Origin of the sequence: Mycobacterium lacus (genome assembly GCF_010731535.1) — a bacterium.
In the GTDB taxonomy this organism is placed as follows: Bacteria; Actinomycetota; Actinomycetes; order Mycobacteriales; family Mycobacteriaceae; genus Mycobacterium; species Mycobacterium lacus.
Genome location: NZ_AP022581.1, coordinates 5,008,774 through 5,065,612, shown reverse-complemented (window position 1 = coordinate 5,065,612; position 56,839 = coordinate 5,008,774). Strand labels below are relative to the sequence as shown.

The following is a 56,839-nucleotide window of genomic DNA, read 5'->3' as shown; positions in this document are numbered from 1 at the left end:
GGATTCTTCGCCCTCTCCTCGGCCATCTTCATCGCATAGCCGATCAGCTCGGCCGACGACACCTTCGGGTCGATATGGGCGTACTCCGGATCCTCGTTGCCGGTCATTTCGTTCGACCAGTGGAACAGCTTGCCGCGATCCTCCTGGGGCACGCCGAGCAAACCCGCGATCGCCTGCAGTGGAAGCTCGCAGGACACCTGCTCGACAAAATCGCCGGAACCGGCCGCCGCCGCCTCTCGGGCGATGTTCTGGGCGCGCTCGTTGAGTTCGTCGCGCAGCCGTCCGATGGCACGCGGCGTGAAACCGCGGGAGATGATCTTGCGCAGCCGGGTGTGGTGCGGGGCGTCCATGTTGAGCATGACGGCCCGCTGCACATCGATGTCCTCGCGGGCGATGTCATTGTGGAACCGCGGGATCGCGCCGTTTTGCCAGCTGGAAAAGACGTCGCTGCGCAGCGACACCTCCTTGACGTCCTTGAGCTTCGTCACCGCCCAGAACCCGCCGTCGTGGAAGCCGCCGCCCTTGCCGGGAGCCTGTTCGTTCCACCAGATCGGCGCGGCCGCCCGCAGCTCGGCGAACTCCTCGACCGGCAGCCGCTCGGCGTAGATGTCGGGGTCGGTGAAATCGAACCCGGGGGGAAGATTGGGGCTGGGCACGCTATGTCTCCTTACTGCAGTCCTCGATGACTTGTGGCAGGACACTAGTTGTCCTAGTGATGCTCATCTGCCAGTAAAACATGCCTTCACCGCAGAGAAAAGGAATCGAGGCATCGTCGCTTGTCAGAGTAATGAAACGTGTTCTAGCCTGGCTCCATGGGCAATCCGGTAATCGTTGAGGCCACCCGCAGCCCGATCGGCAAACGCAATGGGTGGCTGTCAGGCCTGCATTCCACCGAGCTGCTTGGTTCTGTGCAAAGGGCGCTGGTCGACAAGGCCGGTATCGACGCCGGAGACGTCGAGCAGGTCATCGGCGGATGCGTGACCCAGTTCAGCGAGCAGTCCAACAACATCAGCCGGACGGCCTGGCTGACCGCTGGTTTACCGGAGCACGTGGGTGCCACCACCGTCGATTGCCAGTGCGGCAGTGGCCAGCAGGCCAATCACCTGATCGCCGGGTTGATCGCCATCGGCGCGATCGACATCGGCATCGCCTGCGGCATCGAGGCGATGAGCCGGGTGGGCCTGGGTGCCAACGCGGGTCCGGACCGCTCGCTGATCCGCGCGCAGTCGTGGGACATCGACATGCCGAACCAGTTCGAGGCTGCCGAGCGGATCGCCAAACGACGCGGCATCACCCGCGAGGACATCGACGAGTTCGGCTACGCCTCCCAGGCCAAGGCAAAGCAGGCCTGGGACGAGGGCCGCTTCGACCGCGAGATCTCGCCGATCGAAGCGCCGGTGCTTGACGAGCAGAAGCAGCCCACCGCCGAGCGTCACATGGTCTCCCGTGATCAGGGCCTGCGCGACACCACCATGGAGGGATTGAGCCAACTCAAGCCGGTGCTCGAGGGCGGCATCCACACGGCGGGCACGTCGTCGCAGATTTCCGACGGTGCCGCGGCCGTGTTGTGGATGGACGAATCCGTGGCACGGGCACACGGCTTGACCCCGCGAGCCCGGATCGTTGCCCAAGCACTCGTCGGCGCCGAACCCTACTACCACCTGGACGGTCCGGTGCAGTCGACGGCGAGGGTGCTGGAGAAGGCCGGCATGAAGATCGGCGACATCGACATCGTCGAGATCAACGAGGCGTTCGCATCCGTGGTGCTGTCCTGGGCGCGGGTGCACGACCCCGACATGGCCAGGGTCAACGTCAACGGCGGCGCGATCGCGTTGGGTCACCCGGTGGGCTGCACGGGCAGCCGGCTGATCACCACCGCCTTGCACGAATTGGAGCGATCCGATCGCAGCACAGCGCTGATCACCATGTGCGCCGGCGGCGCCCTGGCCACCGGCACCATCATCGAGCGGATCTGATGGGCGTCTCGGAGGCCGACCGCATCGCGGCGGCGCAGGCATATATCGACGCACTGGTCAGCCATGACGCCGACGCCGTTCCGTTCGCGCCTGATTGCGTCCGGATCGAGATGGGCGTCAAAACCGGGTTCTCCGGAAACCACCTGCGGCGCAGCCTCAATCGCGGCCCGCAGTTCCGTGTCATCGCTGATACGACCCGGCCCGAGTACACCGTCACCGGCGACGAGGTGCGCGCGGTGTACGACGTGTTGACCAAGGTCTCGTTGGGCGGGCGGCGGGTCGCGTCACATGTTGACGAAACCTTCGTGATACCGGACGACGGGCTGATCCATCACATCAGGGCCAGTTTGCGTCCTTTCATTCAGCACTAGCCCGGCGACGATGCGGCCCGCGCAGCGGGGTGAGGAGAAGCCGGGCAATTCAGCACTAGCCCGGCGACGATGCGGCCCGCGCAGCGGGGTGAGGAGAAGGTACCGCCCGCTTGCGGGGGAGAGCCGGGCAATTCAGCACTAGCGGAGGGTAAATGAAAAGGCCACGCGCCCTGAACTCGCCCTGGACCAGCCAATTCATCAAGTGGATGGCACGCGCCAACACGTGGATCTATCGGCGCACCGACGGAAAGCTCGGCGGCACGTTCCAGAAGAGTCCCGTCGCGCTGCTGACCACCACCGGCCGCAAGACCGGGCAACCGAGGGTGAGCCCGGTGCTCTACCTGCGCGACGGAGACCGCGTGATCCTGGGCGCCTCCTCGGGTGGCCGCGACAAACACCCGATGTGGTACCTCAACCTCAAGGCCAACCCCAAAGTGCAGGTCCGGATCAAGAAAGAAGTGCTCGACCTTGCCGCGCGGGACGCCACCGACGAAGAGCGCGCCCGCTACTGGCCGCAGTTGGTGGCCATGTATCCGATGTTCGAGCACTACCAGTCCTGGACCGACCGGACGATTCCGATCGTCGTCTGCGCTCCTTGAGTCGCCGGACGTGCAACCACGGCGAAGAATCGGCGGCGGAGATTTCGCCGCACGTCCACGTTCGGTGTATCGACTAGGCCCCGTAAACCGGCACCGGCGTTCGCGACTTGGCCAGCAGGTCGGTGACGACGGGCCCCAACTCGGCGGGATCCCATTTCGCGTCCTTGTCGATCTGCGGGCCGTGCGCCCAGCCTTCGGCGACGCGGATCAGGCCGCCCTCGACCTCGAACACCTTGCCGGTGACGTCGCGGGATTCGGTGCTGCCCAGCCACACGACGAGTGGCGAGACGTTCTCCGGCGCCATCGCGTCGAATCCGCCGTCCTCGGGTGGGGCCATAGTTTCGGCGAACACGGCTTCGGTCATCCGGGTGCGGGCGGCCGGCGCGATCGCGTTGACGGTGATCCCGTAGCGGCCCAACTCGGCGGCGCCGACGAGGGTCAGCGCGGCGATGCCCGCCTTGGCCGCCGAGTAGTTGCCCTGTCCGACGCTGCCCTGCAATCCGGCGGCGGAGCTGGTATTGATGATCCGCGCGTTAAGATCATCCGGGCCGGCCGCACCGGATTTGATCTGCCGCCGCCAGTAACTCGCCGCGTGCCGCAGCGTCGCGAAATGCCCTTTGAGGTGCACACGAATAACGGCGTCCCACTCGCCTTCGCTGGTGTTGGCCAGCATTCGGTCGCGGATGAAACCGGCGTTGTTGACCAGCACGTCAAGCCGGCCAAAGGATTGGATTGCCGTCTCGATGAGGTTCTGCGCGCCCGTCCAGTCCGCGACGTCGTCGCCGTTGGCGATAGCCTCCCCGCCGGAGGCGGTGATCTCATCGACCACCTGCTGTGCCGGGCTTTCGCCGGCGGATCCGTCCAGCCCCACACCGACGTCGTTGACCACCACGCGCGCACCCTCCGCGGCGAAGGCCAACGCGTGCGCGCGGCCGATGCCGCGGCCCGCGCCGGTAATGATGACCACCCGGCCGTCCACCAAGCCCATACCCACTACTCCTCTACTCGTTACTTGTTGGCGCTCGAGGCGGCCAGATAGGGCGGCGGCTCACCGCCCCCGTGCACCTCCAGCGTCGCGCCGCTGATATACGAGGCGGCGTCGGAAGCCAGAAACGCTGCGGCCCAACCAATATCGGTGGGTCGTGCCAGCCTGCCCAAGGGCACGGTGGCAGCAACGCGGGCTATCGACTCCGCGTCACCGTAGAACAGTTCCGACTGTTCGGTTTCCACCATGCCGACCACGACCGCATTGACCCGTATCTTGGGCGCCCATTCCACCGCCAGCGTGGCGGTGAGGTTTTCCAGGCCGGCCTTGGCCGTGCCGTACGCGGCCGTGCCCGGGGTGGGACGGCGACCGCTGACGCTGCAAACGTTCACGATCGACCCGCCTCCCTGCTGTTGTTGCATCAGCCTGTTGGCCTGTTGCGAAACCAGCAGCGGCGCAAGCAGATTGAGTTCGACGATCTTGCGGTGAAAATTGGGCGTGGCCTCGGCGGCCAACGCATACGGGGATCCGCCGGCGTTGTTCACCAGCACGTCGAGGCGACCGTGCCGCTCACGGATCGTGTCGACGAGCCGAACCACGGACCCCTCGTCACGGACGTCGCAGGCGTGGAACTCATGCGGCAGACCCTCGACGGCGCGCCGCGCGCAGGTGACGACGGTCGCGCCCTGCTCGGCGAAGACCGAACTGATGCCCGCGCCGACGCCCCGGACGCCGCCGGTCACTAAGACCACCCGCCCGGCCAACCCCAACTTGATGGCATCGGCATCGGCCGATACGGCGCTAGTCACTGTGGTAGTGTACCAAGCAAGTGCTTGCTTCGGGTAGCCGATCCGTCTGTTAGGAAGTGCCCAGTGACGATCACAGCCACCACCCCGGAACCGGGCATCGTCGCCGTTACCGTCGACTACCCGCCGGTCAACGCCATTCCCTCCAAAGGCTGGTTCGAACTCGCCGATGCGGTGACGGCCGCCGGCGCGGATCCCGAGACCCGCGCGGTGATCCTGCGCGCCGAGGGCCGCGGCTTCAACGCGGGCGTGGACATCAAAGAGATGCAGCGCACCGAGGGATTCACCGCACTGATCGGCGCCAACCGCGGCTGCTTCGCCGCGTTCCGCGCGGTCTACGAGTGCGCGGTTCCGGTCATCGCCGCGGTGAACGGGTTCTGCGTCGGCGGCGGCATCGGCCTGGTCGGCAACTCCGACGTCATCGTGGCCTCCGACGACGCCACCTTCGGGCTGCCGGAGGTGGAACGCGGCGCGCTCGGCGCGGCGACCCATCTGTCGCGGCTGGTGCCGCAACACATGATGCGGCGGCTGTTCTTCACCGCGGCCACCGTCGATGCCGCGACCCTGCATCACTTCGGCTCGGTGCACGAGGTGGTGCCCCGCACCGAGCTCGACGAGGCGGCGTTGCGGGTCGCACGTGACATCGCCGCCAAGGACACCCGGGTGATCCGCGCGGCCAAGGAGGCTCTTAACCTTATCGACGTGCAACGGGTTAACTCGAGTTACCGCATGGAGCAAGGCTTTACGTTCGAGCTCAACCTCGCCGGGGTGTCCGACGAGCACCGCGACGCGTTCGTGAAGAAGTCCTGACCGTGGCCGACAAACGCACCACCCTCGACGACGCCGTCGCACAACTACGCAGCGGCATGACCATCGGCATCGCCGGCTGGGGATCGCGGCGCAAGCCCATGGCCTTCGTGCGGGCCATGCTGCGCACCGACGTCACCGGCCTGACGGTGGTCACCTACGGCGGGCCCGACCTGGGGCTGCTGTGCTCGGCGGGCAAGGTGAAGCGCGTCTACTACGGGTTCGTCTCGCTGGACTCGCCGCCCTTCTACGACCCCTGGTTTGCCAAGGCGCGCACCACCGGGGCAATCGAGGCCCGCGAGATGGACGAGGGCATGCTGCGCTGCGGGCTGCATGCGGCGGCGCAACGACTACCGTTCCTGCCCATTCGCGCCGGGCTGGGCAGTTCGGTGCTCGACTTCTGGGAAGGCGAACTGCAGACGGTAACCAGCCCTTATCCGACGGACGGCAGCCACGAGACGCTGCTCGCCATGCCGGCGCTGCGCCTCGACGCCGCCTTCGCCCACCTCAATCTTGGTGATGCACACGGCAATGCCGCCTATACCGGAATCGACCCCTACTTCGACGACCTGTTTCTGATGGCCGCCGACAAACGCTTCCTCTCGGTGGAGCGCATCGTTGCGACTGACGAATTGGTCAAAGCGGTTCCACCACAAGCGTTGTTGGTGAACCGGATGATGGTCGACGCGGTCGTGGAGGCACCCGGTGGCGCACACTTCACCACCGCCGCACCGGATTACGGCCGCGACGAGACGTTCCAACGCCACTACGCCGAGGCCGCCTCGACGGCGGATGGCTGGCGGCGGTTCGTCCAGACGTACCTCTCCGGCAGCGAGGACGACTACCAAGCCGCAGTGCGAGCGTTCGCTGGGGAGGCCTCCAAGTGACCACCCGGGCCGAGGTGTGCGCGGTCGCCTGCGCCGAATTGTTCCGCGACGCGGGCGAGATCATGATCAGCCCGATGACGACCATGGCGTCGATTGGAGCCCGGCTGGCGCGTCTCACGTTCTCCCCCGACATCCTGCTGACCGACGGCGAGGCCCAGCTGCTGGCGGATACCCCGGCGTTGGGCAAGACGGGAGCCATCGAGGGCTGGATGCCGTTCGGCCGGGTGTTCGAGACGCTGGCCTGGGGCCGACGACATGTGGTGATGGGCGCCAATCAGGTTGACCGCTTTGGGAATCAGAACCTGTCGGCGTTCGGGCCGCTGCAGCATCCGACCCGGCAGATGTTCGGTGTCCGGGGTGCGCCCGGCAACTCCATCAACCACGCGACCAGTTACTGGGTCGGCAACCATTCCAGGCGGGTATTCTGCGAGGCGGTCGACGTGGTCTGCGGCATCGGCTACGACAAGGTGGCCCCGGGCAACCCGGCGTTCCGGTTCGTCAACGTCTTCCGGGTGGTGTCCAACCTCGGGGTGTTCGACTTCGCCGGCCCGGACCACACGATGCGGGCACTGACCCTGCACCCCGGGGTCTCGCCCGACGACGTCCGCGAGGCCACCTCGTTCGAGGTGCACGGGCTCGACGAAGCCCCCGAGACGAGGCTGCCGACCGACGAGGAGCTGCGCCTGATCCGCGAGGTCATCGATCCGAAGGCGCTGCGCGACAGGGAGATCCGTTCGTGAGGCTCAAGACACCGCTGACCGAGCTGGTCGGCGTCGAGCACCCGGTGGTGCAGACCGGGATGGGCTGGGTGGCAGGCGCCCGGCTGGTGTCGGCGACCGCCAACGCGGGCGGGCTCGGCATCCTGGCGTCGGCCACCATGACGCTGGACGAGCTGGCAACGGCGATCGGCAAGGTGAAGGCCGCCACCGACAAGCCGTTCGGGGTGAACATCCGTGCCGATGCCGCCGACGCCGGCGAGCGTGTCGAGCTGATGATCCGCGAGGGCGTGAAGGTGGCCTCGTTCGCCCTGGCGCCCAAGCAGGAGCTGATAGCGCGGCTGAAAGAGGCTGGTGCCGTGGTTATCCCGTCGATTGGCGCGGCCAAGCATGCGCGCAAGGTCGCGGGCTGGGGTGCCGACGCGATGATCGTGCAGGGCGGCGAAGGCGGCGGGCACACCGGACCCGTCGCCACCACACTGCTGCTGCCGTCGGTGCTCGACGCCGTCAAGGGCACCGGCATCCCGGTGATCGCCGCGGGTGGCTTCTTCGACGGCCGCGGCCTTGCCGCGGCCCTGTCGTATGGGGCGGCCGGGGTGGCGATGGGCACTCGGTTTCTGCTCACCTCGGACTCCACCGTGCCCGACGCCGTCAAGCGGCGGTACCTAGAGGCGGCCCTGGACGGCACGGTGGTCACCACCCGCGTCGACGGCATGCCGCACCGGGTGCTGCGCACCGGGCTGGTCGAGAAGCTGGAAAGTGGTTCGCGGGCAAGGGGTTTCGCGGCCGCCGTGCGCAATGCCGCGAAGTTCAGGAAGATGTCGCAGATGACCTGGCGGTCGATGATCGCCGACGGCCTGGCGATGCGCCACGGCAAGGATTTGACCTGGTCGCAAGTGGTGATGGCGGCCAACACCCCGATGCTGCTGAAGGCCGGCCTGGTCGAGGGCAACACCGAGGCCGGCGTGCTGGCCTCCGGTCAGGTGGCCGGAATCCTCGACGACCTGCCGTCGTGCAAAGAGCTGATCGAGTCGATCGTGCGCGATGCGATCGAGCGTCTGCGGGCCGCCTCGGCGCTGGTGGCCGACTGATCCGCCGACTGTGAATCGCACTACGCGACACGCCGATCCGGCGTCGCGTGGTTCACTCTCGGCGGTCATGGACGCCACCCCGCCGCCCGCATTGCCGCAACGACTCGGGCTACGAACGTGCCCTGCCGGTATCGGAGCAGGTCACTGCTTACCCGGATGATCGTCCAGCCCTGATCGAGCAACGCGCTGGACCGGTCGATATCTCGAGCGCGCCGTTCCGGGTCCGTCCAGTGTTGCGGTCCGTCGTATTCGATGCCGACGCGCAATTCTTCGTAACCCATGTCGATGCGGGCAACAAAGTCCCCGTAATCGTCGAACACCCTGATCTGCGTCTGCGGTCTGGGCAGGCCCGCGTCGATCAACACCAACCGGGTCCGCGTCTCCTGCGGGGATTCCGCACCCCCGTCGACCAGCGGCAACACGGACCGGAGCCGGACCAGACCCCGCACACCGGAATGCTGCGCCATGACGCGCTCGACGTCGGTGAGCTTGACGTCGGTCGCGTTGGCCAACGCGTCAAGGCGCTGGACGGCCTGCAGCCGCGACGTTGTTCGGCGCCCGATATCGAAGGCCGTGCGCGCCGGGCCGGTTACCGGGACCCCGCCGACTTCGAGCACCTCACCGGGAAGCACGGCGTCGGTGTACACGGCGATGGCGCGCGGCGGGCGACGGTTTGCGCATATCAGCTCCGCATCAAGCGCCGGGCTCACCCACTTTGCGCCCAGTAGGGCCGCTGCCGAATTGCCCGTGACGACGGCGCGGCGTCGCGACCACAGCCATGCCGCAACCGCGCGCTGGCGCGCTGTCATCGCGATGCCAGATGGCATGTAGACGCCCGGATAGACGGGCTCATACAGCTGTCGCATCGCGCGCTCGGAAATGGCCTTTGCGGCCAGGGCTTCGGCCCCCAAGAAGGGCCAGGTGAGTTCGCTCATCGACGAATGCTGACATCACCCACCGACAGCCCCGCCGACAGTGAAATCCACGACACGACACGCCGGGTGACCCGTCGCGCATTTCACGCTCGGCGCAGGACGCTAGAGCCGCTCGATGATCGTGACGTTCGCCGTCCCGCCGCCCTCGCACATCGTCTGCAGGCCATAGCGACCGCCAATGCGTTCCAACGTATTCAGCATGGTCGTAAACAACTTGGCCCCGGTGGCGCCCAGCGGATGCCCGAGCGCGATCGCGCCGCCGTTAGGGTTGACCTTGTCCGGGTCGGCCTTGATTTCCTTGAGCCAGGCCATGACGACCGGCGCGAACGCCTCGTTGATCTCGACGGTGTCGACGTCTTCGATGGATAGCCCGGTCTTGTCGAGCGCGTGGCGGGTGGCGGGGATGGGACCGGTCAGCATGAACACCGGGTCGGCCGCGCGGGCGCTGACGTGGTGGATGCGGGCCCGGGGCGTCAGTCCATGGTCTTTGACGGCCTGTTCGGAAGCCAACAGCACCGCGCTGGCGCCGTCGGAAATCTGACTGGCCATCGCCGCGGTCAGCCGGCCGCCCTCGACCAGCGTCTTCAACCCGGCCATCTGCTGCAGCGAGGACTCGCGCGGGCCCTCGTCTACCCGGAACGGCCCGGATTCGGTTTCCACGGTGAGGATTTCGTTGTCGAAGTGGCCCGCCCGGATCGCCGCGAACGCGCGCTCGTGGCTGGTCAATGCGTACCGCTCCATCTCTTCGCGGGACAGGTTCCACTTCTCGGCGATCAGCTCCGAGCCACGGAACTGCGAGATCTCCTGATCGCCGTAACGATGCAGCCACTGCTTGGACTCGTTGGTTGGCGAGGTGAACCCGAATTGTTCGCCGACGGTCATCGCCGACGAGATCGGGATCTGGCTCATGTTCTGCACGCCGCCGGCCACGATGAGGTCGGCCGTGCCGGACATGATCGCCTGTGCCCCAAAGGAAATCGCCTGCTGGCTGGAGCCACACTGCCGATCCACGGTGACACCGGGAACCTCTTCCGGATAGCCGGCGGCCAACCACGACAGCCGCGCGATGTTGCCCGCCTGCCCGCCGATGGCGTCGACACAACCGGCGATCACATCGTCAACGGCGGCGGGGTCGACGTCGACCCGGTCGAGCAATCCGCGCCACGCGAGGGCACCCAGGTCGACGGGATGTACCCCGGCCAGCGCGCCGCCCCGCTTGCCAACCGCGGTGCGCACGGCGTCGATGACATACGCCTCTGTCACAAGTGCCGCTCCTCTCCCCCGCAAGCGGGTAGTGCCCCCACTGCATCGTCGCCGACACACGGCATCTTTCAGACTCCTTCGTTGGTGATCCCGCCAAGGACGATGGCGAGGTAGTTCTGGCCCACCTGCTCCGCCGTGAGTGGCCCGCCGGGTTGATACCAGCGGACCGACACCCAGGTGGTGTCGCGAATGAAGCGGTAGACCAGGTCGACGTCGAGGTCGGGCCGGAAGTAGCCCTCCTCGATGCCCTGATTGAGCACGTCGACCCACATCTTTCGCTGTTGCTTGTTCAGGTCCTCGATATAGGAGAACCGGGGTTGCGACGACAGCCGTTGGGCTTCGTTCTGGTAGATGACGACCTGCGCGTGCCGGTGCTCGATCGCCTCGAACGACGCCATGAACAACCCCTTGAGCCGCTCCAGCGGGTTGGGTTCGCGGTCCACGATCTCGCGATAGCGGGCAAAGAGCCAATCGAGAAACCCGCGCAGCAGGTCGTCGACCATCTCCTCCTTGGAGGCGAAGTGGTGGTACAGGCTGCCGGACAAGATGCCGGCACCGTCGGCGATATCGCGCACGGTGGTGGCGCGCAGGCCGCGCTCGGCGAACATGGCCGCGGCGAGCTCCAACAACTCGTCTCGCCGACTATTAGCCTGGCCGGTCGCTGGGTTCACCCGATCAGACTATCAACCAAGCGCTTGCTCGGCCAACGATGCGATCCGGCTCGCATCGATTCTGCGAAAGCGCAGTCCCACACCGGAGGAACGTCGTAGTGTGACGCTGCGCATCGTTCGCTCATCGACGTTGGGAGACAGCAATGAACTTCGCGGTATTGCCGCCCGAGGTCAATTCCTTGCGGATGTACGTCGGTGCGGGTTCTGCGCCAATGCTGGAAGCGGCAGTGGCCTGGCAGGGTCTGGCCGAGGAGTTGAGCTCGGCGGCCGACTCGTTTTCGTCGGTGACGTCGGAGCTGGCCAGCCAGGCCTGGCAAGGTCCGGCAGCGGCCGCGATGGCGGCCGCCGCGGCTCCGTACAGCGCGTTTTTGAGCGCGGCGTCGACCAAGGCTGCGAGCGCGGCTGGGCAGGCTAAAGCGGTGGCGAGTGCCTTCGAGGCCGCACGGGCGGCCACGATCCATCCGGCGGTGGTGGCGGCCAACCGAAATGCGTTCGTGCAGTTGGTGATGTCGAACATCTTCGGACAGAATGCGCCGGCGATCGCGGCCGCCGAGACCCTCTAAGAACAGATGTGGGCCGCCGACGTGGCGGCGATGTCCGGCTATCACGCCGGGGCGTCGGCGGCGGCCGCGCAGTTGAGCCCCTTCCAGCAGGCGCTGCAGAACCTGCCGGGTATAGGTCAGCTTTTCGGCGCCGGTCCGGCCACGGCGGCCCCCTCGGACGTCAACATCGGCATCGGCAACCTGGGCAACGGCAACTTGGGCAACGGCAATACCGGTAACTACAACCTCGGCAACGGCAACACGGGCGACGGAAACGTCGGCAGCGGCAATAACAGCACCGGCAGCAACCCCAATGGCCCCACCGGCAACCTCGGCTTCGGAAACATCGGCCACGTCAACGCTGGCGCCGGAAATCGAGGCTACGGAAACATCGGCTTCGGAAACACCGCTACCGGCAGCGACCCACACGCGGGCCAAAACATGGGCATGGGTAACACCGGCAACAACAACATCGGCCTCGGAAACCTCGGCGACGGAAACCTCGGCGGCGGCAACAACGGCAACAACAACTTTGGCGGCGGAAACACCGGCAACAACAACGTCGGCTTCGGGCTCACCGGCGACAATCTGATCGGTGTCGGGAACACCTATTACAACACCGCAACCGGCCAGTTCAGTTTCGGCGGGCTGAACTCGGGCACCAACAACATCGGCATCGGGAACTCGGGTAGCAACAACGTCGGCTTCTTCAACTCGGGCGACGGCAACATCGGGATGTTCAGCACGGGCACCAATACTCTGATGCCCGGCCACCTCAACAGCCTGGGCATCGGGAACTCGGGCCTCGGTAGCATCGGCTTCGGAAACTCCGGCACCGGCAACTTCGGCTTCGGGAACTCGGGCCAGCTAGACACGGGCTTTGGGAATTCGGGCGACTTCAACACCGGATTTGGGAACGCGGGCGAGCTAAACACGGGCTTTGTGAACTCGGGCGACGTGAACACGGGCGGTGGGAATTCGGGCAACACCAACACGGGCTTCTGGAATTCGGGGGACGTGAACACCGGATTCGGGTTCACCACCGACTCCGGCGCCACCAACTCGGGCTTCAACAACACCGGTACCGGAGTCTCGGGCTTCAACAACACGGCGAGCGGCGGCGCACTCGTAAACGGCGAAATGTCGGGCTTCTTCAACACGGCCAGCGGCGGCACCTTAATAGACGGCGTCATCTCGGGCATTGGAAACACCGGCGTTCCGGGCACCTTGTTCGGGCCCGACTTCAGCGGCGTCGACTCGGGCTTCTTCAACATGGGCACCGGTCTGGCGGGCTTCTTTAGCCTCACGCAGCGGTTGACGGGCTAGGCGCGCGTACCGGGTCGGCCTTTGGCGAGCATGCGGGGGCTCGTAAACGCGCCGCCCGCCGTATGGTATCAATCAGGTATCATGCGGGGTCATGGGCATGACCCTGCGCACCAGTGATCAGCAGACGGCGGCGCTGCGCCGGCAGGCCGCCGCCGAGGGGCGGTCGATGCAGGCTGTCGCGCTGTCGGCCATCGACGAGTACATCGCCCGGCGGGAGCACCAGGCCAAGGTTGCCGCGGCGCTGCAGCGCGTGGTGCGCGAGGAGGCTGGGGTTTTGGAGCGACTTAAGGACGCATGACCGAATACCTGGATCTCGAAGACCTGCTGGAAGTAGCGCGCGAGGCCGTCGGTGGGGACGTCGCGGTCCGGGACTACGGCTTGCTGGAATCGGCCCTAGCGCGGCCCCGCGCGTCGGTGTTCGGCCAGGATGCCTATCCAGATCTGCACCTCAAGGCCGCCGCGCTGCTGCACTCGCTGGCTCGTCATCACGCGCTAGTGGACGGAAACAAGCGACTCGCGTGGACAGCCTGTCGGACCTTTCTAGCCATCAACGGTCGATGGATTAGCGCGCCCGAGGACGAACGCTTCGACCTCGTGATCGCCGTCGCCACCGGTGTAGTGCCCGAACTGGACAAGAATGCCGAGCACCTACGCACCTGGAGCTACCAGGAGGGTTGAGCCGACGGATTCCGGTGTCGACCCGGCGCCTCCCGGAACAACTGCCGGCATCATTGATTTGCCCGATAACGAATCAGGCCCGCTTGGCTTTTCGGCGAAAACCCGGATGTCCGGACTGTCATCGCCGTAGCATCCCTGATGTCGTCGAGTACTCGAATTCAGGGAACGCGTAGGAGATCAACCGTGGTCAATTTCGCGGTATTGCCACCGGAAATCAATTCTTTGCGGATGTTCACCGGTGCGGGTTCGGCGCCGATGCTGGACGCTGCGGCCGCGTGGGACGGGTTAGCGTCGGAGCTGGGGTCGGCGGCGTCGTCGTTTTCGTCGGTGACCTCGGGGTTGGCCGGTCAGGCCTGGCAGGGCGCCGCCTCTGCGGCGATGGCGGCCGCGGCCGCCCCGTATGCGGGGTTCCTCGGCGCGGCGGCCACCCAAGCACAAGCGGCTGCCGCGCAGGCCAAAACGGTGGCCGCTGTGTTCGAGGCTGCGCGGGCCGCGACGATTCATCCGCTGGCGGTGGCGGCCAACCGCACCGCGTTCGTGCAGCTGGTGCGGTCAAACTTCTTGGGACTGAATGCGCCGGCGATCATGGCCGCCGAGTCCGCCTACGAGCAGATATGGGCCGCCGACGTGGCGGCGATGACGGGCTATCACGCCGGGGCGTCGGCGGCGGCCGCGCAGTTGGTCCCGTTGCCGGCCAGCCTGCAGCAGTTCCTGCAGGGCCTGCCCAACCTGGGCATCGGCAATAAAGGCAATGCCAACATCGGTAGCGGCAACACCGGCAGCGGCAACGTGGGGGACGGCAACAAGGGCGGCTCCAACCTGGGCGGCGGAAACATCGGCGACCGCAATATCGGCAGCGGCAACACCGGCAGCGACAACTTCGGCTCCGGCAACGCCCTCGACGGCAACGTCGGCTTCGGCAACCGCGGTTCCGGCGTCGGTGGCGGCCACAACGTGGGCCTGGGCAACACCGGCAATTTCAACATGGGCTTCGGCAACAGAGGCGACGCCAACAGCGGCGGCGGCAACACCGGCGACAACAACATCGGTGCCGGCAACACCGGCAATTTCAACTTCGGCTTCGGCAACACCGGCGACAACAACATCGGGATCGGGCTCACCGGCAACAATCAGCGGGGCATCAACCTGGCCGGGCTGCTGAACTCCGGCGCCGGCAACATCGGCCTGGGCAACTCGGGCACCAACAACATCGGTTTCTTCAACTCCGGTGACGGCAACATTGGCATCTTCAACACAGGCACCAATTTCCTGGTGCCAGGCGAGCCCAATAGCAACGTCGGCTTCGGCAACTCGGGCATCGCCAACATCGGCTTCGGGAACGCGGGTACGTTGAACACCGGTTTCGGGAACGCGGGTACGTTGAACACCGGTTTCGGGAACGCGGGTTCGGGAAACACCGGTGTCGGGAACGCCGGAACTCTCAACACGGGCGTATACAACTCGGGCAGCTACAACACCGGCAATGGGAATTCCGGCGACATCAACACGGGTTTGTGGAATTCCGGCGATGTGAACACGGCCTTCGGGGCCACTACCGACAGCGGCCTGACCAACTCGGGCTTTGGAAACACTGGCACCGAAATGTCGGGCTTCTTCAACACGGCCAGCGGCCCCATGCCTCGCCGAATCTCGGGCTTTTTCAATACGGCCAGCGGTGGCGCTTTCTTCAACGGCCAGCTCTCCGGCATTGGAAACATCGGCGTACCGGGTGTCCCCTTTGCCCCCGGCCAAAGCGGCGTGGGCTCGGGGTTTTTCAACATGGGCACCGCGTTGTCGGGCTTCCTCAGCCTAGGCCGGCTGGTGCAATAGTGGATCTGGGCGGCTGGCGAGCAGCCAGGTCGGCTCACGGATGCTGGCTCGATACCGAGATCACCTCGCCGGTGAGGTAACTGGAGTAGTCGCTGGCCAGAAACGCGATGGTGGCCGCCACCTCCCACGGCTCCGCCGCGCGCCCGAACGCCTCGTTCGCGGACAGCCGATCCAGCAGCTCAGGCGAACTCGTCTTGTCCAGGAACTTGTGCCGGGCAATGCTGGGCGAGACGGCGTTGATCCGGACCCCGTACTCGACGGCTTCTATTGCGCTGCAACGGGTTAACGCCATCACCCCGGCCTTGGCAGCCGCATAGTGGGCCTGCGAGTGCTGGGCCCGCCAGCCCAGGACGCTGGCGTTGTTGACGATCACACCACCGTGCGGCGCGTCCCGGAAGTACCGCAGCGCCGCCCGGGTGGCCCGGAATACCGACGTCAGTGTCACGTCCAGGACGCGGTCCCACTCGTCGTCGGTCATGTCGGCCACCGGCGTCTGCCCGCCCAGGCCGGCGTTGTTGACCAGCACGTCGATCCGGCCCATCCGCGCGGTGGTGGAGTCGATCAGGGCGTCAACCTGGACACTGGATGTCACGTCGCACAGCACGCCTTCGACCCGACCGAGTCCCAGCGCGGACAATTCGTCGGCGGTCTCGCCCAGCCGTCGTTCATGATGGTCGGAGATCATGACGTCGGCGCCCTCGAGCAGAGCCCGCCGTGCGGTGGCCGAACCGATGCCGGTGCCCGCGGCGGCGGTCACCACCACCACCTTGCCGTCCAGAAGCCCGTGTCCAGCAACCTCTTTCGGTGCCTCGGACAAACTCATCCCTTGACCTCCCGGGGCAGGCCGAGCACCCGCTCGGCGATGATGTTGCGCTGGATCTCGTTGGATCCGCCGTAGATGGTGTCGGCGCGAGTGAACAGGTACAGCCGCTGCCATTCGTCGAATTCGCCGTCGGTCATGGTCATCCCGGGCTTGCCGATCACGTCCATCGCCAGCTCGCCCAGATCGCGATGCCAGTTGGCCCACAACAACTTCGACACGTTGTCCTGGCCGTCGACGGCTGGCCCTTCCAAGGTGGCCAGAGCATACGAACGCATCGCCCGCAGCCCGGCCCACGCCCGGGTCAGCCGCTCCCGGATGGACGGGTCATCGACGGCACCGTTGCGCCGTGCCAGCTCGGCCAAATTGGAAAGCTCACGGGCGTAAACGATTTGCTGACCGAGCGTCGAGACGCCGCGCTCGAAGGTGAGCGTGCCCATCGCAACCCGCCAACCGTCACCCGGCTGGCCCACCACCAGGTCGGCGTCGGTGCGGGCATCGTCGAAGAACACCTCGTTGAACTCGGCGCTGCCGGTGATCTGGACGATCGGCCGGATGTGCACGCCCGGCTGATCCAACGGCACCAGCAGATACGACAGGCCAGCGTGGCGTTTGGAGCCCTTCTCGGTGCGGGCGATCACGAAGCACCACTGCGACAGGTGCGCCAATGACGTCCACACCTTCTGGCCGTTGATCACCCACTGGTCGCCGTCGAGCTCGGCGGTGGTCGAGACGTTGGCCAGGTCGCTGCCGGCGCCGGGCTCCGAGTATCCCTGGCACCACAGCTCGGTGACGTCGAGGATGCGCGGCAGGAAGCGCCGCTGCTGCTCGGGCGTTCCGAACGCGATCAGCGTCGGCCCGAGCAGCTCTTCCCCGAAGTGGTTGACCTTGTCGGGAGCGTCGGCGCGCGCGTACTCCTCGTAGAACGCCACCCGGTGCGCGGTCGAAAGCCCACGGCCACCGTGCTCCACCGGCCAGCCCAGGCACGTCAGGCCCGCGGCGGCGAGGTGCCGGTTCCAGGCGCGGCGCTCTTCGAAAGCCTCGTGCTCGCGTCCCGGCCCGCCCAGACCCTTGAGCGCCGCGAATTCGCCGACCAGATTGTCGGCGAGCCAGCCGCGGACCTCCGCCCGGAACTCCTCGACGTCCTGCATAGCCTGTAGGCTAACCTACCAAGCACTTGCTTTGTTAGCCCAGGAGTGTCGTCGATGTCGAGCGATCCCCGCACCGTGCCCGCGGCGCTGGATCGTCTCGCGCGCCTACTCCCCGACCACGACGCGCTGATCACCGAGGAGCGAAGCTTCACAGCGGCCGCGCTGCGCGACGAGGTGCACCGGGCCGCGGCCGCGCTGATCTCGTTGGGCGTCGAGCCCGGCGACCGGGTGGCAATCTGGTCGCCGAACACCTGGCACTGGGTGGTCGCCTGCCTGGCCATCCACTGCGCCGGCGCCGCGATGGTGCCGCTGAACACTCGTTATACCGCCGAAGAGGCCGCCGATATCCTGGCCCGCACCCGTGCGCCGGTGCTGTTCGCTATGGGCACGTTCCTGGGCGCCAACCGGGTGGCCGGCTTGGACCGCGACGCCTTGCCCGCGCTGCGGCACATCGTGCGCGTGCCGATCGAGGCCGATGACGGGACATGGGACCGGTTCATCGCGCGCGGTCACGACCTCGATGCCGTCCAAGCCCGCGCCGCCGCCGTCAGCGCCGACGACGTCAGCGACATCCTGTTCACCTCCGGCACCACCGGCCGCAGCAAAGGCGTGCTCTGCGCCCACCGGCAGTCGCTGTCGGCCTCGGCATCGTGGGCCGCCAACGGCAAGATCACCAGCGACGACCGCTACCTGTGCATTAACCCGTTCTTCCACAATTTCGGCTACAAGGCCGGCATCCTGGCCTGCCTGCAGACCGGCGCGACGTTGATCCCTCACCTCACCTTCGATCCGCTGCGCGCTCTGCAGGCCATCGAGCAACACCGCATCACCGTGTTGCCCGGGCCGCCCACCATCTACCAGACCCTGCTGGACCACCCGGCCCGCGGTGACTACGACCTGAGCTCACTGCGGTTCGCGGTGACCGGGGCGGCCACGGTGCCGGTTGTGTTGGTGGAACGTATGCAGTCCGAACTGGACATCGACATCGTGCTCACCGCCTACGGTTTGACCGAGGCCAACGGGATGGGCACGATGTGCCGCCCCGACGACGACGCGGTGACGGTCGCCACCACCTGCGGACGCCCATTCGCAGATTTCGAACTGCGCATAGGTGACACCGGAGAAGTCCTGCTGCGTGGGCCCAACGTCATGCTGGGCTATCTGGACGACCCCGAAGCGACCGCCGCCGCAATAGATTCCGACGGCTGGCTACACACCGGCGATATCGGCGCCGTCGACGAGGCGGGCAACCTGCGGATCACCGACCGGCTCAAGGACATGTACATCTGCGGGGGATTCAACGTCTACCCCGCCGAGGTCGAGCAGGTGTTGGCCCGGATGGACGGCGTGGCCGATGCCGCGGTGATCGGGGTTCCCGACGAGCGGCTGGGCGAGGTCGGCAGGGCGTTCGTGGTCTGCCGGCCCGGCTCGAGGCTCGACGAGAAATCGGTGATCGCCTATGCCCGTGAGCATTTGGCGAACTTCAAGGCGCCGCGGTCGGTGCGGTTCGTCGACGCGTTGCCGCGCAATGCGGGCGGCAAGGTGGTCAAGTCACTACTGCGAGAGCTGGCCTGAATTGGATCTGAATTTCGACGAAGAGACGTTGGCCTTCCAGGCCGAGGTGCGCGACTTCCTTGCCGCCAATAGAGAGGCCATTCCGACGAAGTCCTACGACAACGCGGAAGGCTTTGCCCAGCACCGACATTGGGACCGGGTGCTGTTCGACGCCGGTCTGTCGGTGATCACCTGGCCGCGGAAGTACGGCGGCCGCGACGCGCCGCTGCTGCACTGGGTGGTGTACGAGGAGGAGTACTTCCGCGCCGGAGCGCCGGGCCGGGCCAGCGCCAACGGCACGTCGATGCTGGCTCCGACGCTTTTCGCGCACGGGACCGAGGAACAGCTCGACCGTGTCCTGCCGAAAATGGCTAGCGGCGAACAGATCTGGGCGCAGGCCTGGTCGGAGCCCGAATCCGGCAGCGACCTTGCGTCGCTGCGTTCCACCGCGACCAAGACCGACGGCGGCTGGCTGCTCAACGGACAGAAGATCTGGAGCTCGCGGGCGCCGTTCGCCGACATGGCATTCGGGCTGTTCCGGTCCGACCCCGCGGCGGAGCGGCATCGCGGGCTGACGTACCTCATGTTCGACCTGAAGGCCAAGGGAATTACCGTGCGTCCGATCGCCCAGCTGGGCGGCGACACCGGGTTCGGCGAGATCTTCCTCGACGACGTGTTCGTGCCCGACGAGGACGTCATCGGCACCCCGAACGACGGTTGGCGCGCCGCGATGAGCACGTCGAGCAACGAGCGCGGCATGTCGCTGCGCAGCCCGGGCCGCTTCCTGGCCGCCGCGGAACGGCTGGTGCGGCTCTGGAAGCACAGCGGCGCGCCACCGGAATTCGCCGACCGGGTAGCCGACGGATGGATCAAGGCGCAGGCCTACCGGCTGCAAACCTTCGGCACCGTCACCCGACTGGCCGCTGGCGGTGAGCTGGGCGCGGAATCGTCGGTGACCAAAGTCTTTTGGTCCGACCTGGACGTGGAATTGCATCAGACCGCGCTCGACATCCGGGGCGCCGACGGCGAATTGGCCGGACCATGGACCGACGGCCTGCTGTTCGCCCTGGGCGGCCCGATCTACGCCGGTACCAACGAAATCCAGCGCAACATCATCGCTGAACGGTTGCTGGGCCTGCCAAGGGAGAAGCGATAGTGGACTTCGCCCTGGACGAACAGCAGCGCGACTTCGCGGCCAGCATCGACGCGGCGCTGGGCGCCGCGGACCTGCCCGGCGCCGTCCGCGCCTGGTCCGCGGGCGATGTCGCACCCGGTCGCAAGGTGTGGGAACAGTTGGCCGATCTCGGTGTCACCGCGCTGGCCGTGCCCGAGCAGTTTGATGGCCTGGGCGCTAGCCCGGTGGATCTGGTGGTCGCGCTCGAACGTCTTGGACGCTGGTGCGTGCCCGGCCCGGTTGCCGAATCCATCGCCGTGGCACCGGTTCTGCTTGCGGACGACGAGCGCAGCGCGGGCCTGGCTGCGGGCGACCTGGTCGCGACCGTCGCGCTGCCACCGCACGTGCCCTACGCGGTCGACGCCGACACCGCCGGGCTGGTCCTGCTCGCCGGCCGCTCGGGTGTCACCGAAGCCCAGTGCGGTGAAAAGCACGACTCCGTCGATCCCAGCCGCCGCCTCTACGACCTAACGGCCACCGGCGCACCGTGGCGGGCAGACCTCAACCGCGCCTTCGAGTTCGGGGCGTTGGCCACCGCGGCGCAGCTGATCGGCGCGGCCGGAGCGCTGTTGGGCGCGGCCGTCGACTACGCCAAGCAGCGGGCGCAGTTCGGCAGGGTGATCGGCTCGTATCAGGCGATCAAACACAAGCTCGCCGACGTGCACATCGCGATCGAGTTGGCCCGGCCACTGGTCTACGGTGCGGCACTGTCGTTGGAACCCCGCGACGTCAGCGCCGCCAAAGTGGCCGCGAGCGAGGCGGGCCTACTCGCGGCGCGCTCGGCGTTGCAGACCCACGGCGCGATCGGGTTCACCCAGGAACACGACCTGTCGCTGTGGCTGCTGCGGGTGCAGGCCTTGCGGTCGGCGTGGGGTACGCCGGAGGCGCATCGGCGCCGAGTGCTGGAGGCGCTATGACCCGCGGCGGCGACGATGCAGAGCGAAGCGATAGGAGGAGCGGCGCTATGACCCAAGAACGGGAGCTACTGCGGGAAACCGTCGCCGCCCTGGTCACCAAGCACGCAAGCCCGGCGGCGGTGCGTGCGGCGATGGAATCCGACCGTGGCTACGACGAGTCGCTGTGGCGACTGCTGTGCGATCAGGTCGGCGCCGCCGCCCTGGTAATGCCCGAGGAGCTAGGCGGAGCCGGTGGCGAATTGGCAGATGCCGCAACGGTTTTGCAGGAGCTGGGCCGGGCCCTGGTCCCGTCTCCCCTGCTGGGCACCACGCTGTCGGAGCTGGCGCTGCTGGCCGCGCCCGAACCCGACACGGAAGCGCTCACGGGACTTGCCCATGGCACTTCGATCGGGGCACTGGTGCTCGACCCCGACTACGTCGTCAACGGGGACATCGCCGACGTCGTCGTCGCCGCCAAAGACGGCCAACTCAGCCGATGGACCCGGTTCAGCGCGCGGCCCGTCGCCACCATGGACCCCACCCGCCGGCTCGCCCGGGTGCGACCCGAAGAAGCCGTCACACTGGGCGTCGACCCGGGCATCGCCGACAGCGCGGCTATCCTGCTGGCGGCCGAACAGATCGGCGCCGCCGAGCGTTGCCTGGAGCTGACCGTCGAATACACCAAGAGCAGAGTGCAATTCGGCCGCCCCATCGGCAGCTTTCAGGCACTCAAGCATCGGATGGCCGATCTGTACGTCGCCGTCGCGGCCGCCCGCGCCGTCGTCGCCGAGGCGTGCAACGAGCCCACGCCCACCAACGCCGCCACCGCGCGGCTTGCCGCCAGCGAAGCGCTGAGCACGGTGGCGGCCGAGGGCATCCAGCTGCACGGCGGCATCGCGATCACCTGGGAACACGACATGCACCTGTATTTCAAACGCGCACATGGCAGCGCGCAGCTGCTCGGCTCCCCGCGAGAGGTGTTGCGCCGACTGGAAGCGGAGGTACTCGGATCGCCGTGAACCGTCATGTCGCGCTACGCGCCGGCATCCCGCCCTTTTACGTGATGGATGTCTGGCTGGCGGCCGCGGAACGCCAGCGCACCCACGGGGATCTGGTGAACCTGTCGGCGGGCCAACCCAGCGCGGGCGCCCCCGAGCCGGTACGCGCGGCCGCGGCCGCCGCGCTGCATCTGAACCAGCTGGGCTACACCGTGGCGCTGGGTATTCCCGAGTTGCGTGCCGCGATCGCGGCGGATTACCGGCGCCAGCACGGCATCGACGTCGAACTCGACGCGGTGGTGGTCACCACGGGCTCCTCGGGTGGTTTTCTGCTGGCTTTCCTCGCGTGCTTCGACGTGGGCGACCGGGTGGCGCTCGCCAGCCCCGGCTACCCGTGCTACCGAAACATCCTGTCGGCGCTGGGATGTGAGGTCGTGGAGATCCAATGCGGGCCGGAGACCCGGTTTCAACCCACCGCACGAATGCTCGCCGAACTCGACCCCCCGGTGCGGGGCGTCATCGTCGCCAGCCCGGCCAATCCCACCGGGACGGTCATACCACCCACGGAGCTGGCGGCGATCGCGTCGTGGTGTGACGCGTCCCGGGTGCGGCTGATCAGCGACGAGGTCTACCACGGCCTGGTCTACGACGGGGCGCCGCGAACCAGCTGCGCATGGCAGACGTCGCGAAACGCGGTGGTAGTCAACAGCTTTTCCAAGTACTACGCGATGACCGGCTGGCGGCTGGGCTGGCTGCTGGTGCCGGCCGAGCTGCGTCGCGCCGTGGATTGCCTGACCGGTAATTTCACCATCTGCCCGCCGGCGCTGTCGCAGATCGCCGCGGTGGCGGCGTTCACCCCCGAGGCCACCGCCGAAGCCGACGGCAACCTGGCGCACTACACCATCAACCGCTCGCTGCTGCTCGACGGGCTGCGCAAAATCGGGATCGAGCGGCTGGCGCCCACCGATGGCGCGTTTTACGTCTACGCGGACGTTTCGGACTTCACCAACGACTCGCTGGCGTTTTGCTCAAAGTTGTTGGCCGACACGGGTGTTGCCATCGCGCCGGGAATCGACTTCGACACCACTCACGGCGGCTCGTTCGTGCGGCTGTCCTTCGCCGGACCGACCGGCGACATCGAAGAAGCGTTACGGCGAATCGGCACCTGGCTGCGCAGCCAATAGCTTGTCGATGCGCGCCTCGAGCGCGCCGCGAGCGCCGACGTCCGCCATGTCGATCCCGAACCGCTCGCTCAGCGTGTCGACCACGGCGGCGGCGCTTTCGAGGACAATTTTCTCGGTCCCGTCGGCGCGGTGGATGGCCAGGTTCCCGCCGGACAGGTTGCACCGCGCGTCCTCGGTGACCGCGGCTGCCATCAGGCCGGTCACGAAGTGGGATGACGGGTGGGTTGACACATACCAACTGCCCACCGTCAGATCGATCTGCGGCCGGGTCTGCGTGGTGAACTCGTAGAGCGTCTGCCATTGGTCGCGGACCAGCGCCTGCAGCACCAACCCGTCGCCGCGGTCCTCCAGTCGGTACGGCTCGTGCGGTGTCTGCTGAACGCTGCCGGTCTCGACGCGCAGCGGCGAGGTCGGTGTCTGGCCGCCGAATCCGACGTCGACGAGGTAGGAGCCCTGCGCGCCGGGGAACGTCACCGCCAGCACGGTGTGCGTCTGCGCCGGGAGCGGCGCGCCCGGTGGGAGCATCCACACCACCCGGCCGGCAAACCGGCGCACCCTGAAGCCCAGCTCGGCCAGCACGTAGCCCATCAGCCCGTTGTGCTCGTAGCAGAAGCCGCCCCGGCGCCGGCGCACCAGCTTGTCGGTGAGCGCCTCCGGACTCAGGTCGTCGACCGGCACACCCAGGAACGGATCGAGGTTCTCGAACGGAATCGTTCGGGTGTGGGCGGTCACCAGATTCTGCAGCACATCGAGCGTCGGCTCGGTGGCGCCACCGTAGTTGACTCTGTCGAAGTACGCCGTCAGATCCAGTGCCATAGAGCCATTGTGGCCCGAGCCGACTGACCCCGGCCGGCCACCGGTTGGGTCGGTGGCTAGGACAGGACGACCCCGAACCGACCCCGGTCACCCCATGGGTGGCCGGGGCGGTAAGGGTTTGCGTGGCGGCGTCGTTCGCCGCACCGCCCAGGCCCGCCGCTTTGGTTGCCGTGTTGAACAGGGTGCCGGGCCGATTTGGGCCCACGGCACCGGCGGCCACGGCGGGGCCCGCCTCGCGCAACCCATCAACCGCCCCAACGCCGTTCAGACTTGCCGCCGGCCGCGCATGCTATCGCCCGGGCGGGGGCCCCGCGCCGGACTCCGGCCCCGGCTGATCCGGACCCACCGGGTGACCGCCGGTCTTTGGCCCAATGTCGGAGACCTGCCAACTGCCGCCGATTTTGTTGACCGTAACCTGCAGCAGGATGAGCGACACCCGCGGCTTCGGGTTCTGCAGGTTGCGGGTGGTCTGGGCGGCCGCCACCACCACCTGGTACACCTGGCCGGGTTGTGCGACGGCGTCGGCGGCCAGCACCTCACCCGACGAGGTCACCTGCGCTTGCAGCATGATGCCTTTGAGCAGATCGGTGGCGTTGACGTACTTGTCTTTGAGTGTCTGCGCGACACCGTCCTGCACGGATCGGAAGAAGGCGTCCGGATCCTGGTAGCTGTAAGTCAGCGATTTCAGCGCGTATTCCTTGGCGAGCTTGGCCGCGGCCTCCCGATCGGATTCGGCCCGACGCAAAGCCGCCAGCTCATCGACCGCGCTGCTGTACTTCAGGAAACCGAACACCGCGCCGCCGATCAACGCCGCCGCCACCGCCGCCGAGACCCATCGCCACGCCCGCCCGGGAACCCGCCGCAACGTGCGCCAGCGGCTGGGCCGGGCCGCCTCGGCCACCTCGGCATCCGCGGCCGTCGCAACCTCGGCCTCATCGATCGTGTCGATGCTCATCGGGTGATCCTTCACTGTTGGTGCCATTCCGGCACATTCACCTGCACACGCAGTCCACCGGCGTCATTGAAGGTCGACTCCCAGAAATCCAGCCAGTGCCCGGCGTCGACCTTGACTCCGCGCAGCGGCGCTGTCGCCGGCTCCAGCGCGGCCGCGAACGTGCTCAGGGGCCCGGACAACATGTCGAGGTACTCGCCCAGGTTGGCGACCAGCGTCGGGATCGGCGCGCCCGGCGCGAAGGCACCGTCGCCGGCGGCGCGGGTGTACTCATCGGTGTCGCGGACCAGCCCGGTCAACGCCGACACCGTGCCTGGCAAAAGGTGTGCGGCCTCGCCGAGCACCGAGCCGGCGTGCAGCTCGTCGAGATCGGTGGTCAGCGCGGAGACGTTGCCAAACAGCGTCGCGAGCAGTTGTCTCTGCTCCCACTGCGTCTTGGCGACCAACCCGGCCGTGGTGGCCAGCGAGTCCAGGGTGTCGTCGTTGCCCGCCAACGCCTGGGAGACGTTGCTGACAACGGTGCGCACGTACCGTGGATCGATCGCCGACAGCAGCGTGTCGGCCCTGGCCAGCAGGTCGCTCACGGTGACGGCGGGCGCGACTCGCTCGGCCGGGATCACCGCGCCGTCGCTGAAGTACGGCGGCGCAATGCGTTTCGGCTTGAAGTCGATGTACTGCTCGCCGACCAGCGAGAGGTTTTGTATGCTGATCACGCTGTCAACGGGAACCGGATGGGCTCGGTCGAGGTTGATCGACACCTCGAGCCCGGTCGGGGTGGTCCGGATACCGGTCACTCGGCCCACCTTGATCCCGCGCATCGTCACCTGCGAGGTCGGCAAGAGTCCGCCCGAGTCGTCCAGCAGGAGGGTGAGCCGGGTGGCCTTGTCGGTCGGATCGATGTGCAGCACTGACAACGACAGATAGCCCACGCCGAGAATGGTCGTGATCACCAGGATCACCAAAGTCGTTGCGGCATTGAACTTCATGGCAGCATCCCCATCGTGCGCATCGCCGAGATCGCCTGGTCGGCCTTGTCCGCGGGATCGGCACCCAGATCGCCTTGCGGCGGATGAACCTCGGAGACAATGAATTTCGGTCCGCCATTGGCGAAGAAGCCGATGAGTTTGTCGCGCACCAGGCCGACCAGCTTGTCGGCGACAACCGGCACCGTGGTATCAGCCGTCGCCACCGATCCGACCAACGGCGTGAGGTAGGAGAGCATCTGGATGAAGTCGGGCGTATTCGGCACCAGCAACTGCCCTCCGCTGCGGCCAAGGTCCTGAACATCGATGAGAAGCTGGATGATGTCCGGTAGCACACCCCCCATCGCCTCGATCTTGCCCGGTCCGTCGGTGATCAGCCGGTCGAAGACACCGGCGTTGGACAGCAGACTCCGGCTGACATTCTGTGCACTGGAGAGGATTTCGTCGATGGTGTCTTGGTTGGCCGCCAGGTCGTGCAGGACACCGGCCAGCTTGTTGCGGATGCGGTCTTGCTCGGCCGGGTCCTTCGGGAACGCGTTGTTGAAGTTGATCACCGCTTGCTGCACGGTGGTGAGCGCGCCGCCGGACACCAGGTTCGACACCCCGCGCAAGATGTCCTCGACATTGTCGGCCGGCGCGGTATTGCGCAGCGGGATGGTGTCGCCGTCCTGCAGCGACATGGGTGCCGGGTCGTCCGCGGGCAGCAGCGCGATGTAGATGTCGCCCAGGACGGTCCCCTGCCGCAGCTCGGCACGCGTGTTCTGCGGCAGCTTGACGCTCCGGGAGACATCGATGTAGGCGACCGCGGTACTGCCGTCCAGCTGCACCCGGTCTAGCACGCCAACCCGGACGCCGCCGAAATCCACCTTCGCCCTAGCGGGCAGGTTCAGCACGCTGGAGAATTCCACCCTGATGCGGTACGTGTCGCCGGGGACATAGGAACCGGGCACCGGCAACCGGGTCGGGTCGAGCGAACACGCTGTCAGGCTGATCACCAGGGCGCCCCACAGCGCAGCGAGTAACGGTCGTCGGCTCATGGCAACGCGGCCCCCAGGATGAGATCGGTCAGACCCAGCGTGACCGGATCGGGGGCGGTTGTGGACGCACATGCCGCCTGGCTGCCGGGGGTGCCGCGCTGCCGCAGCACACCACAGATCGCCTCGGCCTGCGACGGCGAAATCGCCACCTGAGGCGGCAGATACGTGACGTTGTGGGTGCCCCATGCCGGCTCGTATACCGAGGCGAGCCAGTTGGTCACCGGCGGCAAGGCGTTGATCGCCCCCACGATGTTGGGGGTGTAGGCGTTGAGGACATCGCGCACCCAGGGGATCAGCTTGTCGGTGACGTTGTGATAGACCCGGGGGGCGAACCGATTCAATGCTTCGACCAGGATCGGCAGCGCGTGCGCGAGCCGGTGCAGCGACGACCCGAACCCGTCCGCCAGCCCCTCGATCATCCTGAGGCTCTCCGGCAGGGTCTGCACGATGGTGGCCACGGTGTCCCGGCTCTGCAGCAATGTCGAGGTGAGGATCTGGGCGTTCTCGATGAGTCGGCGGTATTCGGCGTCCGCCTGCTGGGGATCGCCGATGACGGCGGCCAGCTCCCGCAGTGCCTGGTTGAGCTCCGGGCCGGTGCCCTCCAGCGCGCGGCTGGCCGCTCGCAGGCTGTCGTTGATCGCCCGCGCACCCGGCGCATCCGACGGATCCTGTCCCGGGCCGGATCCCAACACCGCGTTGGCGAGTTTGTCGACGGCGGCGAAGGTTTCGCTGACACCGAGGGGGGTCTTGGTTCGTTCCAGCGTGATGCACCGGTCGCCGGTGAACTTGGCCCCGCCGGCGTAGGGCTTGGTGAGCTCGACATGCCGGTCGCTCACGATCGACTGCGAGTAAGTGACCGCCCCGACGTCGGCCGGCAGGTCGAGGTCCTCGGGCACGGTGAAGTCAACCTGGACGTGGTCGGGTTTGTTGGCGACCGCGGTCACCGAGCCCACTTCGATGCCCAACAGCTGCACCTTGTTGCCGGGGTAAATCCCTACCCCGTCGGTGAATTCGGCACACAGCGCCTTGGTGTCGTCGAGCTTCGGCGACACCACCTTGGCGCCGAGAACGGCGGCTGTGATGGCCGCGACCGCAGTCACGGCGGCCAGGGGGCTCTTCGTCATGTCAGCAGCGCCTCATAATGTGGGGAAGGCAGATGTCCTGCCCGGGCACCAGCCGTGGGCTCTCATCCACGATGACGCCGTTTCCACTGAGCATCGGCCCCACGATGCGCAGGATCTGGCCCAGTCCTTCGGCGGCCCGGCCGATGCGGTCGGGGTGGGTGGACAGGGTGTCGAAGATGTCGTCGATGCCGTTGACTGTCGGCGCGACCTGGCGGTGGTAGAACACCATGACGCGGTCGATGATTCGGGTCAGCTCGCCGAGCAGGGTGAAGAATTCGACGATGTCGACGGACTTCGTGGTATAGCGCTGCCCAACCAGGGCGAACTGTTCGAGCAACTCGACCAGTTGTTTGCGACCCGCGACCAGCGCGCCGGTGACATCGTCGACCAAGTCCAGGCCTCGATGGACGTCGCCGGTCATCTTGCTCACCAGCGCGGTCAACTCATTGGCGGACCGCACGATGTCACGCAGCGCGTCGGGATGCTTGTCGGCGGCGTCGGCGACCTCGGCGAAGGTGTCGTGGATGACCTGGCCGTTGACCTCCTTGAGGAACGGGGTCACCTCTTGGATCATGTCGCTGCCCTCGTAGGGCGATTTGACGCGCTGCGGTGGAATCACGTTGTGGCCCAACGGCATACTGCCCTGCGGATCGAGGGCCAGGTAGTGGCCACCCAGTGGGGTGAGCAGTTTGATCTCCAGGGTGGATAGCGCGCCCACGGCCACCGAGGACTTGACGTCGAATGTGATCTCGACGAGGGTCCGGTTCAGCCGGACCCCGGTGACCCGGCCGACCGGCACTCCGGCGACGCGCACCTGGTCGCCGGCGCGGACGCCGCCGGAACTGCCGGCGTTTGCGGTGTAGCTGGTCTGCCCCGTCGGATTGAGGTAGGCCACGCCGGTGGATACCAGGGCGACCACGATGGCGACGACGCCGATGACCCCGATCCGGCGGCTACGTGCCGCCGCGGCCCGCTCAGACAGGGCTTTACCCCGATTGCGTCTGCTGCCGAAAATCACCTGCACACCACCAAATCCTGTTGCGCGAACGACACCTCGCCGATGCCCGGCAACAGCACCTGACCGTGGGCGCAGCCGACGCTGGGACCATGCTGTTGCTCGAGCGAGTCCCGCAGCCCCTGGATCAGGGAGGGCACCAGGGACAGGCCGGCGATGATGGTCGGTGTTTGCGGAAACATCCGGCTCGTCAGGTCGTAGAGCGGCACCGTCGATCCGTCGAAGGTGCGTTCGGCGTACTGCAGCGTGTGCACCAGGCTGCGCAGCAGCGGCAGCTCGATGTCGATCGAGGCGCGAAACTCGTCGGCCTTGTCCGTGAACTTGGCCAGCAGCCCGTTCAGCGTGGCGATGAGCTGCAACAGCTGCCGGGATTTGCCGCCCAGTTCAGCCGAGATCTCGCCGAGATTGCGGATCAGCACGGTGACAGCCGCCTGGCGGTTGACCGCGAACTTGGCGATGGCGTCAAGATCACGTAGCACCGGGCCGAGCCCGGTGTCGTCGCCTTGGATCAGCCGCAGCAGGTTCTCGCCGAACTGGTTGAGCTGGGCCGGGTCCAGGGCGGTGAAGACTGGCCGAAATCCGTTGAACAGCCGGGTGATATCGAATGACGGGACCGTCTGTCCGATCGCAATGATGGCCCCCGAGGGCAGCCGTTCACCGGCGGCGGCCGGTTGCACCAGTTCCAGATACCGCTGGCCCAGCAGGTTCTGAAAGCGCACGGCGGCAACGGTGTTGCGATACACCGGGTGGTCGTCGAGCGCGGTGAAGTCGACCTTGGCGTTGCGACCTTCGAGCCGGATGGCCTCGACCTTGCCCACTTGCACTCCGGAGATGCGCACATCGTTGCCCACGTCGAGACCTGACACGTCGGTGAAGATCGCCGTGTAACGCGAGAGCGGCCCGTTGACCGGACTGCGCAGGGCGGTGAGCACGACGACCGCGCACACCGTGGCGACCGCGGTGAACACGGTCAGCCACAGCACCGAGCCGGACGCCTTCCTCACCGGCCACCCCCAGGTTCGGGCGAACCGGGCAGCGGGTCGAGGATGACCTCGGTGCGCATCCGGACCTGCCCGTCGACAACCGGAAAGGCGGTGCTGGTCCGGTCGATCAGGCCGGAAATCCGGTCATAGGCCGGCGCCAGGCTGCCCACGGCGAACATGGTCGGGATTTCGATGTTCATGATCGCACCGACCAGCTGGACGAGCCAGGGGTTGTGCCGCACCGAGATCTGGCCGGCGTCCCGCAGCAGCTGACCGGTCTGGCGCATGACCAGATTCGTGCGGTCGACGCCGCCCGGCGCCACCAGGGGATCCAGCGCGTCGAGCAGGTCAGGCGCCAGCCCAAGCGCCGGCAGCGCACGGTCGACGCCGTTGAGAAACGATGCCAGCACCGACAGCGATCGCGACACCGGCATGCTCTGGGAGTCGGCCAGGATCTTGGCCAGATCGAGGCCGGCCCTGGCGGCGGGCTCGACCAGGTCGGCGTGCCGGCGCAACACCTCGATGACATGGTCGAACTCGGGTGTGTCGAGGATCCGGCTGAGTCGCTGGCCCTGACGCAGCAGACCGGTAACCGAGGCAGCCTGCACGTCGGTGCGCAACACCAGGGTCTGATTCGGGGGGAGCGGCGGGCCCTTGCCGTCGCTGACCAGTTCGACGGCCGCGGTGCCGAAGACGTTAGACGAGGTGAACCTGGCGACGGTGTCGGCGGTCAGCGCTTTGGCCTGGCGCGGGTCGAGCAGCACCGTCAGGGTCTGCTTGTGGTATCCGGTCGACTCCAGGGTCTTGACCGAGCCGATGGCCAGGCCGTGGAACTTCACCTCCGCGCCGGGCGCCAAGCCCTCGCCCATGGTGTTGGCCACCACGGTCAGCCGGAAGGTGTCGTCATAGGTGCCTTCGGCGGCCTGCACCAGCATGGTGCCGACGAGGGCCAGCCCGGCGGCGACCACCAGGCCACGTATCCGTAAGGCGGGCGAACTCGGCGGCGGCATGACCTACCCCGACAGCCTCAGCCCCGGATTGCTGCCCCAAAACAGCAACGTGAGCACCATGTCGGCGAGGACGATGCCGATCAGGCTGGCGCGGATCGCGCGGCCCGAGGCCCGGCCGACCCCCTCGGGGCCACCTCCGGCGTAATAGCCCTCGTAGCAATGGATGGCAACGATGAGGGTGACGAAAACGATCGCCTTGATCACCGAAAAGCCGATGTCCGAAGGCTGGATGAACGCGTCGAAGTAGTGGTGGTAGGTGCCCGACGCTTGATGCAGCTTGACCACCAGCGCGCAGGACAGATAGCTCAACGCCAGGGCAAACAGGTACAGCGGGATGATGGTGATCATCCCGGCGATCATGCGGGGAGTCACCACGTAGGGGATGGCCGGGATGCCCTGGGCCTCCACCGCGTCGATTTCCTCCGCGATGCGCATGGCGCCGATCTCGGCGGTCATCCGGGTGCCGGCTTGGGCGCCGAAGCCGATGGCCGCGATCATCGGGGCCATCTCCCGGGTGTTCGCGTAGGCCGAGATGAACCCGGTGAGCGGGCCCATGCCGACCATGTCCAGGACGGCATACCCTTCGACGCCGACCGAAGCCCCGATGGCGGCGCCCATGAACGCCAGCACCCCGATCGTGCCGCCACCGACCACCAACGATCCGTTGCCCCAGATCATGTCGGCCAAGATCGCTCCGGTGTGCCGGCGGTAGCGCGCAACGGTTCGCGGAATCGCACCCAACGCCTGGGCGCCGAAGGTGGCCTGGTGCCCGAGTCGCTCGAACAGCGAGCCGGCTCGGTAGACCACCGCCACCGAGGAGCGCAGCGGCCTGCTCAGTCCGTGCGGCAGATAGCGCGAGGGTGTCGCCATCAACCCACCTTCGCCGGCATGAACAAGGTGACGAACTCGGTGATCACCAGGTTGAGGACGAACACCGTGACCACGCCGAGCACGACGGCCGCGTTGACCCCGTCGGCCACACCCCGCGGGCCGCCCCTGGTCTCCAGGCCCCGCTGGCAGGCGATCAGCGTCACGATCACGCCGAAGACCCAGGTTTTCAGCACCGCTACCACGACGTCGGCGATGGTGGCGAACGATCCGAACGAGGCGATATAGCTTCCCGGGGTGCCGGATTGGAACCCCACATTGATCACGTAGCCCGCGGACAGGCCCATGAAGACGATGAACACGCACAACGGCGGCGACACCACGATGATCGCCGCCAGCCGGGGCGTGACGAGTCGTTGCACCGGGTCGATGCCCATGACGCGCAGCGCGTCCACCTCGTCGCGGATGCTGCGCGCGCCCAGGTCGGTGGTGATCGCCGCGCCGGCCGCCCCGCCCAGCAGCAGGGCGGCCACGATCGGCGCGGCCTGGCGGATGACGCCCAGGCCGCCGGCCGCACCCGAGATCGACGTCGCACCCACCTGCTGGATGACGCTGCCCACCTGCACCGCGACGATGACCCCGAACGGGACCGAGATCAGCAGCGCCGGAATCGCGGTGACGCCGACGATGAACGAGGCCTGGTTGAGGGTTTCCCGCCAGGGGTGGCGCAACCGGACCAGATCGGAGATCAGGTAGCCGGCGGACTGCGCGGCTAGCTCGAAGAAGCGGCCGAGGGTCTGCAACGATCGGTCGGGACGCCGCAACACGCGGCGCCACGGCGCGCTGACCGCGGCGGCCACCGGGCGGCCGTAACCGGATCGGCCGGCGACCGGGGTTCGATCGTCAGCTGCCCGGGCCGGCGCCCCGTTATCGACGACCGCACTCAACGGATCCCACCCGCCGATCGCAAGGCGCCGCGGCCGCCTGAGGCTTTGTCCGCAAAAACGACATGGCGTTCCCTTGATGACGCTTCGAAAGTGATGAAGGGATGGTATTGAGTTTGCCCGGAAGGGCATCGCACGTTATATAACAGAAGCCTAAACGTTATATTTTCGTTATAATCTGCCGCGTACACGATTTTGACACGGAGCCTCCTTGTAGTCATTGTCAAATCCATTTACATTTGGTCCCTTACCACCGCTTAGTTAACCGCCCCAGCCGCTTAAGCGGATTTTTCTCACGCGATTCTTCCCACGCGGCGGCGCAGCGGTTTACGCTCCGGTACTTATCCCTGGCGTTTTATTGGCTCATCCCCCCAACCCGGAAACGGGCACGGGGTTACACGGAGGTTGCTGTCATGACAGAAACGGCCGCGGTGCTGGCGTCATCGACGGATGCGCTGCGCAGCGAATACGACGTCTTGATCCTCGGCTCCGGTTACGGCGGCGCTATCACTGCCGCGCGGCTCGGAGTCGCCAACGCGGCCGCCGGCGGCAAGCTCGATATCGCGGTGCTTGAACGCGGCGCCGAGCACCCGACCGGCACCTTCCCGGAGAGCGAGAAGGGCGCGTTGGCGCAACTGCGGTCGCCCTTGAACCCGCTAGGCCTCATCGAAATCGAACGGTTCAAGACCATCGACGTTATCCACGCCAACGGTCTCGGGGGCACCTCGCTGATCAACTTCAACGTGGCGATCGTGCCCGATCGGGAGGTGTTCCTGGCGTCGTGGCCGCGGGCGTTTCAGGAGCTCGTGGAGCGGGAGCGCGACGGCGTCGGCGGGCTGGCGAAATATTATGCGCGAGCGCGCCGCATGCTCGGCGCGGTGCCCTACGCCCAGCACGTGCCCTTGCGCCGGGTCGAAGCGTTTGCCCAGATCGCCAAGAACGCCGGCGCCCACATGCAGATTTTGGACATCACGGTCAGCACCGAGGACCGAATGACCAGGTACGGGGTACAGCGGCGACGCTGCCCGAACCACGGCGGTGACGGCACCGGCGACAACACCGGTTCGAAAAACACCCTGATGACCAACTACCTGCCGATGGCCGCGCACTACGGCGTCAAGATGTTCTGCGGCATCGAGGCCTGGCGGATCGAGCCGGCCGCCGACGGCCGGTGGCGGGTGATCGCCCGTGCCACCGGTGGGGCCGACCCCGACGACGAGGTGGTCGTCACCGCCCGCCGTGTCGTGGTATCCGCCGGCACGCTGGGCAGCAACGCGATACTGCTGCGTTCGGCGCGGTCGGGCCTGGCGCTGTCGGCGCGGCTGGGAAAGAACTTCAGCGGCAACGGCGACAACTTCGGCATCGCCTACAACACCGACATGCGAACCGACACCCAGGCCTGGGCGACCACCGACGGGCCGCCCCGAAACGAGCTGACGTGCGGGCCCAGCATCACCGCGGTGATGCGCTTCGGCGCCGACCAATCCGACATGCGTAAACGGTTCACCGTGCAGGATCTATCGCTGCCCCGCGCGCTGGTGGACAGCTTCCGGGTGGGGCTGATGGGCCTGGCCGCCACCAGCTATCGCGACTTCCGTCGAGACAAGCTGGACCGTTGGCGGCGCGACATCGGCTTCAACACCGACGGGGCGATGAACCACTCGCTGGGATTTTTGATCATGCTGCACGACAACTCCGACGGCGAGCTGGTGCTGCGCAAGAACGGCACGGTCAAAATCGACTGGCCGGGAGCGCCGACCGAGCGAATGTACCGCGACGTCGACGCGATCATGGCGCCGGCGGTGGAGGCCATCGGCGGGACTTACATGAAAAACCCGCGCTGGGACAAGCGAATCCTGGGCAAGCACTTGATCACCGCGCACCCGATGGGCGGGTGCGCCACCGCCGACAATGTCGACGCCGGCGTGGTCGACCATGCCGGACGAGTGTTCCGGCCCGACGGCGGCACCTACGCCGGACTGTACGTCTGCGACGCCTCGGTGATCCCGCGCGCGTTGGGCGTCAATCCGTTTCTAACCATCTCCATGTTCGCCGAACGCACCGCCGAGCTGCTGCGCGCCGAGCTGGGACTGCCGGGCTACGATCCCGCCGCCGAAGCCGACGACCGCGCCTGAGCGCGGCGGCACGCAGCCCCTGTGCCGGGGTGGCCGCTATGCGCACAGGGCGAAGAAGCCGAGCATCTGGTAGCGGTTTCGTGGCAACCGGAACAGGATCTTGCCCAGGTAGGCGCCCGGCACCACCTCGACCAGCTCGTCGCGGATGCTTCTGATGATCAGCCGAGGGTTGTCTTCGACGTCCGCGTAGTCGATGACCATGACCTGCACATCCGGATCGGCCTTGCCGGTGTCGGCATAGGTCTTGAAGTCGAAGGCCAGTTTCCCGTCGGCGGCGTCCTTCATCGGGTACCGCGGCCACAGCAGCTTGGCGGGAACCCTCGAGCTGGCGGTCATGCGGTTGTCGCCGGTGCTGGCCACCGCGTTGAACCGTTTGCCCTGCCAGGGCATCCACAGGCCGGTGACGAGCCGCGCGGCCGCGTCGAGGACCCGGTTGGTCGTCGTCATGACGAGAATGCCGTCGGTCGAGCCGTCTAGGCCGGTTGGCATGGTGCCAAGTTTGAAGATCGCGTTCAGTTGCGACTCCGCGGCCTTGTGGTTGGACTTCGCCTGGTCTTTGAGGTCGACGATCCATTGCCAGGCCTCATCCGCCGCATCACGCTGTCGAAGATCGCAGACACGGGCTTCGGCCGTTGGGAGTGACATTTCGTCCCCTTGTCGATGGTCGGGACCCGCAAACGCCGGGTCTGTCGGTTCAGCTGGTGTTACGCCGGCGTGGCGCACAATCGCCGAGATATTAACGCGGTTACCGACGCAGGGGAACTGGTTTACCGGAAAAAGGCTGTCATAATATCTAAGCCACACGGACCACCCAACTACGTCAAATCACTTGACACGGTCTATGAACTTTTGGCGGCGTCAACTTTATTGACAACGTGTCCGTATTGGGCGGTTCGCACGCCAAGAAGCCTTTCGAAAGGAAGTTCGTCATTGGCGGCGGAAATCAATAGCGGTAGTGTGCCCGGCCATGAATGCACCGACGCTTTTCACCGCGGCGCTGGCCATCGCGACGGCCGTGTCTCCGCAGGCGCTCGCCGACAGCAACAGCCTGCCACCGTGCCCGGTCGCGGCGATCAGTCCCACGACGCGGCTTCCGCATCCGGATTGCCGACTGCATGCCGCGGATCGCGTCGGCGCCAATTTCGCCGTGACCTACTGGAGCCTTCCGGAAGCGCCGGGGCCGCGGGCGGTAACTGTCATGGTGACCGACGCATCGGGCGCGGCCGTCCAAAAGATCGACGAGCTGCTCGAACCGTCGAGCCCGAGCGGCGTCGGTATGCAGGACCTGGACGGGGACGGCCGCGACGAGGTGATCATCCCGATCGCCCAACACGGCATCAACGGCAGCCCCAACACGAGGTTCGCGGTATGGCGTGCCGCCGGCGACAGCACTCACTTCGAACGCACCCAGATGCTCGGGCAGGCGGTGTATGCCAGCGGCGACGGCTACGTCGTCACCAACGGCGGCTCGCCCAGCAGCCGAGACCTCACCTTCTACCTGCCGACCGGCGCCGGATTCACGCTCGTCGTGGTGTTGACGGTCGAGGCCGAGCAGGTGGACCCGGGCACCCACCGGGTGCTCACCGTGCGCTGTCACGCCCATCAGGAAGACGGTCTGCATGCCGTCGACATGGATGTCTCTGCGGCGCAGGAAACCTTCTGCGCATCCCCGGCGGCTCGCGCCATCTGGCCCGGCGCCCAACGTGTCGCCCCCTGAGCCAATCGACGAGCAGACACAAACTCGCATCGCCAGAGCGATTTTTGTGCGATTTATCGTCTGCTCGCCAGAAGGCGTCACAGCCAGGTGTCCTTGGTGGTGGTGGTGAGAAACGCTTCCAGGTCGTCGCGCCATTGCGCCGGCGTGGTCTTGTCCGGCTCGATGCCGGTGTAGTCGCCGCGATAGAACAGCAGCGGCCGCGGCTTGATCTTGGGAGCCTCCGACAGCGATTCGACCGCGCCGAACACCACAAAATGGTCGCCGCCGTCGTGCACCGACGCCACCGTGCAGTCGATGTACGCCAGTGACCCGTCGATGATAGGCGAGCCGAGTCGTGAAGGGCGCCAATCGATACCGGCGAACTTGTCGGGTTCCTTGGATCCGAATCGGGCCGAGACGTCCTTCTGTTTTTCGGTCAGCACGTTGACACAGAACCGGCCGCTGGCCTCGATGGCTTTCCAGGACCGCGACACCTTGGTCGGGCAGAACAGCACCAGCGGCGGGTCCAGCGACAACGCCGCGAACGACTGGCACGCGAAGCCGACCGGCACGTCGTCGTGCACGGTGGTGATGATGGTGATCCCGGTGCAGAACTGACCCAGCACGCTACGGAACGTGCATGGATCGATCTGAGCCGACATGGCTAGCCGCGGGCGCCGACGGTGAAGTCGTGGCCCCACAGGCTCACGGCGGTGCTTTCCCGGGCGATCCAGTCGCGGTCATCGACCTGTCTTCCCTCGCAACCGAATTCGACGTCAAACCCGCCGGGTGTCTTCATGTAGAACGACAGCATCAGGTCGTTGACGTGCCGGCCCAGTGTCGCCGACATGGGCACCTTGCGACGCAGCGCCCGGTCCAGACACAGTCCCACGTCGTCGGCGTTTTCGACTTCGACCATCAGGTGCACGATGCCACTCGGCGTCGGCAGCGGCAGGAAGGCCAACGAGTGGTGACGCGGGTTGCAGCCGAAGAAGCGCAGCCATGCCGGCGCGCCATCGGCGGGCCGGCCCACCACCTGCGGCGGCATCCGCATCGAGTCACGCAGCTTGAAGCCGAGCACATCTCGGTAGAAGTGCAACGCCTCGGCGTCGTCGCGGGTGGTCAACACCACGTGTCCCAGGCCCTGCTCGCCGGTGACGAACCTGTGCCCGTACGGGCTGACCACGCGACGGTGTTCCAGCGCGACCCCGTGGAAGGCCGCCAGCGGATTGCCCGACGGGTCGGAGAACAGGACCATCTCGTCGACTCGCCGCTCCGCCAGCTCGGCTGCGGTGGCCTCCTTGTACGGCGTGCCCTCCACGTCGAGCCGATTCCGAATCTCCTGCAGGCCTTCGGCATTCGCGCATTCCCAGCCCGCCTCGGCCAGCCGGTCACGCTCGCCGGGCACGATCACCAGGCGCGCTGGAAAGTCGTCCATCCGCAGATACAGGGCGCCCTCAGTGCTGCCCTTACCCTCGACCATCCCGAGGACTTTCAGGCCGAACTCGCGCCAAGCGGCCATATCGGTGGCCTCGATGCGCAGATAACCCAGCGACCGGATGCTCATCTGGCACCTCCTAGGAAATCAGCGGTCAACTTGTTGAATTCGTCGAACTTTTCCACCTGCACCCAGTGCCCACATTGCCCGAAGACGTGTAGCTGCGCACGCGGGATGGTCTTCAGCGCGACCAGCGCACCGTCCAGCGGGTTGACTCGGTCCTCGCGTCCCCAGATCAACAGCACCGGCTGGCGCAGCTTGTACACCTCGCGCCACATCATGCCGGCTTCGAAATCTGCCCCGGCGAACGATTTTCCCATCGCCCGAGTCGCCGCTAACGATTCCGGCGTGCTGGCCATCTCGAAGCGCTGGTCCACCAACTCGGGGGTGATCAGCTTCTGGTCGTAGACCATGACCCGCAGGAACGCCTCGAGATTCTCCCGGGTGGGTTCCATGGAGAACTTCCCCAGCCGCTTCACGCCCTCGGTCGGATCGGGCGCAAACAGGTTGATGCTCAGGCCGCCCGGGCCCATTAGCACCAGGCGCCCGGCCCGGTCCGGGTAGTCCAGCGCGAACCGCACCGCGGTGCCACCGCCTAACGAGTTGCCCACCAGCGGAACCCGTTCCAAACCGAGCTGGTCGAAAAGGCCCTTCAGCGCCCGGGCGGCATACCGGTTGAACTGCCCGTGCTCGGCCCGTTTGTCGGAGTGGCCGTACCCGGGCTGGTCGACGGCCAGCACGTGGAACCGCCGCGCCAGCACCGCGATGTTGCGTGAGAAGTTGGTCCAGCTCGACGCGCCGGGACCGCCGCCGTGCAGCAGCACCACCGTCTGCTCGTTGCCGGCACCCGCTTCGTGGTAATGCAGCTTCAGCGGTCCATCCACGTCCACTTCCGCGAAGCGCGAGGTGGATTCGAAGGTGAGCTCCTCTGTCGATGCGGTCACCTAGCGCCACTCCTTCTCATCGCTCCACTCTGCATCGTCGTCGGCGCGCATGCCTAAACCATGGTGTCGCCGGGGGGCAACCCGAACTCGTTGTTTCCGAATATCACATACGCCCGCTCGGGGTCATTGGCGGCGTGCACCCGACCGGCATGCGCGTCGCGCCAAAACCGCTGAATCGGAGCGTCATTGGACAGAGCGGTGGCACCGGACGCCTCGAACAGCCGGTCGATGGAGGCGATCGAGCGACCCGTGGCGCGCACCTGGTCGCGGCGCGCGCGGGCACGCAGTTCGAAGGGAATCTCCTTGCCGGCCGCCAACAATGCGTACTCGTCGCCGACGTTGCCCATCAGCTGGCGCCACGCGGCGTCGATGTCGCTGGCCGCCTCGGCGATGCGGACCTTCGCGAACGGGTCGTCCTTGGCCTTCTCGCCGGCGAACGCGGCGCGCACCCGCTTGCCCTGGTGCTCCACATGCGCGGCGTACGCACCATAAGCCATACCGACGATTGGCGCCGAGATGGTGGTGGGATGCATTGTGCCCCATGGCATTTTGTAGACCGGGGCGGTGTTGGTCTGCAACCCGCCCGCGGTGTGGTCGTTCATCGCCCGGTAGGACAAGAACCGGTGGCGGGGCACGAAGACATCCTTGACCACCAGCGTGTTGCTGCCGGTACCCCGCAGGCCGACCACATACCAGACGTCCTCGATTTCGTACTCGGTGCGCGGGATCAGGAAGCTGCCGAAGTCCACGGGACGGCCGTCCTTGATCACCGGGCCACCCACGAAGGTCCAGGTGGCGTGATCACAGCCCGAGGACCAGTTCCACGACCCGTTGACCAGGTAGCCACCGTCGACCACGACGCCCGCGCCCATGGGGGCGTACGACGAGGAGATCCGCACCTTAGGGTCCTCGCCCCAGACCTCCTCCTGGGCCCGCTGGTCGAAAAGCGCCAGATGCCAGTTGTGTACGCCGACGATCGAGCCCACCCAGCCGGTGGAACCGCACGCGCTCGCCAGCCGCCGTGTCGCCTCGTAAAACAGCGTGGGATCGCATTGCAGCCCGCCCCACTGCTCGGGCTGTAGCAGGGTGAAGAAGCCGACCTCGTCGAGCGCCTTGACCGTCTCGTCGGGCAGGCGGCGCAGGTCTTCGGTCGCCTGGGCGCGCTCCCGAATCTGCGGAAGCAGGTCATCGATGCCGGCCAAGACCGCCTGCGCATCACGCTGTTGAATGGACGTCACTTACGTTTTCCTCCTGGGCCAGGACCTGCACGATGGACTTACACAGAAGACTAGAACACGTTCCGATTTGTGTCGAGCAAGGCGTTCCTGCGGCTGGTAGCGGTGCCAATTGGGTTTTCTGTAACATGTTCTAGTTGTACGTGGCGATCGCAAGAGCAGCGGGGCCGGTCGCTGGGGGTCGCCACATGTTGTGACGGGAGAAAGGGCGGTTCTTGACCGAGGCGTTTCCCGACGAGCCGCTCGGCGACCACGTCCTCGAACTGCAGATCGCCGAGGTCGTCGCCGAAACCGACGAGGCGCGGTCACTGGTGTTCGCGGTCCCGGATGGACCCGACGATCCGGGGATCCCGCCGGAGCGGCTGCGCTACGCACCCGGCCAGTTCCTCACGCTGCGCGTGCCCAGCGACCGCACCGGCTCGGTGGCGCGCTGCTACTCGCTGTGCAGCTCGCCGTTCACCGACGACGCGCTCACCGTCACGGTCAAGCGCACCGCGGACGGATACGCGTCCAACTGGTTGTGCGACCACGCCCACCGCGGCATGCGCATCCACGCGCTGGCCCCGTCGGGCAACTTCGTGCCCAAGACGCTCGACGACGACTTCCTGTTGCTCGCCGCGGGCAGCGGGATCACGCCCATCATGTCGATCTGCAAGTCCGCGCTCTCCGAAGGCAGCGGGCAGGTGACGCTCGTTTACGCCAACCGCGACGACCGCTCGGTGATCTTCCGCGACACGCTGCGTGAGCTGGCCGCCAAGTATCCGGACCGGCTCACCGTGGTGCACTGGCTGGAGTCGCTGCAGGGCCTGCCGAGCGCGCCGGCGCTGGCCAAGCTGGCCGCCCCGTACACCGACCGGCCGGCGTTCATCTGCGGACCGGGTCCGTTCATGGAGGCGGCCCGTGTCGCCCTGGAAACGCTGAAAGTGCCTGCCCGGCAAGTACACATCGAGGTGTTCAAGTCGCTGGAGTCCGATCCGTTCGCCGCGGTCCAGATTGAGGACACCGCAGACGAGCCGCCGGCCACCGCGGTGGTGGAGCTCGACGGGGAAACCCACACCGTGTCGTGGCCGCGCAACGCCAAGCTGCTCGACGTGCTGCTGGCCGCGGGCCTCGACGCGCCGTTCTCGTGCCGGGAAGGCCACTGCGGCGCGTGTGCCTGCACGCTGCGCCGGGGCCAAGTAACCATGGAAGTCAACGACGTGCTGGAACAGCAGGATCTCGACGACGGGCTGATTTTGGCCTGTCAATCTCACCCGGAATCTGATTCGGTAGAAGTAACTTACGACGAGTAAGTCGAGTAGTCGCGAGTAAGGGGAGCGCGATGAAGCGGCTGATGCCGGGCCTTGCGACAGTCGGACTATTGCTGACGTTGCCGGCCAGCCCCACCTCCGTTGCAGGCAGCAACACCGCCACCACCCTGTTCCCGGTCGACGAGGCCACCCAGCTGGAGACGCATGCCTTCGTCGATTGCCACCCGAACGGCAGCTGCGACTTCGTCGCGGGGGCGAATCTGCGTACACCCGACGGCCCGGCGGGGTTTCCGCCCGGCCTGTGGGCACGCCAAACCACGGAGATCCGGCCAACCAACAGACTGACCTACCTGGACGCCCATGCCACCAGCCAGTTCGAGCGGGTCATGAAATCGGGCGGGTCCGACGTGATTACCACGGTGTACTTCGGCGAAGGCCCACCGGACAAATACCAGACGACCGGCGTCATCGACTCGACGAATTGGTCGACCGGCCAACCGATGACCAATGTGAATGTCATCGTCTGCACCCACATGCAGGTGGTCTACCCCGGCGTCAACCTCACCTCGCCCAGCACCTGCGCTCAGACGAATTTTTCGTGAACTTGGGGAGACACGTTCGCGAGCCTGTAGTTAACGATCAAAAGTGCGAGTAGCCAGCACGCTAACTACAGGCTCGGCGAAAAGCCGAAAATCACCGCGGCAGGCCAAGCAGGCGCTCGGCGGCCACCGTGAGCAGGATCTGCTCGGTACCGCCGGCGATCGTGAGGCACCGGGTGTTGAGGAAGTCGTACACCGCGCGGTTATCGACGAGACCGCCGCCCTCGGACATGTCCATCAGGTATTCGGCCAGCGCCTGCCGGTAGCGGACGCCGATGAGTTTGCGCACGCTGGACTGCGCACCGGGGTCCTGGCCGCCGACGGCGAGCTGGGCGATGCGCTGATCCAGCAGGGCACCGGCCGCGGCCGTCACGATGAGCCGCGCCAGCCGGTCCTGCTGGGCCACGTCGAGCTCGATCCCTGCCACCAGCCTGAGCAGCTCTTCCATCGGGTTGCCCAGCGCGGTCCCGGTGGCCATCGCGATCCGCTCGTTGGCCAACGTCGTGCGGGCAAGCCGCCAGCCGTCGTTGACGGTGCCGACGACCATCTCGTCGGGAACGAACACGTTGTCGAGGAAGACCTCGTTGAACAGCGAATCGCCGGTGATCTCGCGCAGCGGCCGGATCTCGATTCCCGGTGAGGTCATGTCCACCAAAAAGTAGGTGATGCCTTTATGCTTCGGGGCGTCCGGATCTGTACGCGCCAGGCACACGCCCCAGCGCGCTTTGTGCGCCGCGGACGTCCACACCTTCTGCCCGGTAAGCAGCCAGCCGCCGGCCCCCCGCACCGCCTTGGTGCGCAGCGACGCCAGGTCGGATCCGGCTCCCGGCTCGGAAAACAGCTGACACCAAAGGAATTCACCACGCAGGGTGGCCGGCACGAAGCGCTCGATCTGCTCCGGCGTGCCGTGCTCGAGGATGGTCGGCGCCGCCCACCAGCCGATCACCAGGTCCGGCCGCACCACGCCGGCGGCCGCCATCTCCTGATCGATCAACAGCTGCTCGGCCGGTGACGCGTTGCGCCCGTATGGCGCCGGCCAGTGCGGTGCCAGCAGCCCCGCCGCGGCCAGGGCCTCCTGCCGCTCCGACTCGGGCAGCGCGGCGACCTCGGCGACGGCCGCGGCGATCTCGGGTCGCAGGCCCTCGACCCCGGTGAGGTCGATACCCAGACGACGACGGACCCCGGCCCGCGTCAATGCCGTCACGCGGCGCAGCCAGCGCTCCGTGCCGCCGAGGAACCGCCCGATGCTGTGGGCCCGGCGCAGGTACAGATGCGCGTCATGTTCCCAGGTGCAGCCGATGCCACCGAGCACCTGGATGCAGTCTTTGACGTTGGCCTTCGCGGCGGCGATGCCGATGCTCGCCGCCAAGGCCGCGGCGATGGATAGCTGGCCGGGTTCCGAATCGGCCGCGGCCCGGGCGGCGCGCGCCGCGTCCAAGGCGGCCACCTCGGCCTGCTCGGCGCGACACAACATTTCCGCGCACAGGTGCTTGACCGCCTGAAAGCTGCCGATCGGCTTGCCGAACTGCTCACGCACCTTGGCGTAGGCAACCGCGGTGTCCAGCGCCCATCGGGTCACCCCGGCCGCCTCGGCCGCCAGCACGGTCGCGGTGAGGTCCTCGACCCGCTGCCCCGATATCAGCATTGCCGGCGCATCCGTGAGCACCACTCGGGCCAGCGGCCGGGAGATATCGGTGGCTCGCAAAGGTTCCACCTGCACGCCGTCATCGCGAGTGTCGACCAGCAGCCAATCACCGCCGACTGCCAGCAGCATGACGCCACCGGGTGCACCACCCAGCACCCATTCGGCGGTCCCGGACGCCCTCCGGTTCTCGAACCGCACGTCGCCTTCGAGCGCGAGCCCGGCGAAGCGTTCGCCGGAAACCAGCGCGCCCAACAATTCGGAAGACGAGCCCACCCGGGAGAGAACAAGAGCGCCCAGCGCGGTGGTCGCGACCGGCCCGGGTATCAGGGCCTTGGCCGCCTCCTCGACCATGGCGCACAGGTCCTCGATGCTGCCGCCGGCGCCGCCGTGCTCCTCCGGAACGGCGACGCCAAACAGTCCGAGGTCGGCCAAGCCCGCGAACATCGGGCGCCACGCGTCGGCGTCACCCTGTTCCATTTCGCGGATCGCGGCGCTCGCGGCCGACCCCGAGGCCGAATCGCGCGCCCAATCGCGCACCAACCCACGGGCCGCGAACTGGTCGTCGCTGACGGTCGCTACCACGTGCGAATCCTCCCCGTCAGCGAAATTGACTGGTGATGGGCGATCCCAAACCCATTAGAACGTGTTCTAATAGTGCCAGTGATCGACCGTCAAGTCTAACGTCGTTATGGCAGGAAAGATCGCCGTCCCGGCGACAGGGAGGTGGGAAATTTACGATCAGCATGCGTATCGTTTGCGAACGATCCGCCCGGAAGAGGAGCCGCCCACAACATGTCGCCAGCGAACAACGACTCGGGTCCCGCTGCCGACTCACAGCCTCTCGAGGTCATGAACGTGGCAGTGCTGGCTGAGTCCGAGCTCGGTACGGAGGCGCAGCGGGAGCGGCGCAAGCGCATCCTGGACGCGACCATGGCCATCGCGTCCAAGGGCGGCTACGAGGCGGTTCAGATGCGGGCCGTGGCGGACCGGGCCGACGTCGCGGTCGGCACGCTGTACCGGTATTTCCCGTCGAAGGTGCACCTGCTGGTGTCGGCGCTGGGCCGGGAGTTCAGCCGTATCGACGCCAAGACCGACCGTTCCGCGGTCGCCGGCGGCACCCCGTTCCAGCGGCTGAACTTCATGGTTGGCAAGCTCAACCGCGCCATGCAGCGCAATCCGCTGCTCACCGAGGCGATGACGCGTGCCTACGTGTTTGCCGACGCCTCCGCGGCCAGCGAGGTCGACCACGTCGAGAAGCTGATCGACAGCATGTTCGCGCGCGCGATGGCCGACGGCGAACCGACCGAGGACCAGTACCACATCGCGCGGGTGATCTCGGACGTGTGGTTGTCGAACCTGCTCGCGTGGCTCACCCGGCGGGCGTCGGCAACGGACGTCAGCAAGCGGCTGGACCTGGCGGTGCGGCTGCTGATCGGCGACACCGAGGAAGCGCTCCGGGCACCCAGCGCCGACTAAGACTAAGCGGGCGCACCCGCCGTGCGCCCCCGAATCAGTTGCGTGTCCAGCAGCTCGACGGCGGGCAGGCCGGACCGAGGCGGCTTGAGCAGCAGCTCGCCAGCCCGGCGGCCCTTCCGCAGGCTGGGCTGCGCCACCGTGGTCAGTCCCCGGCTTATCGCCTCGGGCACCCCGTCGAACCCGGTGACGCTCATCTGGCCGGGCACGTAAATGCCATGTGCGCGAAGGTAATCCATGGCCGACAACGCCAAGATGTCGGCCGTGCACATTAGCGCGGTGATCCGCGGGTTGGCGTCCAGCGCCACCTTGGCGGCGGTGCCGCCCGACGTCGGCAGGTGCTCGTAGCTTTCCACCACGGTCAGCGAATCCGGGTCCACGCCGGCCGCGGTCATCGCATCCCAGACGCCGAGGATGCGTTCGCGTTGCACATCGAAGGTCGGCGATTGCAGCCGTTCGGCGTCCACCGGGGCTTGCCGGCGGTCCCGGCCCAGCCGCATGGTCAGCAACCCGATCTCGCGGTGTCCCAAGCCGAGCACGTAGCCGGCGAGCCCGCGCATGGCCGCCCGGTCGTCGATGCCCACCCGGGACACTCCGGAGAGGCCTTTGGGCTGGTCAACCACGACGACGGGGAGGCGCCGCTGCAAAACGACCTGCAGGTAGGGATCGTCGTCGCATACCGAATACACCACGAAGCCGTCCACCCCGGCGGCCAGCACGGCGGCGGTTCCCTCTTCGAGGCTCTTGCTGGGTCCCACGGCCACCAGCAGCAGTCCCTGACCCAGCTCCTCACACGATTGCGCCACTCCCGCAACGAAATCCCGCGCCGCCGGGTCGCTGAAGAAATAGGTCAGTGGTTCGGCCATCACCAAGCCGACCGCACCGGCTTTGCGGGTCCGCAGCGAACGCGCCAGCGGATCCGGTCCGGCGTAACCCATTCGCTTGGCCGTGGCCAGCACCCGTTCGCGCAGATCGGCGGAGAGCTGGTCCGGTCGGTTGAAGGCGTTGGAGATCGTGGTGCGCGACACCTTGAGCTCGGCTGCCAGCGACGCTAGAGTCGCCCGCCTGCGGGGTGTGGGGCTCACGATCGGTGAGGCTACAACGGTTCCGATGTTGCGCGTTGCTCGGGCGCGCGAAGAATCGAGGGTAGGCCGCGTTTAAGCTTGTCGAACACAACTCGGGGAGGACAACAGTGCGCCAGCAGATCGCCGCGCTGGCCAGCGTGTGCGCGCTTGCCGTCGGCTGCACGAACACCGTCAACGGCACGGCCGTCGCCGCCGACAAGTCGGGACCACTGAATCGGGATCCCGTACCGGTTGCGGCGCTGGACGGGCTGCTGCTCGACGTGAGCCAGATCAACCATGAGCTCGGCGCGAGTTCGATGAAGGTGTGGTACAGCGCCAAGGCGATGTGGGACTGGAGCAAGAGCGTCGTCGACAAGAATTGCCTGGCGATAGACGGTCCCGCACAGGACAAGGTCTATGCCGGCACCGGGTGGACCGGCATGCGCGGGCAGCGGCTCGATGACAGCGTCGACGACTCCAAGAGACGCACGCATTACGCCATTCAGGCGGTCGTCGCCTTTCCCGGCGCCCACGATGCCAACACGTTCTTCAACAATCAGGTGCAGAGCTGGAGTAGCTGCTCGAACCGGCGGTTTTCCGATGTCAGCCCCGATCAGCCCGACACCTTGTGGACGGTGGGTGGGGTCACCAACGACAACGGCACGCTGTCCACCTCGCAGGTCCAGGAGGGCGGCGACGGTTGGACCTGTCAGCGCGCCCTGACGGTGCGCAACAACGTGGCGATCGATGTCGTGACGTGTGCGTACAGCCAAACGGGTTCGGTGGCGATCGACATCGCGACGCAAATCGCGGCCAAGGTGGCTAGGCAGTAGGCCGGCTTTCAACAATCTCCTCGACCGGGTGATCGCCAGGATCCCGCAATAAGCTAGGCCGATGCGACTGAAGCTCGGTCGTCCCGACATCGCCCGATACGCGAACCGATTCAACGTGCCGGCCGCCGCACCCGACGCGCCGCTGTCGGTGACGTGGATGGGCGTGGCGACGTTGCTGCTCGACGACGGGTCGTCGGCGTTGATGACCGACGGCTACTTCTCCCGCCCCGGCCTGGCGCGGGTGGCCGCGGGCAAGGTGGCACCCTCACCGGCGCGCGTCGACGGTTGCCTGGCCCGGGCCAAGGTGTCGCGGCTTGCGGCCGTCATCCCGGTGCACACTCACATCGACCACGCGATGGATTCCGCGCTGGTCGCCGACCGTACCGGTGCGCGGCTGGTCGGGGGCGAGTCGGCGGCCAACGTGGGGCGCGGATACGGGCTGCCCGAGGACCGTCTGGTCGTGGCGGTGCCCGGTGAGCCAATTCGGTTGGGCGCCTATGACGTAACGCTGGTTGAGTCACACCACTGCCCACCCGACCGGTTTCCCGGTGTGATTACCGCACCGCTGGTCCCGCCGGTGAAGGCGTCGGCCTACCGGTGCGGTGAGGCGTGGTCGACGCTGGTGCACCACCCGCCGTCGGGCCGGCGGCTGTTGATCCAGGGCAGCGCGGGATTCGTAACCGGAGCGCTGACCGGCCACCGCGCCGATGCGGTCTACCTCAGCGTCGGCCAGCTGGGCCTGCAGCCGCGGTCGTATTTGGTCGACTACTGGACGCAGACCGTGCGCGCGGTGGGGGCGCGCCGGGCTGTCCTCATCCACTGGGACGATTTCTTCCGCCCGCTGTCAAAACCGTTGCGGGCCTTGCCGTATGCGGGCGATGACCTAGACGTGTGCATCCGCGTCCTCGACGAGCTCGCCGCGCAGGACGGCGTCTTGCTGCAGATGCCGACGGTGTGGCGCCGCGAGGATCCCTGGGTATAAACCTTGGCCCTGATCCTCAGTCTGCTGCTGCTTGCGGTCGTGCTCGGGTTCGCCGTCGCGCGGCCGCGGGGGTGGCCTGAGGCATTCGCCGCGATCCCGGCAGCCGGCATCCTGATCGCTGTCGGCGCGATCTCGTTACAGCAGGCTGCCGCCCAGGTGGCCGGACTGGCTCGGGTGGCCGCATTCCTGGGTGCGGTCCTGGTGCTGGCCAAGCTGTGCGACGACGAAGGCCTGTTCGAGGCCGCGGGCGCGGCGATGGCACGACGAGACATCGAGTCGCAGGGCCTGATGCGGCAGGTGTTCGTCATCGCCGCAACCATCACCGCCGCGCTCAGCCTGGACGCGACCGTGGTGTTGATGACCCCGGTGGTGCTGGCCACCGTGCGACGGCTGCGGGCCCCGTTGCGTCCGTACGCGTACTCCACCGCCCACCTGGCCAACGCGGCCTCGCTGCTGCTTCCGGTATCGAATCTGACCAACCTGCTCGCCTACCACGTCGCCGACATTTCGTTCGTCAAGTTCACCGTCGTGATGACGCTGCCGTGGGTGGCCGCTGTGGCCGCGGTGTACGTGGTCTTCCGGTGGTTTTTCGCCCGGGATCTGCGGGTCGAGCCGGATCCCCAGCAACTCGGGCCACCGCCGCGTCCACCGGTGTTCGTCTTGGTCGTGGTTGCTCTCACGCTTGCCGGGTTCGCGTTCGCCGAGTGGGTGGGCGTGGCCCCTGCCTGGGCGGCGTTGGTCGGCGCCGCGGTGTTGGCAGCGCGAAGCCTACGGCACCGACGCACCTCGATAGCCGAAATCGGGCGCTCGGCGAACGTCTCGTTTCTGGTGTTCGTGCTCGCGCTGGGCGTCGTCGTGCAAGCGGTCATGCTCAACGGGATGACCGCCAAGATGCGCGCGGTGCTGCCGACCGGTTCGGGACTGCCGGCGCTGCTCGGCATCGCCGCGGTGGCCGCCGTGCTGGCAAACCTGGTCAACAACCTGCCGGCGACACTGGTGTTGATGCCGCTGGTCGCCGCTAACGGGCCGGTGGCCGTCCTGGCCGTGCTGATCGGCGTCAACATCGGCCCCAACCTGACCTACGTCGGCTCGCTGTCCAATCTGCTGTGGCGAAGCGTGCTGCGCCAGCAGAACGTCGAGGCCAGGGTCGGCGAATACACGCGCCTCGGGTTGTGCACCGTGCCTACGGCGTTGGTGGTGGCGGTGCTCGCGCTGTGGGTCAGCGTGCGATTGTTGGGCACCTAACCCGAAGTTGCGACTGTTGGGTTAGGTGATTTCTTGGGTTTACCTGGGGTTTTGCCGGTTCGGGTGGGTGTTTGTTCTGGCTACGCGGCGATGGTGAGGGGAATGGTGGTGTCGATGAGGTCGAAGGCGCGGCGTTGGTCGGGGGTGGGTTCGGTGAGTTTGTCGATTTCGATGTCGGTGTCGTGGTAGCGGATGCGGTCGCGGGTGAGGGTGCCGAGATGGTCGAGCAGGCCGCGGAAGCTGCGTAGCGGGTTGCCGTCGGCGTCGTGTTTTGTCGAGGCTTTCGCGTTGGCGGCGGCGGAGCGTTGCGCGGGCGCGACCGGGTTGTCGCGCGCCGGTGGTGTTTCGTCGGTGAAGGTCAGCGGCGCCCAGGCCTTGCGTAGGTGCCAGACGAGGTAGCAGGCCAGCAGGCAGATCAGCACGTGCGCGCGCACGCGCTGATCGAGACGGTGATAGATGGGTCGCAGATCCAGGTCGTCGGCTTTGATGATGCGAAAGTCGCGTTCGATATTGGCCAGGTTCTTGTAGCCGGCGACGACGCCGGCCGCATCGAGGGTGTCGGGGTCAACGCTGGTGCGTAGCACGTAGATGCCATCCAGGGCGGCTTCGGCGTCGATGGCCGCCTGGTTGCGTGCGAAGGTGAAGCTGGTGTCGGTGATGGTGGTGACAAAGTGCTTGTCCACCTTGTATTTTCCGCTGACTTTGCCGAGGGCTTTGCCGATCTCGGCGGCGCCGGACAAGGTGCCGCGGTCCACCCGGTCCTTGATCCGGGCGAGCTCTTTGTCGGTGGCGTCCAGTAGATCGCGGCGTTTGCGGGCACGCTCGGCCGCCAGAGCGGGGTTGCGGCAGGCGATGAGCCGTTCGTCGGGGTAGTCGGGGTGGACGATCTCGGCCAGGTCCTGGGTGTCGAACAGGGTCATCTGCAGTGGCCCGTCGTCACGGGCGAGTTTGGCGATCGCCGGTGCCCGCAGCGCGGTGATCCACCCGAAATCGGTTGGGGCGTCGGGGTTGTCGTTGAGTTCGCGCAGCATGCCGATGCGCGCGGAGGTGATCATGCCGCGATCACCCACCAGCACCAGGTCGGTGAGGCCGAAGGTGGCGGGCAGTTCGGCGACGATCTCGGTGAACGCGACCGGGTCGGCGGTATCCCCGCGCACCACCCGCACCGCCACCGGCCGTCCGCCGGGGTCGGTGAGCACCCCGTACTCGATCTGCGCGCAGCCCTTCTTGCCGTCGCGGGAATACCCGTGCGCGGCCAGCTCACAACACCGCCCGGTCACCCACGAACTGGTCAGGTCAAACAACGCCATCCGATGCGGGTTTGCTTGCGGGCTCAGGTGTTTGGCGGCCAGTTTGCGCTCGATCGCATCTTGGCGGTGCGCCAGCCAGTCCATCGCCGCGTAGATCTCGTCGGTCGACGCCCCCGCCACGTCCAGATCGACACCCAACGTGGTATCGGGCCACCGTGACAGGGTGGACAGCTTGGACGCTGGGCGGATCACCCGCGAGATGATCAACGCGAACACCACATCGCGTGACCGGCAGGCCGGGCCCAGCAGCGCGGGAAACCCGAGCCGATGCGCCATCGCCGACACCGCGGCCACATGCCCGTGCGGCAGCGAGCGGGTCTTGGTGAACTCGCTGCCCGCCGGGATCAGGGCCTGCCCCTTCAGCGTCGCCTCCAGCGCGGTGATCGAGGCCGCCGGCAGCATCGACAGGTTGGCCACCGTCTCGTTCCGCACTTTGGCGCCGTCGCGAAACGTGCGGCGCAGATACACCGATTCGTAGTCACGCCGCCGCCCCTGCTTATCCACATGAGTCTTCTTGACTCTGACTACGTGGACTTTCCCCATGTTGCGCGGCATACCAAGCATCGTAACCGACCTACCGCGACGATCATCAACACAACACACCAGTATTCTGACTACAAACACCAGGGCTTCAACACCCGAAACGTCAGGTCACATCACACTTCCGCGTCAGAACCCGTCGCAACTTCGGCCTAACCTAACGCGGCCGAGCAGTCGTAAAAGCCCCCAAATCCTCGGCGTGTCGGGTACTTATGCGTCTGCTCGGCCAGAGAAGTCAACTTCTGCGCTGGCGGGCGATTTCGGCTAGCACCACGCCGGCGGCCACCGAAGCATTCAGCGATTCGGTATGACCGGCCATCGGGATGGACACCACCTCGTCGCAGGTCTGCCGCACCAGCCGCGACAGCCCCTTACCCTCCGAGCCGACGACCACAGCCAGCGGATCCGTTCCGTCCAATTCGTCGAGCGCGGTGTGACCATCGGCGTCCAGTCCGATCACCCGCAGCCCACGATCAGCCCAATCCTTAAGCGCCCTAGTGAGATTGGTGGCCCGCGCCACCGGAATCCGGGCGGCCGCGCCGGCGCTGGTGCGCCACGCGACCGCCGTCACCGACGCCGAACGGCGTTGCGGGATCATCACGCCGTGCCCGCCGAACGCCGCCACCGACCGCACGATCGCCCCGAGGTTGCGCGGGTCGGAGATGTTGTCCAACGCGACCAGCAGCGCGGGCGGCGAGTCGAGCGCGGCCGCGAGCAGGTCGTCGGGATGGGCGTAGTTGTATGGCGGCACCTGCAACGCAATCCCCTGATGCAGATGGTTGGCGGTCATCCGGTCCAGATCCGCGCGTGGCACCTCGAGTATCGCGATGCCCAAATCGGCTGCCCGGGAGACGGATTCGGTCAGCCGCTCGTCGGCCTCGGTACCAAGCGCAACATAGAGCGCGGTCGCCGGAACGCCGGCGCGCAGACATTCCAGCACCGGATTGCGGCCGAGCACGGTCTCGGTTTCATCGCTGCGCTTAGGCCGGCGCGGCTGGGAGTGGGCCCGCTTGGCGGCGGGATGGTTGGGCCGCAGGCGCGCCGGTGGGGTGGGACCACGCCCCTGCAGGGCGCGGCGGCGCTGGCCGCCCGAACCCACGGTCGGACCCTTCTTGGTGCCGGATTTGCGAACCGCCCCCCGGCGCTGCGAGTTGCCGGGCATCTACTTGTGGTCACCACCCAGCGACCACTGCGGTCCGTCGGCGGTATCGGTGACCTCGATGCCGGCGTTCTTGAGACGATTCCGGATCTCGTCGGCCAACGCCCAGTTGCGTTGCTCGCGAGCCTTTTCCCGATTCTCCAGTTCGGCCTGCACCAGCACGTCGACCGCCGCCAGCGCGGCCGACGTTTCGTCACGCGATTCCCAACGTTCGTCGAGCGGGTCGCAACCCAGGATGCCCATCATGGCGCGAATTGCACTGGCGCTCTTCAGCGCGGCTTCGTGGTCACCGGCGTCGAGCGCCCGGTTGCCGTCCGCGCGTGTCTGGTGTATCTCGGCCAGCGCGATCGGGACCGAGAGGTCGTCGTCGAGCGCCTCGGCGAACCGCGGGGTCCACTGACCGGGAGCCACGGCGCCCACCCGGCTGCGCACGCGGTGCAGGAACTCCTCAACTCCCACATAGGCTTTGACCGCGTCCTGCAGGGCGGCCTCGGAGAATTCCAGCATCGACCGGTAGTGTGCGCTGCCCAGGTAGTAGCGCAGCTCGGCCGGCCGAACCCGCTCCAGCATCGCGGGTATCGACAGCACGTTGCCCAGCGACTTGCTCATCTTCTCCCCACCCATCGTCACCCACCCGTTGTGCAGCCAGTAGCGGGCGAACCCGTCTCCGGCCGCGCGGCTCTGCGCGATCTCGTTTTCGTGGTGCGGAAATATCAAATCCATTCCCCCGCAATGGATATCGAAATCTGGGCCGAGATAAGCGTGGGCCATCGCCGAGCATTCCAGGTGCCAGCCCGGACGACCCCGGCCCCACGGCGTGGGCCACGACGGCTCGCCGGGCTTGGCGCCCTTCCACAGCGTGAAGTCGCGCTGGTCGCGCTTGCCAGTCGCCACACCCTCGCCCTGGTGGACGTCGTCGATCTTGTGTCCGGACAGTTGGCCGTATTCCGGGTAGCTGAGCACGTCGAAATAGACATCGGAGCCGCCGGTGTAGGCATGACCCTTGTCGATCAGGCGTTCCATCAGCTCGATCATCTGGGTGATGTGCCCGGTGGCGCGCGGCTCGGCCGACGGCGGCAAGACGTCCAGGGCGTCGTAGGCCGCGGTGAACGCGCGCTCGTAGGTGGCCGCCCACTCCCACCACGGCCGGCACGCCGCGGCGGCCTTGTTGAGGATCTTGTCGTCGATATCGGTCACGTTGCGGATAAACGCGACGTCGTAGCCCCGGGCGATCAACCAGCGGCGCAGGATGTCAAAGGCCACGCCGCTGCGGACATGCCCGATGTGCGGCAGGCCCTGAACGGTGGCGCCACACAGATAAATGGAGACGTGCCCGGCCCGCAGCGGGACGAAATCACGCACGGCACCGGTTGCCGTGTCATGTAGCCGCAAGTGGGCGTGCTCGGTCACGACGTGCCAGCTTACCTGGCCAATTGCCGCGACCAGGGACCGCGAGCGCCGCGATTGCGCGCTGGCGTCGCATCCGGCGCCAGCGGGCTACCGGATCGGGACCACCAGCGCCGTCGCGATGGCCGCCAAGCCCTCCCCGCGCCCGGTGAGGCCAAGCCCGTCGGTGGTGGTTGCGGACACCGATACCGGCGCGTTGAGTAGCCGGGACAGCACCGCTTGTGCCTCGTAACGGCGCCAACCGATCTTCGGTCGGTTGCCGATCACCTGTACGGCAGCATTCCCGACCCGGTAGCCGTCCTGCGAGATCAGCTCGACGACGTGACGCAGCATGTCGGCACCGCTAACGCCTTGCCAACGCGGATCGTCGACCCCGAACACGTCGCCGATGTCGCCAAGCCCCGCGGCGGACAAGACGGCATCGCACAGCGCATGCACGGCGACGTCACCGTCGGAATGCCCGGCGCAGCCGTCGGCGCTCGGGAACAGCAGCCCGACCAGCCAGCACGGCCGTCCGGGTTCAATCGGGTGCACATCGGTACCCACACCGACCCGGGGCAGCCCGTTCACCCGCGCACAATCGCTTTGGCCAGCAGGAGATCCAGCTGTGTGGTGATCTTGAAGGCTAGCGGGTCACCCGCGACGACCTGAACCTGGCCGCCGAGATGCTCGACCACCGCCGCGTCATCGGTGAAGTCCGCCCCGCCCGCGCGTTCGTAGGCACGGATCAGCAGGTCGGTCGCGAACCCCTGTGGGGTCTGCACCGCGCGCAGGCCAGCCCGCTCCGGCGTACCCAGCACCACCCCGTTGGCGTCCACAGCCTTGATGGTGTCAGAGGGCGGAAGCCCGGGCACGACGGCGGCATGGCCGGCCCGCAGCGCATCGACCACACGCACGATCAGCCGTGGCGGCGTCAGCGCCCGCGCCGCGTCGTGCACCAGCACGTACTCCGGTCCTCCGGACAAGGCCGAGAGGGCCAGGCTCACCGATTCGGTGCGGTTCGCCCCCCCTGCCACGACGGTGGCCTTGTCACCCAGGATCAGTTTTGCCTCGTCGGTGCGGTCCGTCGGTACCGCCACGACAACGGTGTCGACGACACCGGAAGCCAGCAGGGACTCAACGGCCCGCTCGATCAGGGTCTGTCCCTCGAGCTGGTAGAACGCCTTGGGCATACCGGCGGCTAATCGCTCCCCCGACCCGGCGGCCGCGACTACCGCGACGACGGTGCCCGAACCCCCGACCACCTGGAGCCCCGGAGTATTCAGGAGGCGGCGGCCAAAACCTCGTCGAGGATGGTCTCCGCTTTGGCGTCGTCAGTGCTCTCGGCCAGCGCCAATTCACCGACCAGAATCTGGCGAGCCTTGGCCAGCATGCGCTTCTCGCCCGCGGACAGGCCGCGTTCCTGGTCGCGACGCCACAGGTCGCGGACTACCTCGGCCACCTTGTTGACATCACCGGAGGCGAGCTTCTCGAGGTTGGCCTTGTAGCGGCGTGACCAGTTGGTCGGCTCCTCCGTGTGCGGGGCACGCAGCACCTGGAAGACCTTGTCCAGGCCTTCCTGCCCAACGACGTCGCGGACACCGACGTACTCGGCGTTTTCGGCGGGCACTCGAACGGTCAGATCGCCCTGCGCCACTTTCAAGACGAGATACTCTTTTTGTTCCCCTTTGATGGTCCGGGTTTCGATCGCCTCGACTAGCGCTGCACCGTGGTGTGGGTAGACAACGGTGTCACCGACCTTGAAAATCATCTGATTCGAGCCCCTTTCGTTACTCCATGCTAACACGCCCCCCTCACACGTGCGCATCAACGGTGCAGGTCAGGGGCACCGCCGGTGAAGATTGGGGGTTGACAGACGGACCAAGACGTGCAATGGGCGATCCGTCGCGGTCGTCTTCCTGGCGTTCTTTCGGGCACGACACACGGCGGACACGCAGGCTCGGTCCCGGCCGGCCGCTCCCCCGGCCAGCGCACATTCGGCACGTCATTGTCCCCGAGGACCGGAAAACCATGGCTTGCCCGGCCCTGTCTACCGTCGGGCGGGCCCTACTACTACTGTGCATAGTTGCACCTAAGCGTCCCCAGCCAGCAGGAGGCATTGAGTGAACCGCTGCAAGATCCGCCTCCCCATCCGCCTTCCCGCATCGGCCGCCCGGGTCACCGTCGTCGGCCTGGTTGCAGTCGCGCTCGGCGGCTGTTCGGCCGGCCAGATCTCGCAGTCCGCGTCTCAGGAGCCAGCTGTCAACGGCAACAGGGTCACGATCAACAACGTGGCACTACGCGATATCCGCATCCAGGCCGTCCAGACCAGCGACTTCTTGCGGCCCGGCCGTGCGGTGGACCTGGTGCTGGTGGCCATCAACCAGTCCCCGGACGTGCCGGACCGACTGATGGGCATCACCAGTGATATCGGCACGGTGACGGTGACCGGCGATGCCCGACTGCCCGCAGGCGGCATGTTGTTCGTTGGCACGCCAGACGGCCAGAACGTCGCGCCGGGCCCGTTGCGCTCCAGTGAAGCCGCCAGGGCGACCGTCACCTTGACCAAGCCCATCACAAACGGCCTCACCTACAACTTCACCTTCAATTTCGAGAGGGCCGGGCAGGGCAGCGTGACGGTGCCGATTTCGGCCGGACTGGCCCCGCAGCAGGAGCCGGCCAACCACGGCTAAGCCGGCGTACGCCGAGCGCAAGGCAACGGACGGCCCCGCCTCTTGTCACACCCGCCCGATACGGTCGCGGCGTGGCCAACATGCGTTCGCAATACCGCTGCTCCGAATGCCGTCATCTGTCCGCCAAATGGGTGGGACGTTGTCTGGAGTGCGGCAGCTGGGGCACCGTGGCCGAGGTGGCCGTGCTCAACGCCGTTGGC

Annotated in this window: 56 protein-coding genes and 1 pseudogene (2 of these 57 running past the window's edge); 26 read left to right on the top strand and 31 right to left on the bottom strand. The window is 66.9% G+C overall.

Translation table 11 applies throughout. The features are described from left to right. A protein-coding gene (locus tag G6N24_RS23480; protein WP_085162344.1) for a cytochrome P450 crosses the window boundary here: on the bottom strand, positions 1–656 show its 5' portion. It extends 601 nt beyond the left edge of the window; the window shows 656 of its 1,257 coding nt (coding positions 1–656); its start codon is at positions 654–656; its stop codon lies off the left edge, out of view. A 156-nt stretch (positions 657–812) separates the two neighbouring features. Here G6N24_RS23480 and G6N24_RS23475 point away from each other — a divergent pair, with 156 nt between their 5' ends. From G6N24_RS23475 to G6N24_RS23465, 3 genes are all read left to right on the top strand, one after another. Continuing rightward, positions 813–1,976 (top strand): steroid 3-ketoacyl-CoA thiolase, encoded by a 1,164-nt coding sequence (locus G6N24_RS23475; protein WP_085162345.1) that lies wholly within the window; start codon positions 813–815, stop codon positions 1,974–1,976. Continuing rightward, complete coding sequence (locus tag G6N24_RS23470) at positions 1,976–2,347, top strand: nuclear transport factor 2-like protein (protein ID WP_085162346.1); 372 nt, start codon at positions 1,976–1,978, stop codon at positions 2,345–2,347. Before G6N24_RS23475 ends, G6N24_RS23470 begins: the two co-directional genes overlap by 1 nt. Positions 2,348–2,499: 152 nt before the next feature. After that, positions 2,500–2,946, top strand: coding sequence for a nitroreductase family deazaflavin-dependent oxidoreductase (locus G6N24_RS23465; RefSeq protein WP_085162347.1), 447 nt, complete (start codon positions 2,500–2,502; stop codon positions 2,944–2,946). Positions 2,947–3,019: 73 nt separating this feature from the next. On the opposite strand, the gene G6N24_RS23460 is transcribed toward G6N24_RS23465, so the two are convergent. Next, positions 3,020–3,934, bottom strand: a complete 915-nt coding sequence (locus G6N24_RS23460; RefSeq protein WP_085162348.1) for an SDR family oxidoreductase — start codon at positions 3,932–3,934, stop codon at positions 3,020–3,022. 20 nt (positions 3,935–3,954) lie between these two features. Next, on the bottom strand, positions 3,955–4,740 hold the full coding sequence (locus G6N24_RS23455) for an SDR family oxidoreductase (protein ID WP_139822563.1): 786 nt from the start codon (positions 4,738–4,740) through the stop codon (positions 3,955–3,957). A gap of 63 nt (positions 4,741–4,803) precedes the next feature. Between G6N24_RS23455 and echA20 the strand changes: the two genes are divergently transcribed. Genes echA20 through ipdC form a run of 4 tightly spaced genes read left to right on the top strand, consistent with a single transcriptional unit; the run spans position 4,804 to position 8,238 of the window. Next, positions 4,804–5,547, top strand: a complete 744-nt coding sequence (gene echA20 / locus G6N24_RS23450; RefSeq protein ID WP_085162349.1) for a (7aS)-7a-methyl-1,5-dioxo-2,3,5,6,7,7a-hexahydro-1H-indene-carboxyl-CoA hydrolase — start codon at positions 4,804–4,806, stop codon at positions 5,545–5,547. Between the two features lie 2 nt (positions 5,548–5,549). Continuing rightward, positions 5,550–6,431 (top strand): cholesterol ring-cleaving hydrolase subunit IpdA, encoded by an 882-nt coding sequence (gene ipdA, locus G6N24_RS23445; RefSeq protein WP_085162350.1) that lies wholly within the window; start codon positions 5,550–5,552, stop codon positions 6,429–6,431. Further along, complete coding sequence (gene ipdB / locus G6N24_RS23440; RefSeq protein ID WP_085162351.1) at positions 6,428–7,171, top strand: cholesterol ring-cleaving hydrolase subunit IpdB; 744 nt, start codon at positions 6,428–6,430, stop codon at positions 7,169–7,171. Before ipdA ends, ipdB begins: the two co-directional genes overlap by 4 nt. Beyond that, positions 7,168–8,238, top strand: coding sequence for a (3aS,4S,5R,7aS)-5-hydroxy-7a-methyl-1-oxo-octahydro-1H-indene-4-carboxyl-CoA dehydrogenase (gene ipdC / locus G6N24_RS23435; RefSeq protein ID WP_085162352.1), 1,071 nt, complete (start codon positions 7,168–7,170; stop codon positions 8,236–8,238). The genes ipdB and ipdC overlap by 4 nt, the downstream gene beginning before the upstream one ends. A 65-nt stretch (positions 8,239–8,303) precedes the next feature. Here ipdC and G6N24_RS23430 read toward each other — a convergent pair whose 3' ends face one another. The 3 genes from G6N24_RS23430 to G6N24_RS23420 form a co-directional block, all read right to left on the bottom strand. Then, positions 8,304–9,173 (bottom strand): DUF559 domain-containing protein, encoded by an 870-nt coding sequence (locus G6N24_RS23430; RefSeq protein WP_085162353.1) that lies wholly within the window; start codon positions 9,171–9,173, stop codon positions 8,304–8,306. Positions 9,174–9,275: 102 nt separating this feature from the next. Next, entirely contained in the window at positions 9,276–10,436 is a 1,161-nt protein-coding gene (gene fadA6 / locus G6N24_RS23425) for a steroid 3-ketoacyl-CoA thiolase FadA6 (RefSeq protein ID WP_085162354.1), read from the bottom strand. Positions 10,437–10,504: 68 nt separating this feature from the next. Then, entirely contained in the window at positions 10,505–11,044 is a 540-nt protein-coding gene (locus G6N24_RS23420; RefSeq protein WP_232070847.1) for a TetR/AcrR family transcriptional regulator, read from the bottom strand. 206 nt (positions 11,045–11,250) lie between these two features. On the opposite strand from G6N24_RS23420, the pseudogene G6N24_RS23415 reads away from it, so the two are divergent. From G6N24_RS23415 to G6N24_RS23400, 4 genes and pseudogenes are all read left to right on the top strand, one after another. Beyond that, a pseudogene (locus tag G6N24_RS23415) lies at positions 11,251–12,975 on the top strand (PPE domain-containing protein). 91 nt (positions 12,976–13,066) lie between these two features. Then, on the top strand, positions 13,067–13,273 hold the full coding sequence (locus G6N24_RS23410) for a CopG family transcriptional regulator (RefSeq protein WP_085162356.1): 207 nt from the start codon (positions 13,067–13,069) through the stop codon (positions 13,271–13,273). Beyond that, on the top strand, positions 13,270–13,653 hold the full coding sequence (locus G6N24_RS23405) for a type II toxin-antitoxin system death-on-curing family toxin (protein WP_085162357.1): 384 nt from the start codon (positions 13,270–13,272) through the stop codon (positions 13,651–13,653). Before G6N24_RS23410 ends, G6N24_RS23405 begins: the two co-directional genes overlap by 4 nt. Positions 13,654–13,836: 183 nt before the next feature. Next, the gene (locus G6N24_RS23400; protein ID WP_085162358.1) at positions 13,837–15,483 is read left to right on the top strand and encodes a PPE family protein; all 1,647 of its coding nucleotides are present in this window, start codon (positions 13,837–13,839) and stop codon (positions 15,481–15,483) included. Between the two features lie 34 nt (positions 15,484–15,517). Here the strand turns inward: G6N24_RS23400 and ipdF are convergent, their stop codons facing one another. Both ipdF and ipdE1 read right to left on the bottom strand, forming a co-directional pair. Beyond that, complete coding sequence (ipdF, locus tag G6N24_RS23395) at positions 15,518–16,306, bottom strand: (5R,7aS)-5-hydroxy-7a-methyl-1-oxo-2,3,5,6,7,7a-hexahydro-1H-indene-carboxyl-CoA reductase (RefSeq protein WP_085162359.1); 789 nt, start codon at positions 16,304–16,306, stop codon at positions 15,518–15,520. Next, positions 16,303–17,454, bottom strand: a complete 1,152-nt coding sequence (gene ipdE1, locus G6N24_RS23390) for an acyl-CoA dehydrogenase IpdE1 (RefSeq protein ID WP_085162360.1) — start codon at positions 17,452–17,454, stop codon at positions 16,303–16,305. The genes ipdF and ipdE1 overlap by 4 nt, the downstream gene beginning before the upstream one ends. A 54-nt stretch (positions 17,455–17,508) precedes the next feature. On the opposite strand from ipdE1, the gene fadD3 reads away from it, so the two are divergent. The 5 genes from fadD3 to G6N24_RS23365 are packed head-to-tail and all read left to right on the top strand — an operon-like array spanning position 17,509 to position 23,260. Further along, on the top strand, positions 17,509–19,029 hold the full coding sequence (gene fadD3 / locus G6N24_RS23385; protein ID WP_085162389.1) for a 3-((3aS,4S,7aS)-7a-methyl-1,5-dioxo-octahydro-1H-inden-4-yl)propanoate--CoA ligase FadD3: 1,521 nt from the start codon (positions 17,509–17,511) through the stop codon (positions 19,027–19,029). 1 nt (position 19,030) lies between these two features. After that, positions 19,031–20,164 (top strand): acyl-CoA dehydrogenase family protein, encoded by a 1,134-nt coding sequence (locus tag G6N24_RS23380; RefSeq protein ID WP_085162361.1) that lies wholly within the window; start codon positions 19,031–19,033, stop codon positions 20,162–20,164. Further along, on the top strand, positions 20,164–21,099 hold the full coding sequence (locus G6N24_RS23375; protein ID WP_085162362.1) for an acyl-CoA dehydrogenase family protein: 936 nt from the start codon (positions 20,164–20,166) through the stop codon (positions 21,097–21,099). Before G6N24_RS23380 ends, G6N24_RS23375 begins: the two co-directional genes overlap by 1 nt. Before the next feature lie 47 nt (positions 21,100–21,146). Then, entirely contained in the window at positions 21,147–22,097 is a 951-nt protein-coding gene (gene ipdE2, locus G6N24_RS23370) for an acyl-CoA dehydrogenase IpdE2 (protein WP_085162363.1), read from the top strand. Further along, a complete protein-coding gene (locus tag G6N24_RS23365) occupies positions 22,094–23,260 on the top strand; it encodes a pyridoxal phosphate-dependent aminotransferase (RefSeq protein WP_139822565.1) in 1,167 nt (388 codons plus the stop codon). The genes ipdE2 and G6N24_RS23365 overlap by 4 nt, the downstream gene beginning before the upstream one ends. On the opposite strand, the gene G6N24_RS23360 is transcribed toward G6N24_RS23365, so the two are convergent. From G6N24_RS23360 to G6N24_RS23315, 10 genes are all read right to left on the bottom strand, one after another. Next, positions 23,225–24,076 (bottom strand): arylamine N-acetyltransferase family protein, encoded by an 852-nt coding sequence (locus tag G6N24_RS23360; protein ID WP_085162364.1) that lies wholly within the window; start codon positions 24,074–24,076, stop codon positions 23,225–23,227. The two genes, G6N24_RS23365 and G6N24_RS23360, sit on opposite strands and share 36 nt — an antisense overlap. A gap of 289 nt (positions 24,077–24,365) precedes the next feature. Then, a complete protein-coding gene (locus G6N24_RS23355) occupies positions 24,366–25,031 on the bottom strand; it encodes a hypothetical protein (protein WP_085162391.1) in 666 nt (221 codons plus the stop codon). 11 nt (positions 25,032–25,042) lie between these two features. After that, positions 25,043–26,014 (bottom strand): MlaD family protein, encoded by a 972-nt coding sequence (locus G6N24_RS23350; protein WP_085162365.1) that lies wholly within the window; start codon positions 26,012–26,014, stop codon positions 25,043–25,045. After that, positions 26,011–27,048 carry an MlaD family protein gene (locus G6N24_RS23345; protein ID WP_085162366.1) on the bottom strand — a complete coding sequence of 346 codons (1,038 nt, stop codon included), beginning with the start codon at positions 27,046–27,048 and terminating at the stop codon, positions 26,011–26,013. Before G6N24_RS23345 ends, G6N24_RS23350 begins: the two co-directional genes overlap by 4 nt. Next, the gene (locus G6N24_RS23340; protein ID WP_085162367.1) at positions 27,045–28,172 is read right to left on the bottom strand and encodes an MCE family protein; all 1,128 of its coding nucleotides are present in this window, start codon (positions 28,170–28,172) and stop codon (positions 27,045–27,047) included. The genes G6N24_RS23345 and G6N24_RS23340 overlap by 4 nt, the downstream gene beginning before the upstream one ends. A 1-nt stretch (position 28,173) precedes the next feature. After that, complete coding sequence (locus tag G6N24_RS23335; protein ID WP_169716100.1) at positions 28,174–29,196, bottom strand: MlaD family protein; 1,023 nt, start codon at positions 29,194–29,196, stop codon at positions 28,174–28,176. Then, positions 29,187–30,191: an MlaD family protein gene (locus tag G6N24_RS23330; RefSeq protein WP_085162368.1), complete on the bottom strand. Its 1,005-nt coding sequence runs from the start codon at positions 30,189–30,191 to the stop codon at positions 29,187–29,189. Before G6N24_RS23330 ends, G6N24_RS23335 begins: the two co-directional genes overlap by 10 nt. Beyond that, complete coding sequence (locus tag G6N24_RS23325) at positions 30,188–31,180, bottom strand: MlaD family protein (protein WP_085162369.1); 993 nt, start codon at positions 31,178–31,180, stop codon at positions 30,188–30,190. Before G6N24_RS23325 ends, G6N24_RS23330 begins: the two co-directional genes overlap by 4 nt. Before the next feature lie 3 nt (positions 31,181–31,183). Further along, positions 31,184–32,050 (bottom strand): MlaE family ABC transporter permease, encoded by an 867-nt coding sequence (locus tag G6N24_RS23320; RefSeq protein WP_085162370.1) that lies wholly within the window; start codon positions 32,048–32,050, stop codon positions 31,184–31,186. Further along, on the bottom strand, positions 32,050–32,868 hold the full coding sequence (locus tag G6N24_RS23315) for an MlaE family ABC transporter permease (RefSeq protein WP_372514563.1): 819 nt from the start codon (positions 32,866–32,868) through the stop codon (positions 32,050–32,052). Before G6N24_RS23315 ends, G6N24_RS23320 begins: the two co-directional genes overlap by 1 nt. Positions 32,869–33,365: 497 nt before the next feature. Here G6N24_RS23315 and G6N24_RS23310 point away from each other — a divergent pair, with 497 nt between their 5' ends. Then, positions 33,366–35,087, top strand: a complete 1,722-nt coding sequence (locus G6N24_RS23310; protein WP_085162372.1) for a GMC oxidoreductase — start codon at positions 33,366–33,368, stop codon at positions 35,085–35,087. A gap of 36 nt (positions 35,088–35,123) precedes the next feature. Here G6N24_RS23310 and G6N24_RS23305 read toward each other — a convergent pair whose 3' ends face one another. Continuing rightward, entirely contained in the window at positions 35,124–35,732 is a 609-nt protein-coding gene (locus G6N24_RS23305) for a hypothetical protein (protein WP_085162373.1), read from the bottom strand. Positions 35,733–36,054: 322 nt separating this feature from the next. Here G6N24_RS23305 and G6N24_RS23300 point away from each other — a divergent pair, with 322 nt between their 5' ends. Then, a complete protein-coding gene (locus G6N24_RS23300) occupies positions 36,055–36,804 on the top strand; it encodes a hypothetical protein (RefSeq protein ID WP_085162374.1) in 750 nt (249 codons plus the stop codon). 77 nt (positions 36,805–36,881) lie between these two features. Here the strand turns inward: G6N24_RS23300 and hsaB are convergent, their stop codons facing one another. From hsaB to hsaA, 4 genes are read right to left on the bottom strand one after another with little or no spacing between them, the layout of a single operon-like run. Next, positions 36,882–37,445 (bottom strand): 3-hydroxy-9,10-secoandrosta-1,3,5(10)-triene-9,17-dione monooxygenase reductase subunit, encoded by a 564-nt coding sequence (gene hsaB / locus G6N24_RS23295; RefSeq protein ID WP_085162375.1) that lies wholly within the window; start codon positions 37,443–37,445, stop codon positions 36,882–36,884. A 2-nt stretch (positions 37,446–37,447) separates the two neighbouring features. Then, positions 37,448–38,350 (bottom strand): iron-dependent extradiol dioxygenase HsaC, encoded by a 903-nt coding sequence (gene hsaC, locus G6N24_RS23290; RefSeq protein WP_085162376.1) that lies wholly within the window; start codon positions 38,348–38,350, stop codon positions 37,448–37,450. Next, a complete protein-coding gene (gene hsaD / locus G6N24_RS23285; protein WP_085162377.1) occupies positions 38,347–39,225 on the bottom strand; it encodes a 4,5:9,10-diseco-3-hydroxy-5,9,17-trioxoandrosta-1(10),2-diene-4-oate hydrolase in 879 nt (292 codons plus the stop codon). The genes hsaC and hsaD overlap by 4 nt, the downstream gene beginning before the upstream one ends. A 53-nt stretch (positions 39,226–39,278) precedes the next feature. Next, complete coding sequence (gene hsaA / locus G6N24_RS23280; RefSeq protein WP_085162378.1) at positions 39,279–40,463, bottom strand: 3-hydroxy-9,10-secoandrosta-1,3,5(10)-triene-9,17-dione monooxygenase oxygenase subunit; 1,185 nt, start codon at positions 40,461–40,463, stop codon at positions 39,279–39,281. 212 nt (positions 40,464–40,675) lie between these two features. Between hsaA and G6N24_RS23275 the strand changes: the two genes are divergently transcribed. Then, positions 40,676–41,752 carry a ferredoxin--NADP reductase gene (locus tag G6N24_RS23275; RefSeq protein WP_085162379.1) on the top strand — a complete coding sequence of 359 codons (1,077 nt, stop codon included), beginning with the start codon at positions 40,676–40,678 and terminating at the stop codon, positions 41,750–41,752. Positions 41,753–41,781: 29 nt separating this feature from the next. Next, the gene (locus G6N24_RS23270; RefSeq protein ID WP_085162380.1) at positions 41,782–42,312 is read left to right on the top strand and encodes a hypothetical protein; all 531 of its coding nucleotides are present in this window, start codon (positions 41,782–41,784) and stop codon (positions 42,310–42,312) included. 91 nt (positions 42,313–42,403) lie between these two features. Here the strand turns inward: G6N24_RS23270 and G6N24_RS23265 are convergent, their stop codons facing one another. Beyond that, positions 42,404–44,536 (bottom strand): acyl-CoA dehydrogenase, encoded by a 2,133-nt coding sequence (locus G6N24_RS23265; RefSeq protein ID WP_085162381.1) that lies wholly within the window; start codon positions 44,534–44,536, stop codon positions 42,404–42,406. 273 nt (positions 44,537–44,809) lie between these two features. On the opposite strand from G6N24_RS23265, the gene kstR reads away from it, so the two are divergent. Further along, complete coding sequence (kstR, locus tag G6N24_RS23260; RefSeq protein WP_163745670.1) at positions 44,810–45,430, top strand: cholesterol catabolism transcriptional regulator KstR; 621 nt, start codon at positions 44,810–44,812, stop codon at positions 45,428–45,430. A 2-nt stretch (positions 45,431–45,432) separates the two neighbouring features. Here kstR and G6N24_RS23255 read toward each other — a convergent pair whose 3' ends face one another. Then, on the bottom strand, positions 45,433–46,512 hold the full coding sequence (locus G6N24_RS23255) for a LacI family DNA-binding transcriptional regulator (RefSeq protein WP_085162383.1): 1,080 nt from the start codon (positions 46,510–46,512) through the stop codon (positions 45,433–45,435). Between the two features lie 107 nt (positions 46,513–46,619). Between G6N24_RS23255 and G6N24_RS23250 the strand changes: the two genes are divergently transcribed. The 3 genes from G6N24_RS23250 to G6N24_RS23240 all read left to right on the top strand — a co-directional run bounded on the left by G6N24_RS23250 (position 46,620) and on the right by G6N24_RS23240 (position 49,551). Continuing rightward, complete coding sequence (locus G6N24_RS23250; protein WP_085162384.1) at positions 46,620–47,324, top strand: sensor domain-containing protein; 705 nt, start codon at positions 46,620–46,622, stop codon at positions 47,322–47,324. 61 nt (positions 47,325–47,385) lie between these two features. Next, positions 47,386–48,306 carry an MBL fold metallo-hydrolase gene (locus G6N24_RS23245; RefSeq protein WP_085162385.1) on the top strand — a complete coding sequence of 307 codons (921 nt, stop codon included), beginning with the start codon at positions 47,386–47,388 and terminating at the stop codon, positions 48,304–48,306. Positions 48,307–48,309: 3 nt separating this feature from the next. Next, positions 48,310–49,551 carry an SLC13 family permease gene (locus G6N24_RS23240; protein WP_085162386.1) on the top strand — a complete coding sequence of 414 codons (1,242 nt, stop codon included), beginning with the start codon at positions 48,310–48,312 and terminating at the stop codon, positions 49,549–49,551. Positions 49,552–49,631: 80 nt separating this feature from the next. Here G6N24_RS23240 and G6N24_RS23235 read toward each other — a convergent pair whose 3' ends face one another. From G6N24_RS23235 to carD, 6 genes are all read right to left on the bottom strand, one after another. After that, positions 49,632–51,416 (bottom strand): IS1634 family transposase, encoded by a 1,785-nt coding sequence (locus tag G6N24_RS23235; protein ID WP_232070563.1) that lies wholly within the window; start codon positions 51,414–51,416, stop codon positions 49,632–49,634. A 220-nt stretch (positions 51,417–51,636) separates the two neighbouring features. Continuing rightward, on the bottom strand, positions 51,637–52,563 hold the full coding sequence (gene rlmB, locus G6N24_RS23230; protein WP_085157041.1) for a 23S rRNA (guanosine(2251)-2'-O)-methyltransferase RlmB: 927 nt from the start codon (positions 52,561–52,563) through the stop codon (positions 51,637–51,639). Next, positions 52,564–53,970: a cysteine--tRNA ligase gene (gene cysS / locus G6N24_RS23225; protein ID WP_085157044.1), complete on the bottom strand. Its 1,407-nt coding sequence runs from the start codon at positions 53,968–53,970 to the stop codon at positions 52,564–52,566. 87 nt (positions 53,971–54,057) lie between these two features. Then, complete coding sequence (ispF, locus tag G6N24_RS23220; RefSeq protein ID WP_085157047.1) at positions 54,058–54,537, bottom strand: 2-C-methyl-D-erythritol 2,4-cyclodiphosphate synthase; 480 nt, start codon at positions 54,535–54,537, stop codon at positions 54,058–54,060. Beyond that, positions 54,534–55,139, bottom strand: coding sequence for a 2-C-methyl-D-erythritol 4-phosphate cytidylyltransferase (gene ispD / locus G6N24_RS23215; protein ID WP_407938717.1), 606 nt, complete (start codon positions 55,137–55,139; stop codon positions 54,534–54,536). Before ispD ends, ispF begins: the two co-directional genes overlap by 4 nt. A gap of 89 nt (positions 55,140–55,228) precedes the next feature. Further along, on the bottom strand, positions 55,229–55,717 hold the full coding sequence (carD, locus tag G6N24_RS23210) for an RNA polymerase-binding transcription factor CarD (protein ID WP_003419482.1): 489 nt from the start codon (positions 55,715–55,717) through the stop codon (positions 55,229–55,231). 352 nt (positions 55,718–56,069) lie between these two features. Between carD and G6N24_RS23205 the strand changes: the two genes are divergently transcribed. Continuing rightward, positions 56,070–56,639, top strand: coding sequence for a hypothetical protein (locus tag G6N24_RS23205; protein WP_085157053.1), 570 nt, complete (start codon positions 56,070–56,072; stop codon positions 56,637–56,639). 71 nt (positions 56,640–56,710) lie between these two features. Further along, positions 56,711–56,839: the 5' end (the start) of a DNA repair protein RadA gene (gene radA / locus G6N24_RS23200; RefSeq protein WP_085157056.1), read on the top strand. Its footprint extends 1,311 nt past the window's final position; the window shows 129 of its 1,440 coding nt (coding positions 1–129); its start codon is at positions 56,711–56,713; its stop codon lies off the right edge, out of view.

Excerpts from the sequence above, each read along its gene's own strand:
- G6N24_RS23475 (WP_085162345.1), top strand. The coding sequence starts at position 813 with ATGGGCAATCCGGTAATCGTTGAGGCCACCCGCAGCCCGATCGGCAAA.
- G6N24_RS23470 (WP_085162346.1), top strand. The coding sequence starts at position 1,976 with ATGGGCGTCTCGGAGGCCGACCGCATCGCGGCGGCGCAGGCATATATC.
- G6N24_RS23465 (WP_085162347.1), top strand. The coding sequence starts at position 2,500 with ATGAAAAGGCCACGCGCCCTGAACTCGCCCTGGACCAGCCAATTCATC.
- G6N24_RS23460 (WP_085162348.1), bottom strand. The coding sequence starts at position 3,934 with ATGGGCTTGGTGGACGGCCGGGTGGTCATCATTACCGGCGCGGGCCGC.
- G6N24_RS23430 (WP_085162353.1), bottom strand. The coding sequence starts at position 9,173 with ATGAGCGAACTCACCTGGCCCTTCTTGGGGGCCGAAGCCCTGGCCGCA.
- G6N24_RS23420 (WP_232070847.1), bottom strand. The coding sequence starts at position 11,044 with ATGTTCGCCGAGCGCGGCCTGCGCGCCACCACCGTGCGCGATATCGCC.
- G6N24_RS23410 (WP_085162356.1), top strand. The coding sequence starts at position 13,067 with ATGGGCATGACCCTGCGCACCAGTGATCAGCAGACGGCGGCGCTGCGC.
- G6N24_RS23405 (WP_085162357.1), top strand. The coding sequence starts at position 13,270 with ATGACCGAATACCTGGATCTCGAAGACCTGCTGGAAGTAGCGCGCGAG.
- ipdF (WP_085162359.1), bottom strand. The coding sequence starts at position 16,306 with ATGAGTTTGTCCGAGGCACCGAAAGAGGTTGCTGGACACGGGCTTCTG.
- ipdE1 (WP_085162360.1), bottom strand. The coding sequence starts at position 17,454 with ATGCAGGACGTCGAGGAGTTCCGGGCGGAGGTCCGCGGCTGGCTCGCC.
- fadD3 (WP_085162389.1), top strand. The coding sequence starts at position 17,509 with ATGTCGAGCGATCCCCGCACCGTGCCCGCGGCGCTGGATCGTCTCGCG.
- ipdE2 (WP_085162363.1), top strand. The coding sequence starts at position 21,147 with ATGACCCAAGAACGGGAGCTACTGCGGGAAACCGTCGCCGCCCTGGTC.
- G6N24_RS23360 (WP_085162364.1), bottom strand. The coding sequence starts at position 24,076 with ATGGCACTGGATCTGACGGCGTACTTCGACAGAGTCAACTACGGTGGC.
- G6N24_RS23355 (WP_085162391.1), bottom strand. The coding sequence starts at position 25,031 with ATGAGCATCGACACGATCGATGAGGCCGAGGTTGCGACGGCCGCGGAT.
- G6N24_RS23350 (WP_085162365.1), bottom strand. The coding sequence starts at position 26,014 with ATGAAGTTCAATGCCGCAACGACTTTGGTGATCCTGGTGATCACGACC.
- G6N24_RS23345 (WP_085162366.1), bottom strand. The coding sequence starts at position 27,048 with ATGAGCCGACGACCGTTACTCGCTGCGCTGTGGGGCGCCCTGGTGATC.
- G6N24_RS23340 (WP_085162367.1), bottom strand. The coding sequence starts at position 28,172 with ATGACGAAGAGCCCCCTGGCCGCCGTGACTGCGGTCGCGGCCATCACA.
- G6N24_RS23325 (WP_085162369.1), bottom strand. The coding sequence starts at position 31,180 with ATGCCGCCGCCGAGTTCGCCCGCCTTACGGATACGTGGCCTGGTGGTC.
- G6N24_RS23320 (WP_085162370.1), bottom strand. The coding sequence starts at position 32,050 with ATGGCGACACCCTCGCGCTATCTGCCGCACGGACTGAGCAGGCCGCTG.
- G6N24_RS23310 (WP_085162372.1), top strand. The coding sequence starts at position 33,366 with ATGACAGAAACGGCCGCGGTGCTGGCGTCATCGACGGATGCGCTGCGC.
- G6N24_RS23305 (WP_085162373.1), bottom strand. The coding sequence starts at position 35,732 with ATGTCACTCCCAACGGCCGAAGCCCGTGTCTGCGATCTTCGACAGCGT.
- G6N24_RS23300 (WP_085162374.1), top strand. The coding sequence starts at position 36,055 with ATGAATGCACCGACGCTTTTCACCGCGGCGCTGGCCATCGCGACGGCC.
- hsaB (WP_085162375.1), bottom strand. The coding sequence starts at position 37,445 with ATGTCGGCTCAGATCGATCCATGCACGTTCCGTAGCGTGCTGGGTCAG.
- hsaC (WP_085162376.1), bottom strand. The coding sequence starts at position 38,350 with ATGAGCATCCGGTCGCTGGGTTATCTGCGCATCGAGGCCACCGATATG.
- G6N24_RS23270 (WP_085162380.1), top strand. The coding sequence starts at position 41,782 with ATGAAGCGGCTGATGCCGGGCCTTGCGACAGTCGGACTATTGCTGACG.
- G6N24_RS23245 (WP_085162385.1), top strand. The coding sequence starts at position 47,386 with ATGCGACTGAAGCTCGGTCGTCCCGACATCGCCCGATACGCGAACCGA.
- G6N24_RS23235 (WP_232070563.1), bottom strand. The coding sequence starts at position 51,416 with ATGCCGCGCAACATGGGGAAAGTCCACGTAGTCAGAGTCAAGAAGACT.
- rlmB (WP_085157041.1), bottom strand. The coding sequence starts at position 52,563 with ATGCCCGGCAACTCGCAGCGCCGGGGGGCGGTTCGCAAATCCGGCACC.
- ispD (WP_407938717.1), bottom strand. The coding sequence starts at position 55,139 with ATGCCCAAGGCGTTCTACCAGCTCGAGGGACAGACCCTGATCGAGCGG.
- carD (WP_003419482.1), bottom strand. The coding sequence starts at position 55,717 with ATGATTTTCAAGGTCGGTGACACCGTTGTCTACCCACACCACGGTGCA.